The 57,671-nt window shown below is 37.7% G+C and carries 48 protein-coding genes, 1 rRNA gene and 2 riboswitches; of the genes, 44 read left to right on the plus strand and 5 right to left on the minus strand.

The window, feature by feature from the left end; all coding sequences use genetic code 11:
• The first annotated feature begins 1 nt into the window (after position 1).
• The 14 genes from rrf to purD all read left to right on the plus strand — a co-directional run bounded on the left by rrf (position 2) and on the right by purD (position 14,296).
• Positions 2-117 (plus strand): 5S ribosomal RNA (gene rrf, locus ACIP9C_RS19665).
• A 232-nt stretch (positions 118-349) separates the two neighbouring features.
• Positions 350-544, plus strand: a complete 195-nt coding sequence (locus ACIP9C_RS19670; RefSeq protein ID WP_401013466.1) for an NETI motif-containing protein — start codon at positions 350-352, stop codon at positions 542-544.
• Positions 545-635: 91 nt separating this feature from the next.
• Positions 636-734: riboswitch (purine riboswitch) on the plus strand.
• A gap of 212 nt (positions 735-946) precedes the next feature.
• Positions 947-1,435, plus strand: coding sequence for a 5-(carboxyamino)imidazole ribonucleotide mutase (gene purE, locus ACIP9C_RS19675; protein WP_401013469.1), 489 nt, complete (start codon positions 947-949; stop codon positions 1,433-1,435).
• Positions 1,432-2,556, plus strand: coding sequence for a 5-(carboxyamino)imidazole ribonucleotide synthase (gene purK / locus ACIP9C_RS19680; protein ID WP_401013472.1), 1,125 nt, complete (start codon positions 1,432-1,434; stop codon positions 2,554-2,556). The genes purE and purK overlap by 4 nt, the downstream gene beginning before the upstream one ends.
• Before the next feature lie 13 nt (positions 2,557-2,569).
• Complete coding sequence (gene purB / locus ACIP9C_RS19685) at positions 2,570-3,865, plus strand: adenylosuccinate lyase (RefSeq protein WP_401013475.1); 1,296 nt, start codon at positions 2,570-2,572, stop codon at positions 3,863-3,865.
• A gap of 127 nt (positions 3,866-3,992) precedes the next feature.
• Positions 3,993-4,703, plus strand: coding sequence for a phosphoribosylaminoimidazolesuccinocarboxamide synthase (gene purC, locus ACIP9C_RS19690; RefSeq protein WP_401013477.1), 711 nt, complete (start codon positions 3,993-3,995; stop codon positions 4,701-4,703).
• 2 nt (positions 4,704-4,705) lie between these two features.
• Positions 4,706-4,954, plus strand: coding sequence for a phosphoribosylformylglycinamidine synthase subunit PurS (gene purS / locus ACIP9C_RS19695; RefSeq protein ID WP_024364458.1), 249 nt, complete (start codon positions 4,706-4,708; stop codon positions 4,952-4,954).
• Positions 4,955-4,956: 2 nt separating this feature from the next.
• Positions 4,957-5,640: a phosphoribosylformylglycinamidine synthase subunit PurQ gene (gene purQ, locus ACIP9C_RS19700; RefSeq protein WP_340822209.1), complete on the plus strand. Its 684-nt coding sequence runs from the start codon at positions 4,957-4,959 to the stop codon at positions 5,638-5,640.
• Positions 5,627-7,861 carry a phosphoribosylformylglycinamidine synthase subunit PurL gene (purL, locus tag ACIP9C_RS19705; protein WP_401013481.1) on the plus strand — a complete coding sequence of 745 codons (2,235 nt, stop codon included), beginning with the start codon at positions 5,627-5,629 and terminating at the stop codon, positions 7,859-7,861. The genes purQ and purL overlap by 14 nt, the downstream gene beginning before the upstream one ends.
• On the plus strand, positions 7,837-9,261 hold the full coding sequence (gene purF / locus ACIP9C_RS19710; protein ID WP_401013483.1) for an amidophosphoribosyltransferase: 1,425 nt from the start codon (positions 7,837-7,839) through the stop codon (positions 9,259-9,261). The genes purL and purF overlap by 25 nt, the downstream gene beginning before the upstream one ends.
• A gap of 179 nt (positions 9,262-9,440) precedes the next feature.
• Complete coding sequence (gene purM / locus ACIP9C_RS19715) at positions 9,441-10,496, plus strand: phosphoribosylformylglycinamidine cyclo-ligase (RefSeq protein ID WP_401013485.1); 1,056 nt, start codon at positions 9,441-9,443, stop codon at positions 10,494-10,496.
• Entirely contained in the window at positions 10,496-11,065 is a 570-nt protein-coding gene (gene purN, locus ACIP9C_RS19720; RefSeq protein ID WP_401013488.1) for a phosphoribosylglycinamide formyltransferase, read from the plus strand. Before purM ends, purN begins: the two co-directional genes overlap by 1 nt.
• A gap of 184 nt (positions 11,066-11,249) precedes the next feature.
• Entirely contained in the window at positions 11,250-12,776 is a 1,527-nt protein-coding gene (purH, locus tag ACIP9C_RS19725; protein ID WP_401013490.1) for a bifunctional phosphoribosylaminoimidazolecarboxamide formyltransferase/IMP cyclohydrolase, read from the plus strand.
• A 263-nt stretch (positions 12,777-13,039) separates the two neighbouring features.
• Complete coding sequence (purD, locus tag ACIP9C_RS19730) at positions 13,040-14,296, plus strand: phosphoribosylamine--glycine ligase (protein WP_401013492.1); 1,257 nt, start codon at positions 13,040-13,042, stop codon at positions 14,294-14,296.
• 92 nt (positions 14,297-14,388) lie between these two features.
• Here the strand turns inward: purD and ACIP9C_RS19735 are convergent, their stop codons facing one another.
• On the minus strand, positions 14,389-14,829 hold the full coding sequence (locus ACIP9C_RS19735) for a hypothetical protein (protein WP_401013495.1): 441 nt from the start codon (positions 14,827-14,829) through the stop codon (positions 14,389-14,391).
• Positions 14,830-15,139: 310 nt separating this feature from the next.
• Between ACIP9C_RS19735 and ACIP9C_RS19740 the strand changes: the two genes are divergently transcribed.
• The 20 genes from ACIP9C_RS19740 (at position 15,140) to ACIP9C_RS19835 (ending at position 40,899) form a co-directional block, all read left to right on the plus strand.
• Entirely contained in the window at positions 15,140-16,861 is a 1,722-nt protein-coding gene (locus tag ACIP9C_RS19740; RefSeq protein WP_401013498.1) for an adenine deaminase C-terminal domain-containing protein, read from the plus strand.
• An 85-nt stretch (positions 16,862-16,946) separates the two neighbouring features.
• Positions 16,947-17,999 carry a DUF3048 domain-containing protein gene (locus tag ACIP9C_RS19745; protein ID WP_401013500.1) on the plus strand — a complete coding sequence of 351 codons (1,053 nt, stop codon included), beginning with the start codon at positions 16,947-16,949 and terminating at the stop codon, positions 17,997-17,999.
• A gap of 16 nt (positions 18,000-18,015) precedes the next feature.
• Positions 18,016-18,336 (plus strand): YerC/YecD family TrpR-related protein, encoded by a 321-nt coding sequence (locus ACIP9C_RS19750; protein ID WP_004225717.1) that lies wholly within the window; start codon positions 18,016-18,018, stop codon positions 18,334-18,336.
• A gap of 108 nt (positions 18,337-18,444) precedes the next feature.
• Entirely contained in the window at positions 18,445-19,134 is a 690-nt protein-coding gene (pcrB, locus tag ACIP9C_RS19755) for a heptaprenylglyceryl phosphate synthase (RefSeq protein WP_401013503.1), read from the plus strand.
• Positions 19,135-19,165: 31 nt separating this feature from the next.
• Entirely contained in the window at positions 19,166-21,418 is a 2,253-nt protein-coding gene (gene pcrA / locus ACIP9C_RS19760) for a DNA helicase PcrA (RefSeq protein ID WP_401013506.1), read from the plus strand.
• Positions 21,419-21,432: 14 nt separating this feature from the next.
• Positions 21,433-23,430: an NAD-dependent DNA ligase LigA gene (gene ligA, locus ACIP9C_RS19765; protein WP_401013509.1), complete on the plus strand. Its 1,998-nt coding sequence runs from the start codon at positions 21,433-21,435 to the stop codon at positions 23,428-23,430.
• A gap of 107 nt (positions 23,431-23,537) precedes the next feature.
• Entirely contained in the window at positions 23,538-24,674 is a 1,137-nt protein-coding gene (locus ACIP9C_RS19770) for a CamS family sex pheromone protein (RefSeq protein WP_401013512.1), read from the plus strand.
• A gap of 335 nt (positions 24,675-25,009) precedes the next feature.
• The gene (gene gatC, locus ACIP9C_RS19775) at positions 25,010-25,297 is read left to right on the plus strand and encodes an Asp-tRNA(Asn)/Glu-tRNA(Gln) amidotransferase subunit GatC (protein ID WP_024364473.1); all 288 of its coding nucleotides are present in this window, start codon (positions 25,010-25,012) and stop codon (positions 25,295-25,297) included.
• A gap of 24 nt (positions 25,298-25,321) precedes the next feature.
• The gene (gatA, locus tag ACIP9C_RS19780; protein ID WP_401013515.1) at positions 25,322-26,785 is read left to right on the plus strand and encodes an Asp-tRNA(Asn)/Glu-tRNA(Gln) amidotransferase subunit GatA; all 1,464 of its coding nucleotides are present in this window, start codon (positions 25,322-25,324) and stop codon (positions 26,783-26,785) included.
• Position 26,786: 1 nt separating this feature from the next.
• Positions 26,787-28,214 (plus strand): Asp-tRNA(Asn)/Glu-tRNA(Gln) amidotransferase subunit GatB, encoded by a 1,428-nt coding sequence (gene gatB / locus ACIP9C_RS19785; RefSeq protein WP_401013518.1) that lies wholly within the window; start codon positions 26,787-26,789, stop codon positions 28,212-28,214.
• A 167-nt stretch (positions 28,215-28,381) separates the two neighbouring features.
• Complete coding sequence (locus tag ACIP9C_RS19790; protein WP_401013521.1) at positions 28,382-28,942, plus strand: thioredoxin family protein; 561 nt, start codon at positions 28,382-28,384, stop codon at positions 28,940-28,942.
• A gap of 177 nt (positions 28,943-29,119) precedes the next feature.
• Positions 29,120-30,034 (plus strand): diacylglycerol kinase, encoded by a 915-nt coding sequence (locus tag ACIP9C_RS19795; protein WP_401013524.1) that lies wholly within the window; start codon positions 29,120-29,122, stop codon positions 30,032-30,034.
• Positions 30,035-30,389: 355 nt separating this feature from the next.
• Positions 30,390-31,736, plus strand: a complete 1,347-nt coding sequence (locus ACIP9C_RS19800) for a cytochrome ubiquinol oxidase subunit I (RefSeq protein ID WP_401013527.1) — start codon at positions 30,390-30,392, stop codon at positions 31,734-31,736.
• On the plus strand, positions 31,733-32,758 hold the full coding sequence (locus ACIP9C_RS19805) for a cytochrome d ubiquinol oxidase subunit II (RefSeq protein ID WP_401013529.1): 1,026 nt from the start codon (positions 31,733-31,735) through the stop codon (positions 32,756-32,758). Before ACIP9C_RS19800 ends, ACIP9C_RS19805 begins: the two co-directional genes overlap by 4 nt.
• 12 nt (positions 32,759-32,770) lie before the next feature.
• Positions 32,771-32,893 carry a cytochrome bd oxidase small subunit CydS family protein gene (cydS, locus tag ACIP9C_RS19810; RefSeq protein ID WP_401013531.1) on the plus strand — a complete coding sequence of 41 codons (123 nt, stop codon included), beginning with the start codon at positions 32,771-32,773 and terminating at the stop codon, positions 32,891-32,893.
• A 188-nt stretch (positions 32,894-33,081) separates the two neighbouring features.
• Positions 33,082-34,446 (plus strand): 23S rRNA (uracil(1939)-C(5))-methyltransferase RlmD, encoded by a 1,365-nt coding sequence (rlmD, locus tag ACIP9C_RS19815; protein WP_401013533.1) that lies wholly within the window; start codon positions 33,082-33,084, stop codon positions 34,444-34,446.
• 573 nt (positions 34,447-35,019) lie between these two features.
• Positions 35,020-35,874 (plus strand): malate synthase, encoded by an 855-nt coding sequence (locus ACIP9C_RS19820; RefSeq protein ID WP_401013536.1) that lies wholly within the window; start codon positions 35,020-35,022, stop codon positions 35,872-35,874.
• Positions 35,875-36,851: 977 nt separating this feature from the next.
• On the plus strand, positions 36,852-38,060 hold the full coding sequence (locus ACIP9C_RS19825; RefSeq protein WP_401013539.1) for an MFS transporter: 1,209 nt from the start codon (positions 36,852-36,854) through the stop codon (positions 38,058-38,060).
• Positions 38,061-38,478: 418 nt separating this feature from the next.
• A riboswitch (Lysine riboswitch) is annotated at positions 38,479-38,663 on the plus strand.
• 163 nt (positions 38,664-38,826) lie between these two features.
• Entirely contained in the window at positions 38,827-39,543 is a 717-nt protein-coding gene (locus ACIP9C_RS19830; protein WP_401013542.1) for a cysteine hydrolase family protein, read from the plus strand.
• A gap of 12 nt (positions 39,544-39,555) precedes the next feature.
• The gene (locus tag ACIP9C_RS19835; protein WP_401013545.1) at positions 39,556-40,899 is read left to right on the plus strand and encodes an APC family permease; all 1,344 of its coding nucleotides are present in this window, start codon (positions 39,556-39,558) and stop codon (positions 40,897-40,899) included.
• 160 nt (positions 40,900-41,059) lie between these two features.
• Here ACIP9C_RS19835 and ACIP9C_RS19840 read toward each other — a convergent pair whose 3' ends face one another.
• Positions 41,060-41,953, minus strand: coding sequence for a 3-hydroxyacyl-CoA dehydrogenase (locus ACIP9C_RS19840; protein WP_401013548.1), 894 nt, complete (start codon positions 41,951-41,953; stop codon positions 41,060-41,062).
• A gap of 163 nt (positions 41,954-42,116) precedes the next feature.
• On the opposite strand from ACIP9C_RS19840, the gene ACIP9C_RS19845 reads away from it, so the two are divergent.
• Positions 42,117-43,199 (plus strand): LuxR C-terminal-related transcriptional regulator, encoded by a 1,083-nt coding sequence (locus ACIP9C_RS19845; RefSeq protein ID WP_401013551.1) that lies wholly within the window; start codon positions 42,117-42,119, stop codon positions 43,197-43,199.
• A gap of 106 nt (positions 43,200-43,305) precedes the next feature.
• Here the strand turns inward: ACIP9C_RS19845 and ACIP9C_RS19850 are convergent, their stop codons facing one another.
• Positions 43,306-44,016 (minus strand): FadR/GntR family transcriptional regulator, encoded by a 711-nt coding sequence (locus ACIP9C_RS19850; RefSeq protein WP_401013553.1) that lies wholly within the window; start codon positions 44,014-44,016, stop codon positions 43,306-43,308.
• Positions 44,017-44,254: 238 nt separating this feature from the next.
• On the opposite strand from ACIP9C_RS19850, the gene ACIP9C_RS19855 reads away from it, so the two are divergent.
• Together ACIP9C_RS19855 and ACIP9C_RS19860 are read left to right on the plus strand one after the other, a co-directional pair.
• Positions 44,255-45,640 carry an FAD-binding oxidoreductase gene (locus tag ACIP9C_RS19855; RefSeq protein ID WP_401013556.1) on the plus strand — a complete coding sequence of 462 codons (1,386 nt, stop codon included), beginning with the start codon at positions 44,255-44,257 and terminating at the stop codon, positions 45,638-45,640.
• A gap of 11 nt (positions 45,641-45,651) precedes the next feature.
• Entirely contained in the window at positions 45,652-46,635 is a 984-nt protein-coding gene (locus ACIP9C_RS19860) for a bile acid:sodium symporter family protein (protein ID WP_401013559.1), read from the plus strand.
• A gap of 101 nt (positions 46,636-46,736) precedes the next feature.
• On the opposite strand, the gene ACIP9C_RS19865 is transcribed toward ACIP9C_RS19860, so the two are convergent.
• Positions 46,737-47,330 (minus strand): TetR/AcrR family transcriptional regulator, encoded by a 594-nt coding sequence (locus ACIP9C_RS19865; protein ID WP_401013561.1) that lies wholly within the window; start codon positions 47,328-47,330, stop codon positions 46,737-46,739.
• A gap of 140 nt (positions 47,331-47,470) precedes the next feature.
• Between ACIP9C_RS19865 and ACIP9C_RS19870 the strand changes: the two genes are divergently transcribed.
• From ACIP9C_RS19870 to ACIP9C_RS19900, 7 genes are all read left to right on the plus strand, one after another.
• On the plus strand, positions 47,471-48,241 hold the full coding sequence (locus ACIP9C_RS19870) for an SDR family NAD(P)-dependent oxidoreductase (protein ID WP_401013564.1): 771 nt from the start codon (positions 47,471-47,473) through the stop codon (positions 48,239-48,241).
• 17 nt (positions 48,242-48,258) lie between these two features.
• Positions 48,259-49,041: an SDR family oxidoreductase gene (locus tag ACIP9C_RS19875; protein WP_401013567.1), complete on the plus strand. Its 783-nt coding sequence runs from the start codon at positions 48,259-48,261 to the stop codon at positions 49,039-49,041.
• Positions 49,042-49,488: 447 nt separating this feature from the next.
• Positions 49,489-50,943: a benzaldehyde dehydrogenase gene (gene yfmT, locus ACIP9C_RS19880; RefSeq protein WP_401013570.1), complete on the plus strand. Its 1,455-nt coding sequence runs from the start codon at positions 49,489-49,491 to the stop codon at positions 50,941-50,943.
• Between the two features lie 20 nt (positions 50,944-50,963).
• Positions 50,964-51,809 carry a methyl-accepting chemotaxis protein gene (locus ACIP9C_RS19885; protein ID WP_401013573.1) on the plus strand — a complete coding sequence of 282 codons (846 nt, stop codon included), beginning with the start codon at positions 50,964-50,966 and terminating at the stop codon, positions 51,807-51,809.
• 512 nt (positions 51,810-52,321) lie between these two features.
• A complete protein-coding gene (ltaS, locus tag ACIP9C_RS19890) occupies positions 52,322-54,268 on the plus strand; it encodes a lipoteichoic acid synthase (protein WP_401013576.1) in 1,947 nt (648 codons plus the stop codon).
• Positions 54,269-54,714: 446 nt separating this feature from the next.
• On the plus strand, positions 54,715-55,668 hold the full coding sequence (locus ACIP9C_RS19895; protein ID WP_401013805.1) for a tRNA dihydrouridine synthase: 954 nt from the start codon (positions 54,715-54,717) through the stop codon (positions 55,666-55,668).
• 95 nt (positions 55,669-55,763) lie between these two features.
• Positions 55,764-57,005, plus strand: coding sequence for an MFS transporter (locus ACIP9C_RS19900; protein WP_401013579.1), 1,242 nt, complete (start codon positions 55,764-55,766; stop codon positions 57,003-57,005).
• 432 nt (positions 57,006-57,437) lie between these two features.
• On the opposite strand, the gene ACIP9C_RS19905 is transcribed toward ACIP9C_RS19900, so the two are convergent.
• A complete protein-coding gene (locus tag ACIP9C_RS19905; protein ID WP_401013582.1) occupies positions 57,438-57,638 on the minus strand; it encodes an alpha/beta-type small acid-soluble spore protein in 201 nt (66 codons plus the stop codon).
• Positions 57,639-57,671 lie beyond the last annotated feature (33 nt).

Consider the following 57,671-nt stretch of genomic DNA (forward strand, 5'->3'; position numbering starts at 1 on the left):
GTCTAGTGATGATGGCAAAGAGGTCACACCCGTTCCCATACCGAACACGGAAGTTAAGCTCTTTAGCGCCGATGGTAGTTGGGGGCTTCCCCCTGTGAGAGTAGGACGTCGCTAGGCAATAAAAAAAGTCAAGGATATAATCCTTGGCTTTTTTGTTTTTTTAATTTTATAGAATGTAATAACAATATATGAAATACGAGGATAACTTCTGGTGTTGTTGACACATTTTTAAATTATTGCAGCTGTAGTAATTGTTACAATTTCGTGCATTCTGGATGTGTCAAATCGGGTATAATGGAGTACAAGTAAGGAAGAATAAAAATGACAAGCGATTGGAAGGAAGAACGGTTTGGGGAAAAAGCAAATTTGGTATGAAGTAGAAGAAAATGAAACAATTGATCAATGTTTAGAAAGAATGCGTCAGGATGGCTATATAGCGATGGGACGGAAAGAAGAACCTGTCTTTCATCTAGTGAATGGTGAACCAACGTATTTACGTCAAAAAATACAATTTAAAGCGATGTTGTGTCAAGATTCTGAATAAACACGACTTAAAACCGAACAATATTTAACGCCGAAAATAAATTGTTCGCATTTTAGCATTGACGCCAGTGTTTGCAATTGTTAAAATGTGATAAGGAAAACAATTAAATCCCCATATATGCTAGAGGATTGGCTCTAGTGTCTCTACCCGGCACCGTAAATGCTGGACTATGCGGGAAAGCAACTTTTGGCATGTTACGGGAAGGTGTGTGTACAGATGTCTAAATCTGCATATTCTTTTCATAATAAGTCCTCAAGTAAGCTGCTTTCACGTGTATTGTAGAGAGTAGCTTATTTGAGGATTTTCTTTGTTCAAAAAGTAAAGAAATGCAGTGACTATTGAATAATAGAGGCTTGCACAATAATCGATCATTTTTCTATCGTTTAAAAGGAGCGACAATTCATGAATCCGAAAATCGGTGTCATTATGGGTAGTTCAAGTGACTGGGAAACTATGAAACATGCGTGTGATATTTTAGATGAATTACAAGTACCGTACGAGAAAAAAGTAGTATCTGCACATCGTACTCCTGATTTAATGTTTGAGTACGCAGAGGCAGCACGTGGGCGAGGTATACATGTGATTATTGCAGGTGCTGGTGGTGCAGCGCATTTACCAGGTATGGTAGCAGCTAAAACAACATTACCTGTCATTGGAGTGCCTGTACAATCTCGTGCACTTAATGGTCTTGATTCACTCTTATCAATTGTACAAATGCCAGGTGGTGTACCTGTAGCAACTGTGGCAATTGGAAAAGCAGGTGCGACAAATGCTGGCTTACTTGCAGCGCAAATTTTGTCGACAACAGACGTAGAGCTTGCTAATAAACTAGATGCTAGACGCGAGGCGACGAAGCAACAAGTATTGGAAAGCACAGGTGACTTAGTGTGACAAAAATTATTTATACTGGACAAACGATAGGAATTATCGGAGGAGGACAGCTTGGCCGTATGATGGCACTAGCTGCTAAGGAAGCAGGCTTTAAAATAGCTGTTCTTGAACCGACAATGGATTCACCATGTGGACAGGTTGCAGATATTCGAATTGTGGCACCTTATGATGATGAGGCCGCACTCGAGGAACTTGCCGAAGTCAGTGACGTTATTACGTATGAGTTTGAAAATATCGATTACGAAGGCTTAAAACGTTTAACTCAAATGGCTTATGTACCACAGGGAGCAGAATTAGTACGCATTACACAAAACCGGGTGACTGAGAAGGAAGCAATCGTTAAAGCAGGTTGTCCAGTAGCTCCTTATATCGTAGCAAATACATATGAGGAGTTAGTAGCTAGTATTGACCAGATCGACTACCCATGTATCGTAAAAACTGCAAGAGGTGGTTATGATGGCAAAGGGCAGCAACTTCTAAATTCAGCAGCAGATTTACCATTGGCAAAAGGGCTTTTTGCTCATTCACAATGTATTGCTGAAGGTTTCGTACCTTTTGTTAAAGAAGTATCAGTTATTGTACAACGAAACGGTGATGGTGAATTATATTGTCAGCCAGTTGGTGAAAACATTCATGTTCATCATATTTTACACGAAACAATTGTACCAGCTCGTATCCAAGAGTCGACAGCACAGGCTGCTGAACAAGAGGCTATAAAAATAGCTGATTACTTAAATCTAGTAGGGACGCTGGCAGTAGAAATGTTTGTTTTAGAAAATGGCGACATTATTATTAATGAACTAGCACCGAGACCTCATAATTCTGGTCACTATTCGATAGAGGCATGTAATATATCACAATTCCATCAGCATATCCGTGCTATTTGTGGTTGGCCACTGCGTAAACCACAACTTTGGGCGCCATCTATAATGGTGAATGTATTAGGGCAGCATGTTATGCCACTTAGTAACTCAATTGCAAAATATCCTGAATGGTCATTACATCTTTATGGGAAAGCTGAAGCTAAGGTGAACCGTAAAATGGGCCACGTAACGATTATGACAAAAGACTTAGAAGCAACACTACAACAAATCGAGAGTTCTGGCATTTGGTCAGAATAGAAGGAGATAAGCGATGATTGAACGTTACACAAGACCTGAGATGGGTGCAATTTGGACAGAACAAAATAAATACCAAGCTTGGCTAGAGGTTGAAATTTTAGCATGTGAGGCTTGGGCAGAAATTGGCGATATTCCAAAAGAAGATGTAGCTAAAATTCGTGAAAATGCTTCATTTGATGTAAATCGTATTTTAGAAATTGAAAAAGAGACAAGACACGATGTAGTTGCATTTACACGTGCTGTATCTGAAACACTCGGCGAAGAACGTAAATGGGTGCACTACGGTTTAACTTCAACAGACGTTGTGGACACAGCCCTTTCTTACGTGATTAAACAAGCAAATAATATTTTAAGAAAAGATATTGTGAATTTTATTGATATTATAGCGGCAAAAGCAAAAGAGCATAAGCATACCGTTATGATGGGCCGTACACATGGTGTGCATGCTGAACCAACAACATTCGGTTTGAAATTAGGTTTATGGTACGAAGAGATGAAGCGTAACTTAGAACGCTTTGATGCAGCTGCAGCTGTGATTGAAACAGGTAAGATGTCTGGCGCAGTTGGCACGTATGCAAATATTGACCCACGTGTTGAACAATATGTTTGTGATAAATTAGGGCTTGCAGCATCGCCAATTTCTACGCAAACATTACAGCGTGATCGACATGCACAATATTTAGGTGCTCTTGCATTAATTGCAACATCAATCGAAAAGTTCGCAACTGAAATTCGAGGTTTGCAAAAATCTGAAACGAGAGAAGTAGAAGAAGCCTTTGCGAAAGGGCAAAAGGGTTCATCTGCTATGCCACATAAACGTAATCCAATCGGCTCTGAGAACATGGTTGGTATGTCTCGTTTAATGCGTGGTTACATGGTGACAGCTTATGAAAACGTAGCGTTATGGCATGAGCGTGATATTTCACATTCATCTGCTGAGCGTGTTATTTTACCAGATGCGACAATCACATTGAACTATATGTTAAATCGCTTCGGTAACATCGTAAAAAATTTAACAGTATTCCCTGAAAACATGAAACGTAATATGGGTCGAACATTTGGGCTGATTTACTCTCAACGCATTTTATTAGCACTAATCGATAAAGGATTAGTACGTGAAGAAGCGTATGATACAGTTCAGCCGTTAGCGATGCAGGCGTGGGACGAGCAAGTACAATTCCGTACGTTAGTTGATGGAAGTGAAAAAATCACTTCATACTTAACGAAGGAAGAGTTAGATGAGTGCTTTGATTACAACTACCACTTACAGCATGTAGATATGATTTTTGAACGTCTTGGACTTAACTAACCGTATTGAAATGATAGACAGTTAGTGCCACGACGGGTGTTACGGATTTTGAATCTTATCCCAGATTCAAAATCCATAACATCAATACGTCGAGGCGTATTTCATAATAATCTGGGGGAATGACGAAATGACGAAAGACCAACTTTTGTATGAAGGTAAAGCCAAAAAATTATATGCAACAGAAGAGCCTACTATACTATTAGTAGAATACAAGGATAGTGCAACTGCATTTAATGGTGAGAAAAAAGAAGAGATTGAAGGCAAAGGCGTGTTAAATAACCGCATTACTTCCTTAATTTTCGAAAAATTAAAAGCTAACGGAATTGCGTCACATTTCGTAAAACAATTGTCTGCTACGGAACAACTAGTGAAAAAGGTTGATATTATTCCAATTGAGGTTGTCGTACGTAACATTGCGGCAGGTAGCTTAGCAAAACGTCTTGGCTTTGAAGAAGGCACACCATTAAAACGCCCAATCGTTGAATTTTATTATAAGGATGATGCATTAGGTGATCCATTTATTACAACGGAGCATATTGATGTACTTGACTTAGCAACAGCAGAAGAAGTAACAGCTATGTATGATGGTGCATTAGCAGTTAATAAAGTACTGCAACCGATTTTCGCTGATGTAGATGTCACGCTAATTGACTTCAAACTGGAATTTGGACGGGACACAAATGGAGATGTCCTACTGGCAGACGAAATTTCACCAGATACATGCAGACTATGGGATACAAAAACAAAGCAAAAGTTGGACAAAGATGTCTTTCGTCGAGACCTTGGTAATTTAACTGAAGTATATACTATTATTCTTTCTAGACTCGGAGGCAAATAACAATGAAAAAAGTTAAAATTTACGTAACATTACGTGAGAGTATTCTAGATCCACAAGGTTCAGCAGTACAAGGTTCTTTAGCAAAAATGGGCTATGGTGAAGTAGAAGATTTACGTATCGGTAAATATCTTGAACTAACTGTCGGAGATTCAGCGCGTGATATAGATACTCTAGTTAAAGAAATGTGTGAAAAAGTTTTAACGAATGTAGTAATTGAGGACTACCGTTACGAAGTCGAGGAGGCTAACTAATCATGAAATTCGCAGTACTCGTATTCCCTGGGTCAAACTGTGACATCGATATGTATCATGCGATTAAAGACGAACTAGGTGAAGAAGTAGAATATGTATGGCACACAGAATCAGATTTAAGCGGCTTTGACGGTATTTTAGTACCTGGAGGTTTCTCTTATGGCGACTACTTACGTTGTGGCGCTATGGCAAACCAATCAAACATTATGGCTGAAGTTAAAAAAGCAGCAGATGCTGGTAAGCCCGTATTAGGCGTTTGTAACGGGTTCCAAATTCTTACTGAGGCAGGATTATTGCCTGGTGCTTTACTTCGCAATAAAAATCTTAAATTCATGTGTCGTACAATCCAGCTTAAAGTTGAAAACAACAATACATTATTCACAAATCAATATGAGCAAGGTCAAGTAATTAATATTCCAATCGCACACGGTGAAGGCAACTACTACTGTGACGAGGAAACATTACAAAAACTAAAAGATAACAATCAAATCGTGTTCACATACTCAGGAGAAAATCCAAACGGTTCTTTAGAAGATATCGCAGGGATTATTAACGAGCGCGGAAATGTATTAGGAATGATGCCTCACCCAGAAAGAGCTGTCGATGCACTAGTGGGCGGAGCAGACGGTCTAGCAGTATTTAAATCAATTGTGAAGCAGTGGAGGGAAAATCATGTCAACAACTAAGTTTGAGCCAACAGCACAGCAAATTAAAGATGAAAAGCTATACGCTGGAATGGGGATGTCAGACGAAGAATTTGCAATGGTAGAAGGTATTTTAGGCCGTCTGCCAAACTGGACAGAGACAGGTCTTTTCTCAGTAATGTGGTCTGAACACTGCTCATACAAAAATTCGAAACCAGTTTTAAGTAAATTCCCTACAAAGGGACCACAAGTATTACAAGGTCCTGGTGAAGGTGCAGGGATTGTAGACATTGGTGACGAGCAAGCAGTTGTATTTAAAATGGAATCACATAACCATCCTTCAGCAATCGAGCCTTATCAAGGTGCAGCAACAGGTGTAGGCGGCATTATTCGTGACGTATTCTCTATGGGTGCACGACCAATCGCGATGCTAAATTCACTACGCTTTGGTGAGTTGAAATCAGCACGTGGTAAATATTTATTTGAAGAAGTTGTTGCTGGTATTGCTGGATATGGTAACTGTATTGGGATTCCAACTGTTGGTGGCGAAATACAATTTGACCCTTGCTACGAAGGAAATCCACTAGTGAACGCAATGTGTGTTGGTTTAATTGACCACAAAGATATTCAACGCGGTATTGCCGCAGGTGTAGGAAATACAGTTATGTACGTAGGTGCAAAAACTGGTCGTGATGGAATACATGGTGCGACATTTGCATCTGAAGAATTAACAGAGGAATCAGAAAATCAACGTCCAGCTGTGCAAGTAGGAGACCCATTTATGGAAAAACTACTACTTGAGGCTTGCTTAGAAGTTGTTAAATCTGATGCTCTAGTTGGTATTCAGGATATGGGTGCTGCGGGTCTTACTTCTTCTTCAGCAGAGATGGCTTCTAAAGCTGGATCTGGTGTAGAAATGAACCTAGATTTAGTACCTCAACGTGAAACAGGCATGACTGCTTACGAGATGATGCTATCCGAGTCTCAAGAGCGTATGTTATTAGTTGTGAAAAAAGGTCGCGAAGATGAAATTAAAGCGATATTCGATAAATATGATTTAGATGCAGTAGCTATTGGTGTCGTTACAGACGATAAAATGCTTCGTTTACTTCACAACGGTGAAGTTGTAGCGAACGTACCAGCAGATGCACTTGCAGAAGACGCGCCAGTTTACCATAAGCCTTCTGCTGAGCCTGCATACTATGCACAATTCCAAGCAATGGACAACGCTGAGCCAGCTATAACAGATTACAAAGAAACATTAAACGCACTTTTAAAAGCACCAACAATTGCTTCAAAAGAATGGGTTTATGATCAATACGATTATCAAGTACGTACATCAACAGTTGTGGCACCTGGTTCAGATGCTGCAGTTATCCGTGTGCGTGGTACGAACAAAGGTCTTGCGATGACAACAGACTGTAACTCTCGCTACATTTATCTTGACCCTGAAGTGGGCGGTGCCATTGCAGTAGCAGAAGCGGCTCGTAACATTGTGGCAACAGGTGGTACTCCACTTGCTATAACAGACTGCTTAAACTTCGGTAATCCAGAGAAACCAGAAATCTTCTGGCAAATTGAAAAATCTGCTGATGGTATTTCTGCTGCTTGTACAGCATTAAATGCACCAGTAATCGGTGGTAACGTATCACTTTACAATGAACGTTCAGGAGAAGCTGTTTATCCAACACCAACAATTGGTATGGTAGGACTAATAGAAGATTTAGCACATGTTACAACACAAGAGGTAAAAGCGGCTGGTGATGTCGTATTCGTTATTGGTGAAACAAAACCTGAATTCGGTGGCTCTGAGCTTCAAAAATTATTAAATAATGGTGTAATCTCAGGAAAAGCACCAGCTATAGACTTAGAGGTGGAGGTAGCCCGCCAACAAGCATTGCTGAAAGCGATTAAAGCAGGACTTGTACAATCTGCACATGACGTAGCAGAGGGTGGACTTGCTGTAGCACTTGCAGAAACTACTTTTGGTGCGCAAGGCCTTGGTATTGATGTAACTTTAATAGGTTCTGCAACAACGGCTCTATTTAGTGAAACACAATCCCGTTTTGTTGTAACTGTCAAAGAAGAAAATGCAGCTGCATTTGTAGAAACAGTAGAAGGTGCACTAAAAATCGGTGTCGTAACGAACGATGCGCTTGTTAAAATCAACGGGGACAACGGTGTGCTTGTAGAAGGTACAGTGGAGGAATTCCGTTCTAATTGGAAAGGAGCAATCCCATGCTTGCTGAACTCAGAGGCTTAAACGAAGAATGTGGGGTGTTTGGTATTTGGGGCAACCCAAATCCAGCACACCTTAGTTATTACGGGCTTCATGCTCTTCAACACCGTGGACAAGAAGGTGCTGGTATCGTTGTTTCTGACGGTCTTCACCTTCGCGCGGTGAAAGGTGAAGGATTAGTGAATGATGTTTTCAATGAAGAGAAGTTAAAGGCAGTGGACGGTAAAGCGGCAATTGCGCATGTTCGTTATACGACTGCTGGTGGTGGCGGTATCGAAAATGTACAGCCATTACTATTTCACTCATCTACAGGTAGCCTTTCAATTGCTCATAACGGTAACTTAGTCAATGCGTCACACTTAAAGCAATATTTAGAGCGTCAAGGTAGTATTTTTCACTCTAGCTCAGATACAGAAGTGTTAGCGCATCTTATTAAGAAAAGCTCACATTCACCATTCCGAGCGAAGGTGAAAAATGCCCTTTCATTACTAAAGGGTGCGTATTCGTTCTTAATTATGACAAAAGATGAAATGCTTGTTGCACGTGATCCACATGGTTTACGTCCATTATCTCTTGGAAAACTAGGAGATGGTTGGGTTGTTGCTTCTGAAACTTGTGCATTTGATTTAATAGGGGCAGAGTTTGTTCGTTCTGTGGAACCAGGGGAATTATTAATTATAAACGATGAGGGCGTAAAATCTGACCGTTTTGCTGATATGGAAAATCGCGCAATGTGTGCGATGGAATATGTATACTTAGCACGTCCAGATTCTGATATTGACGGTATTAATGTGCATATGGCACGTAAACGTATGGGGAAACAACTCGCACGTGAATGTGCACATATTGAAGCGGATGTCGTAACAGGTGTACCTGATTCAAGTATTTCTGCAGCAATTGGCTTTGCTGAAGAAAGCGGCATTCCGTATGAGTTAGGTTTAATTAAAAATCGTTATGTTGGCCGTACGTTTATTCAACCGACGCAAGAATTACGTGAACGCGGTGTAAAAATGAAGCTTTCACCTGTTGTTCAAGTTGTCAAAGGAAAACGGGTTGTGATGGTAGATGATTCGATTGTTCGCGGTACAACATCACGTCGAATTGTCAAAATGCTAAAAGATGCAGGTGCAGCTGAGGTGCATGTAGTGATTTCTTCTCCACCAATGACTGACCCTTGTTATTACGGTATTGATACTTCAACACATGAAGAGTTAATTGCTTCAAGTCATAATGTGGATGAAATCCGAGATACCATTGGTGCTGATTCACTAACATTCCTTTCAGTTGAAGGTATGGTAGAAACGATAGCACGTCCATTTGAGGATGAGAACAAAGGTCTTTGCCTAGCATGCTTTACAAGCAAATACCCAACTGAAATTTTCCCAGATACAATCTTACCACATGAAAAAGAGCTTTTACGCTAAGTGGATGTTAATGGATGAAACCTTGTCGGATTGCCCACAGTTATTTGGTGGGTAACCGCTGAAGGTGGAATTACATTGAGTAAGGATAACTATTCCTCACTGAATGTTGAACATCCACATATCCTCTACTTTTAAAAGTAATGGACTGCTGCGTAAATAATTTAAAGGAGGATCTCTGCATGTCAAAGGCATATGAACAAGCAGGTGTAAATATTGAAGCGGGCTACGAAGCTGTAAAACGAATGAAGTCTCACGTTGAACGTACGAATCGACTAGGTGTAATGGGTACGTTTGGTGGCTTTGGTGGTATGTTTGACTTGTCAGAACTAAATCTTAAAGAACCTGTTCTTATTTCAGGTACAGATGGTGTTGGGACAAAATTAAAATTAGCATTCATGGTAGACAAGCACGATACAATTGGCGTGGACTGTGTTGCTATGTGTGTAAACGATATCGTAGCGCAAGGTGCAGAGCCACTTTACTTTTTAGATTATGTGGCACTTGGTAAAGCAGAGCCGGCAAAAATCGAACAAATTGTGAAAGGTGTTGCAGATGGCTGTGTACAATCTGGTGCTGCCTTAATCGGTGGTGAGACTGCTGAGATGCCAGGCCTTTATGAAGAAGATGAATATGATTTAGCAGGATTCGCTGTAGGCGCTTGTGAAAAATCAGCAATCGTAACTGGTGAAAATATCGTCGAAGATGACGTGCTTGTTGGATTAGCTTCAAGTGGTGTCCATTCAAACGGCTATTCATTAGTACGTAAAATTGTTTTTGCTGACAACGGCTATGCAGTAGATGCAGTTGTTGAAGGCTTCGAAGATTTAGGTCCAATCGGTGAAGCTCTTCTAGTACCGACTAAGTTATATGCAAAACCAGTACTTGCAGCATTAAAAGCAGCTGACGTTCATGGTTGCGCACACGTAACAGGTGGCGGCTTCTATGAAAACCTTCCACGAATGATGCCAGAGGGCTTAGCAACAGAAATTGACTTAGGTTCTTGGCCAGTACTTCGTATTTTTGAATTTTTAAAGGAAAAAGGTCAGCTTGAGGATAAAGATTTATACAATGTTTTCAATATGGGTATTGGTTTCGTGTTGGCTGTACCAGCAGCAGAGGCAGATAAAGTAATTGCTACAGCACAAGCGAATGGTGAAAAAGCGTATAAAATCGGTCGCGTTGTGAAAGGCGAGGGTGTTGTATTTAACGGCTCACATGATGGGAGTTTAGTGTAATGACTGCACCAGTTAAAATTGCCGTATTTGCTTCAGGGAGCGGCAGTAATTTTCAAGCTATACAAGAAGCGATTGAACGTGGAGAACTACATGCAAAGGTTGAACTTGTTGTAACAGATAAGCCCGCTGCATTTGTCGTTACACGTGCTAAACTATTTGGCGTTCCAGTACTAGCGTTAAGCCCGAAACAATTTGCATCAAAAGTAGAGTACGAGACTGCTATTATTGAAGCTTTACGTGAATGTGGTGTGCAGTGGATTGTACTTGCAGGTTATATGCGTTTAATTAGCGAAGTGCTATTGGCGGCATATCCACAGCGTATCGTTAATATCCACCCTTCACTATTGCCATCATTCCCAGGAAAAGATGCGATTGGCCAAGCAATAGAGCATGGTGTTAAGGTGACCGGTGTTACGGTGCATTTTGTGGATGAAGGTATGGATACAGGGCCTATTATTGCCCAAACTGCTGTTGAAGTTATTGAAGGAGATCGCGAGGCAACTGAAACTGCTATTCATAAAGAGGAGCATGTTCTATATACAAAAGCATTGCAGCAATTATTAAAGTAGATTGGTAGGTAGTTAGGTCTGGCTTATTGTAACGGGAAACGCTAATTTCTCCCTATGATTCGATCAATTTATGATGAACTCCGCTCAAGTAGAACGAGTCGTTCAATTAGCACCTAACTCCGCTAAATCAAGTTGGCTAGATATTTTCGTGGCTAAACACGAGACAAATTAGGAGGATTTCGTTGTGACAAAACGTGCATTAATCAGTGTTTCCAATAAAGATGGTATTTTAGAATTTGCAAAAGAATTAGTGGCATTAGGTTATGAAATTTTATCAACTGGTGGTACAAAAAAAATGTTACAGGACAATGATGTCGCAGTAACAGCAGTGGATGAAGTAACAAAATTCCCGGAAATTTTAGATGGCCGTGTGAAAACATTAAATCCAATGATTCATGGTGGACTATTAGGGAAATTTGATGATGCTTCTCATCAAGCACAAATGAATGAGCACGGCATTGAACCAATTGAAATTGTATGTGTTAATCTTTATCCGTTCGTTGAAACAATTTCAAAGCCTAATGTAACATGGGATGATGCCATCGAGAATATTGATATTGGTGGGCCAACTATGCTACGTTCTGCTGCTAAAAACCATCAATACGTAACAGTTATTGTTGATAGCAATGACTATGCGCAAGTTTTAGAAGAACTGAAAGCAACTGGCGCAACAACAATTGAAACACGTCGTAAGCTAGCGGCGAAAGTCTTCCGTCACACAGCAGCTTATGATTCTTATATTTCGAATCATTTAACTGAAGAGGCATTCCCTGAAAGCTTAACGCTTACTTACGAGTTAAAACAAAACTTACGTTATGGCGAAAATCCTCATCAAAAAGCAGCATTTTATCAAAAACGCCTTGGTTCTGATTTCTCATTAGCGTATGCAACGCAACTGCACGGAAAAGAATTATCATATAATAACATCCAAGATGGGAACGCGGCACTTCAAATCGTAAAAGAGTTTGAAATGCCTGCAGCCGTGGCTGTGAAGCATATGAATCCTTGTGGTGTTGGTACAGGTGTAACATTAGAAGAAGCTTTTGATAAAGCATATGCAGCTGATTCTACGTCAATTTTCGGTGGTATTATTGCATTGAATCAGGAAGTAGATGCGGCTACTGCAGAAAAGTTAAGCCATATTTTCTTAGAAATTATTATTGCACCTGCTTTCTCTCAAGAAGCATTAGACATTTTAACACAAAAGAAAAATATTCGATTACTCACAATTCCATTTGAACAAGCTAAAAAAGATCAATTTAACGTTGTCTCTGTTGAAGGTGGTTTACTTGTACAAGAGCCAGATAGCTATGGGTTTGCAGACGCTGACATTAAAATAGTGACAGACAGAGAACCGACTGAGGAAGAATGGGAAGCATTACAACTTGGCTGGTCTGTAGTTAAACATGTGAAATCAAATGCAATCGTTGTAACAGATTCGCAAATGACATTAGGTGTTGGTGCTGGTCAAATGAACCGAGTAGGTGCTGCAAAAATTGCCTTCGAGCAAGCGGGTGATAAGGCGAAAGGTGCTTCATTAGCATCGGATGCATTCTTCCCTATGAGTGATACTGTGGAGGCTGCGCACGCCGCAGGTATTACAGCAATTATTCAACCAGGTGGCTCTATTAAAGACCAAGATTCGATTGATAAAGCAAATGAATATGGCATTGCTATGGTGTTTACAGGTGTACGTCACTTCAAGCATTAATCGGTATGTATTTATAAACCAATAGAAAAAAACAAAGGGTCTGTCCTAATAAGGAAAATAGTATACTGGACGTGTTTCTAGTATGCTATTTTTTTATATCCAAGTTCAAGTCGACTAAGGCATAAGTAACACAAGATTGTAAGACGCGCTAAACAGTAAGTAACCAATGCTGTGCCGCGGAAAGCGAAGTGGACTTTTCTAGAAAGAAGTGTGGAGCGATTTAGGAGACAGTCCTTACCTTTAAAGAGGAGGATTCACTAATTATGAACGTATTAGTAATAGGAAGTGGCGGTCGTGAGCATGCAATTGCCAAACAATTTAGCATTTCTCCGTCCGTAGAAAAAGTATTCGTTGCGCCAGGTAACGACGGTATGCGAGAAGATGTAGAGGTTGTTGCTATTGATACAATGGACTTTGCAGGTCTTGCACAATTTGCTAAAGAAAATGCAGTAGATTTAACATTTGTTGGTCCAGAGCAACCGCTAGCAGAAGGCATCGTAGATTTCTTTACACAACGTGGTCTACGCGTATTTGGTCCGACGAAGGCAGCAGCACAAATTGAAAGTAGCAAATCATATGCAAAAGATATTATGAATAAATATAATATCCCAACAGCAACCCACGAGACGTTCACAGAAGCAGAAAAAGCGGTTAATTATATTAAAGCACATGGAGCACCAATCGTTATTAAAGCAGACGGCTTAGCAGCTGGTAAAGGTGTTGTTGTAGCTATGACGCAAGAAGAAGCGATTGAAGCAGTGCAAGATATGATTGGTAATCAACGTTTCGGTGAATCTTCTTCTCGTGTTGTCATTGAAGAATTCCTTGATGGTGAAGAGTTCTCCTTTATGTCCTTTGTTCACAAGGGTCAAATTTATCCTATGGTCATTGCACAAGATCATAAACGTGCATATGACGGCGATAAAGGACCAAATACTGGTGGAATGGGTGCATATTCACCTGTACCACAAATTTCACAGGATGTAGTTGATGCAGCGTATCAAACTGTTGTTGAACCTACTGTTAAAGGCATGGAAGCAGATGGGGTATCATTTACTGGTATTTTATATGCAGGTCTTATTTTAACAAAAAGTGGTCCTAAAGTAATCGAGTTCAATGCCCGCTTTGGTGACCCAGAAACACAGGTCGTATTACCACGCATGAAATCGGATTTCGGTGCGTTTATGAGCGCATTAATGGATGAAAAACCATTTGATTTGCAATGGTCAAACGAAGCTATGTTAGGTGTTGTCATTGCTGCTGAAGGCTATCCTGGTGATGTAGTAAAAGGAAATGCCTTACCAAACTTAGAAGCTTTATCTGCATCACATGCAGTCTACCATGCAGGTACGAAGCTTGTAGATGGAAAGTTTGTAGGGAATGGTGGGCGAGTTTTACTAGTTGCTGCTAAAGCATCTTCTTTACAGGAAGCACAAGAAAAAGTTTATGCTGGTATCGCAACAGCACAATGGGATAATTTTTTCTACCGTAAAGATATTGGCTGGCGTACATTTAAATAACAGTTTTACCTGAAATAATTATTTTTCATAGACATATCATTTCTTTAAAAAAGTAAGGAGCCGTCTCATGTTGATTGAGACGGCTTCTTTGACTAAGAAGGATTTTGTGCTTTATTTGTAGAATTTTTACTGTCTGAGGAATTTTGTGTTGAAGTGCTGGTGTCAGATGAATTAAAACTTGCTGTCATTTCTGACGAATTTCCAGTAATAGCAGAGGAGAAATCCTTCATAAGTTTACTGATTTGTTCAGAAGACATAGAATTTTGTTCAGAAGACATAGAATTTTGCCCACTGAACATACTTTGCATAGAGGTGTTCATGGCATTTTCCACATTTGTGTTCAACATTGCCTTCGAAGGACAATATTTAAAAATACCTTCAGCCATTTTCATGGCACCTAATGCAATCATAAGTCGTCCTTTCATACAGCTAGGATTTCTAGATACCTTAGCGATACCAAACGCCGTCATACTTGTCCCAAGGGCAAAGCGGCAAAAGGCATTTTTATCACTTAGATTTGCTTGTTGCATCATATAATTTCCTCCTTTAGTCATAGTGGAAAAAATAAAGCGGGGTGCACTTTGCTTTATGAAAGTGCTGTGTTACGATTGAAACAAGATGATTGCATAAAGCAGCATTATTTTATCGTCTTTTAGTAGATAAAATAAAAGAAGATGTTTGGCACGGATTTTGAAAGGCATCAAATAACGAGTCCTATTCAAAATGCGAATCATTACGCAAAGGCGCAATGAATACAAATAAGCGCTTATGCAATAGTAGTATGTGAATTCAAGTAGGATTTACACAATGAAATTTTACGCAAATTAGGAAGGAGCGATTTACATGGATCCGACATGGAGAATTTCGCAATTGCGTCAACATATAGCTGTCATAGATGGCAAAAAATCGCCTAATATTGTCTTGAAAAATGCACGTTATTTACATAGCATGTTAAAGCAATGGGTGGTAGGAAACATTTGGATTTCAGGAGACCGTATTGTTTATGCGGGGGACAGAATGCCTCCTTTAATAGAAGGAACAGAAATCGTTGATTGTACAAATAAAACGATTGTTCCAGGTTATATTGAACCTCATGTTCATCCGTTCCAGTTGTACCATCCACAGTCCTTTGCTGATTTTTGTGGGCAACTAGGTACTACCGCTTTTATCTCAGATAATTTAAGTTTTGTATTATCTTTAGAGAATAAGAAAGCGTTTTCAATATTGGATGAGTTAAAGAAGTTACCATTCTCTTTTTATTGGTGGACGCGGTTTGACTCACAGACTGAAATGGAACAGGAAGAAGAGATTTTTTCAAATACTTCTATTTTAGAATGGTTACAACGTGATGATGTATTGTTAGGCGGCGAGCTAACTGGTTGGCCAAAATTATTACATGGTGATGATTTAATGCTGTATCGCATGCAAATGGCTAAGGCGCATGGCAAAAAGATTGAAGGTCACTTCCCAGGTGCTTCAGAACGCACGTTAGCGCGTATGAAATTACTTGGTGCAGATGGTGACCATGAAGCAATGACGGTGGAAGAAGTAGAGCGACGGATTATGCAAGGATTTGCAGTAACGCTTCGTCATTCTTCTATTCGCCCTGATTTACCGCATCTATTAAAAGGAATCGTAGAAAAACAACTACCTATTTTCGACCATTTAATGATGACAACTGATGGCTCAACCCCTTCATTTCATCAAGATGGTGTAATGGATAAATGTATTCAAGTCGCTTTAGATGCAGGCGTCTCACCAATAGATGCTTACCAAATGGCATCCTATAATGTTGCGCGTTATTACAATATGTCAAACTTACATGGCTTTATTGCGACGGGTCGCTTTGCCTCTCTTAATATTTTGCAAGATGAATGGCATCCAGTTCCAGAAAGTGTACTGTCAAAAGGTGTTTGGTTAAAACGTGATGGTGAACGAGTGCATCACTTTGATGCAATCGACTATAAAGCCATTCCATCATTCGAATTGGATTTTTCACTAACTTCCCATGACTTCCAATTCTCAATGCCATTTGGGATTGAATTAGTAAATGATGTTATTACGAAACCTTATAATTCGTTAATCACTAGAGAGGGACAGCTTGCAGACCATGATGAAAGCTATTTAATGCTCATTAACCGAAGTGGAAGCTGGCATGTTAATACGATGATTAAAGGATTTGCAACAAATGTTCAAGGCTTTGCATCATCTTATTCAAACACAGGGGATATTTTGCTTATCGGGAAAAATAAAGACGATATGCTTAAAGCGTTTGAAGAGATGAAGGCTATGCGTGGAGGTATTGTCCTTGTAGAAAAAGGAGAAGTTGTAGCATCCGTTCCGTTAACAATAGGTGGTCTTCTATATCAAGGTGATGTGGAGGAGCTTACAGTAAAAGAGCTTGCCTTAAAGCAAGCATTAGCAGAACGAGGCTATCGTTTAGGCGACGCTATTTACACTTTACTATTTTTACAATCTACGCATTTACCGTATATTCGAATTACACCTAAAGGGATTTTCGATGTAATGAAGAATAAATTATTATTACCTGCAGTTATGCGTTAGGTGTAGTAGCACATTTTTTGTAGCGCCAGAGCAGTAACATACACTTTTACATCGAGGCGGTATTGACTAAAGGAGAGTAATGCAAGTGTTGAAATCAAAAAAACTATTAGTTGGCCTGGCATTTAGCGCATTGTTTATCGGCGGATGTTCTAAAGATGCCTCTGAACCTAAAGAGGACGTAACTAAAATAGATGATGAACCAGCTATTGAAGAGCCTGTGAAGGAAGAGACAATTGTGGCACCTTTAACGGGAGAGGTTGTCGAAGAAGAAGTGACACAGCGTCCAATTATTGTGACTGTTAATAATCATCCTGCTGCTCGTCCTCAATCAGGATTGGCAGCAGCAGATATTATTTACGAAATGCTAGCAGAAGGAAATGTCACTCGTTTCCTAGCAGTCTATCAAAGCGAATTACCAGAAAATATTGGACCAGTCAGAAGTGCTCGTTCTTATTTTATTGATATGGCAAAGGGCTTTGGTGCATTTTATGTAGCACACGGCTATAGTCCAGAGGCGAAAACGATGCTTAGCAATAATGTTGTTGATAATATTAATGGGATGAATTATGATGGCACACTATTTAAACGTTCTAACGATCGTGTAGCCCCACATAATTCCTATATAACTTCTGAAAATATATTAAATGGTGCTGAAAAAGTAGGCGCTTCAATGAATTACAGTGAAAAAGTGCATCAGGCTTTTTATGAACCCGATGAACGTGGTAAAATAGGCGTTGAAACAAGTCAAGTTGACATTTACTATGGGAATAGTAATTCTTTCCACAACACGTATGTATACGATCATCAAACAAATCGTTATGGACGACAATCGGCAGGCGTTGAAACAAAGGATATGTTGACAGGTGAAGCATTAACATTTGCAAATGTTTTATTTTTTGAAATGAAGCATCAAACAATTGATGATGTAGGTCGCCAAGATATTGATTTAACCTCTGGTGGGAATGCGTATGTATTTCAAAATGGTTATTTAAGAGAAGTAAAATGGGCTAATATCGATGGATTACCAACGGCTGTCGAAGAGACTGGTGAACTTGTGAAGCTAGTTCCAGGAAAGACATGGGTTCATTTCGTACCAGCTTCACCAGGGTTAGAAACAATGGTGAAAACGCAGCCTTAAGAGGGAGGAAAACTACATGCAAATCGAAAAAATTCGAGGGCATCAAACAGATCAGTTATTTAAAGCAGTATTAGAACTGAAGGACATTGAAGAATGCTATAAATTTTTTGATGATTTATGTACGATTAGTGAGATTCAATCGCTAGCACAACGATTTGAGGTAGCGCATTTATTACGTTTAAAGAAAACCTATGAATCCATTAAAAAGGAGACTGGGGCAAGTACAGCAACGATTTCTCGTGTACGTCGATGCTTTGATTATGGAAATGATACATATGATGAAATGTTAGGTCGTTTGTATCCAGATGAAAAGCCATTCCAAGCACCAAAAGAATAGTAGATAAGAGGCTGGGTAGAGTTTCTGCTCAGCTTTTTTATTTTTTTGTCGATAGTCATAAGCTATACTTGTAAACGAGTAGATAGAAAATGATAGGTGGTAAAATAGATGGATTATTTACAGTGGAGACATGTGTTCAAGCTAGATCCAGCAAAGGATATATCGGATGAAGCATTAGAAAAAATTTGTGAATCTGGAACAGATGTCATTTTAGTTGGTGGAACAGATGGGGTAACATTAGATGGTGTATTAGATTTACTTGTCCGCGTACGTCGCTTTGAAGTACCAATAGCGCTGGAAATTTCAACGATTGATTCAGTAACACCTGGCTATGACTATTATTTCATTCCAACAGTGTTAAATAGTGATGACCCGAAATGGATTAAAAATTTGCACCATGAGGCGATTAAAGAATACGGAGATATCATGGTGTGGGATGAGTTAGTTGCTGAAGGTTATTGTATTTTGAATCCAAATTGTAAAGTTGCAGAAGTAACACAAGCAAAGACAGATTTATCAGTGGATGACGTTGTTGCCTATGCGCGCATGGCTGAAAATTTCTTTAAGCTACCTGTATTTTATTTAGAATATAGCGGTGAATATGGCGACATTGAAATGGTACGTGCTGTAAAAAATGAGTTGCAAAATACAAAGCTATTTTACGGTGGTGGCATCACTTCTACAAAGCAAGCTGCAGAAATGGCACAGTTTGCTGATACGGTCGTTGTAGGGAATATTATTTATGAAGATTTAAAAGCTGCACTTGCGACTGTTAAGGCTGTAAAAAATACGTTATAATTAGGAACAAATGTTTGTAAGGTGGTGCGAAATGGAGCATTTAACAAAAAACTTATTAGTAGGTATGAACCCTGAACAGGAAAAAGCAGTGAAAACAACAGAAGGGCCATTGCTAATTATGGCAGGTGCTGGTTCGGGAAAAACAAGAGTATTGACGCATCGTATGGCGTATTTAATCATAGAAAAAGAAGTATACCCATCGAAGATTTTAGCCATTACGTTCACGAATAAAGCAGCACGTGAAATGCGTGAGCGTATAGATGGTATTCTCGGAAATGGAACTGGCGACAGCATGTGGGTATCAACATTTCACTCGATGTGTGTACGCATTTTACGACGAAATATTGAGCAGCTTGGCATTTCGCGCAATTTCTCGATTTTAGATTCTACTGACCAACTTTCGGTCATAAAAAATGTCTTGAAGGATGAAAATATTGACCCTAAGCGCTTTGAACCTCGTGCAATCTTAAATGCAATCAGCTCAGCAAAAAATGAATGCATAACTGCCGATGAATATGCAGGGCAAATTAATGAACAAAATCCTTATGAAAAAACGGTAGCTCGTGTTTATAAAGGATATGAAAAAAGATTACGTCGCAATCAGTCACTTGATTTTGATGATTTAATTATGACGACGATTACATTATTTAAGCGAGTACCTGAAGTGCTTGAATTTTATCAAAATAAGTTTCAATATATCCATGTTGATGAATATCAAGATACGAATAAATCGCAATACTTACTCGTGCAATTACTCGCGAAGAAATTTAAAAATATTTGCGTAGTAGGGGATTCGGATCAATCAATTTATCGTTGGCGTGGCGCAGATATAGGGAACATCCTGTCTTTTGAAAAGGATTATCCGAATGCGAAAGTCATCATGCTAGAGCAAAATTATCGCTCAACAAAACGCATCCTTCAAGCTGCAAATGACGTCATTCAAAATAACACAAGCCGTTACCCAAAAGAGCTGCGCACAGAAAATGCCCATGGTGAAAAGATTGCTTTGTACAAAGCTTATAATGAGCAGGAAGAAGCACAGTTTGTCGTACAAACGATTCAACAGCTGATGGAAAAGGAAAATCGTTCATTTGATGACTTTGCCATTTTATATCGTACGAATGCACAGTCTCGTGTAATGGAGGAAGTGTTAGTTAAGTCTAATATGGCTTATCAAATTGTCGGTGGTACAAAGTTCTATGACCGTAAAGAAATAAAGGATTTATTAGCCTATTTACGTCTCATTGCAAACAATGACGATGATTTATCGCTTGCGCGTATTATCAATGAGCCTAAGCGTAGTATCGGTGCAACCTCATTCGAAAAAATGGCACGCTATGCAATCGATCAGGATCGCTCTATTTTTGATGCAATGAATGACCTTGTGTTTATGGGATTAACAGGGAAAGCCGCTGCTTCAGCAGAACATTTTTATGCGATGATTAAAGGCTTTACTGAAATGCAAAATTACTTGTCCGTAACAGAAATCGTAGAGCAAGTTATTGAAAAATCAGGCTATCGAGCGATGCTGCAAAATGAAAAGAGTATTGAAGCGGAAAGTCGTTTAGAAAATATTGAAGAATTTTTATCTGTGACAAAAGCGTTTGAAGAACGTAGTGAAGATAAGAGCTTAATTGCCTTCCTGACTGATTTAGCTTTAATTGCAGATATTGATGCGCTTGATAAGGAAGATGCATCTAAAGGCAATATCATTTTAATGACGATGCATGCTGCTAAAGGGTTAGAGTTCCCTGTAGTTTTCATTATTGGCATGGAAGAAAATATTTTCCCACATTCTCGTTCTCTTGATGATAATGATGAAATGGAAGAGGAACGACGCCTTGCGTATGTCGGCATAACACGTGCAGAGGAACGGTTGTATTTAACATGTGCGCAATCTCGCACGATTTTTGGTCGTTCTAGCTTTAACAATGCTTCCCGTTTCTTACGTGAAATTTCAGAGGATATTTTAGAATCCATCTCAAAAGGTGGTCCAAAGCCTGAAGTTCCATTTGGCTCAAGTAATCGTTCGGCAAGTAGTTATCAAAAACGGACACTTGGCGCACAACAGCATACACAACCAGCAACGGCACGCCTGCAAGCAACTGGGGGTGACCAGTTTGGTTGGAAAGCTGGAGATAAAGCGATTCATAAAAAATGGGGAACAGGTATGGTTGTTAGCGTAAAAGGTGAGGGTGATAGTACAGAACTAGATATCGCTTTTCCACAACCAATTGGTATTAAGCGATTACTAGCGCAATTTGCACCTATTGAAAAAGCGTAAGCGGAGGAACTTAAATGAACGAAATTGAACAGCGCATAGCGGAGTTAAATAAATTATTGCATGAATATGGGTATGCGTATTACGTGCTAGATAATCCTCTTGTTGCAGATAGTGTATATGACCAACTATTACACGAACTTATTGCATTAGAAGAGGCAAATCCTTCACTAATTTACCCAGATTCACCGACACAGCGTGTTGGCGGTGCTATCATAGAGGGATTTAAAAAAGTGACGCATGATTATCCGATGCTAAGTCTGTCCAATGCATTCAATGAAGCGGACTTGCGTGAGTTTGACCGTAAAATTCGTCAAGCAATCGGAGACCACTTTTCTTATGTATGCGAACTAAAAATAGATGGTCTTGCGATTTCTCTTAAATATGAGAATGGTGTTTTTGTCCAAGGAGCAACACGCGGTGATGGCGTGATTGGTGAGGATATAACAGCAAATTTAAAAACAATTCGTGCTGTGCCACTTCGATTAAAAGAACCAATTACGATTGAAGTACGTGGCGAAGCATATATGCCTAAAAAGTCGTTTGAAAAATTAAATGCACAGCGCGCTGAAAACAGTGAAGAATTATTTGCAAACCCTCGAAATGCTGCTGCCGGATCATTACGTCAATTAGATCCAAAAATTGCAGCAAGTCGTCAACTATCAACCTTCATTTATGCAATTGGAGGAGATGGTGAGGCGTACGGCATTGATGGGCATGGCGAGATGCTAGATTATTTGGAAGGGCTTGGCTTCCCTTCAAATAAAGAACGTCAACGCTGTGCTTCGATTGAAGAGGTTTTGTCCTTTATTGAAACTTGGACAGAAAATCGCCCGAATTTAGCCTATGAAATAGATGGTATTGTAGTCAAGGTTGATCGTTTTGCGCAGCAGGATGAACTTGGCTATACAGCAAAAAGTCCTCGTTGGGCAATTGCTTACAAATTCCCCGCAGAAGAAGTTGTAACAACGTTGCTTGATATCGATTTAACAGTAGGTCGAACTGGCGTCGTGACACCAACGGCAATTTTAACACCTGTACAAGTAGCGGGAACTACTGTGCAACGAGCATCTTTACACAACGAAGATTTAATTCGTGATAAAGATATTCGTATTGGGGACACAGTCATTATCCGAAAAGCTGGCGACATTATCCCACAAGTTGTCGGTGTATTACTAGAGCAACGCCCAGAGGATTCAATTCCATATGAAATGCCAGCAAATTGCCCTGTTTGCGATAGTGAGCTTATTCGAATTGAGGGAGAGGTTGCCCTACGTTGTGTGAATCCAGCATGTTTTGCACAAATTGCTGAGAGCATTAAATACTTCGTTTCCCGTAACGCCATGAACATTGACGGACTTGGTGAAAAAGTTGTTGAGCAGCTGTTGCGTGCAGATTTAATTCATGATGTATCTGATTTATATCAGTTAACAGTGGAGCAGTTAGTCGAGCTAGAACGTATGGGTGAAAAATCAGCTACAAACCTAGTGAATGCTATTCAAGCATCGAAGGACAATTCGATGGAACGTCTACTCATTGGGTTAGGGATACGACATGTTGGTGAGAAGGCGGCAAAGATTGTCTCAGAGCAGTTTGAGACGATGGAAGCAGTGATGGCTGCAACTGAGGAGCAGCTTGTAGCAATTCATGAAATTGGCGATAAAATGGCATCTTCTCTCGTTGAGTATTTTGCCAATGAAGATGCACGTGCTGTTATTCAGCGTCTTGCTGAGGCTGGTGTCAATATGACATATAAAGGCAAAAAGGTAGAGGTAGTCGTAGGTGACAATCCATTTGCAGGCAAAACAATCGTGCTAACTGGTAAACTTGAGCAATTGACACGGAACGATGCAAAGGCGAAAATAGAAGAGTTAGGTGGAATTGTCACAGGAAGTGTCAGTAAAAAAACTGATCTTGTTATTGCAGGTTCGGATGCAGGGTCTAAACTGACAAAGGCAGAACAATTAGGTATTGAAGTTTGGAACGAAAACGACCTAATTGAGCAACTAACTTAAATAATACGTAAAAGATACAGCACTGGCAGATGTTTGCTCTTAAATGAGAGCGTAATAGAAAATTTGTCAAAGGCGAATCTGATAATTAGTAAAGGGGTACTAAAATAATGAAGTCATTTCGACTCATTCCAGCAATTGTAGCTGCTGCAATGCTAGTCGGCTGTGTGCCTTCGAACAAGAAGGAGACAGAGCTTACACAGGAAACGCAACAGGAAAAAGCGGAAACAACGATTATTCCAAGTCTACAGATTGATGAATCTTTCTATAAAACACTAATACCATATAAAGAAAGTGCAAGCCGTGGGTTAGTCGTTTCGAATATTTACACGAAGTATGATATGAAGGAAGTAGAAACAGGATTAATGCGTCTTTCTCAAAATGAGTTTGACACTGAAAATTATTACTTCCAAGAAGGCCAATATTTAGCTGAAAGCACTGTAACCTCTTGGCTAGCACGTAGTTCACAAACGGAGGATGGTTTAAATCCTCCAACAACAGATGCTATGACACCAGAAGAACGTGCAACAAAAGCACCTATTTATTTATCTCATATTGTTGAGCAAAATTATTTAAAGAAAACAGATGATAATAAGGTGAAATTAGCTGGTATTTCAATAGGGCTATCTTTAAATTCTATCTATTATTATCAAAAAGAAAAATATGGTGAGTATTACGAGGAGCCTATTCCTGAATCTGCTCTTGTTGAGCAAGGCAAAAAAATGGCGGCTGAAATCGTTTCCCGTATGCGTACACGTGATGAATTAAAAGATGTACCGATAGTTGTTGGGTTGTTTAAACAGCAGGCCCGCAATGAAATTATTCCAGGTACGTATTTTACCTATGGTGTTGCAAAAGAGGGTCAAAATGATATTGGCGATTGGCAACCTCTTGACGAAGAATATGTGATGTTCCCAACAGATGATACACATGACACTTATCGAGATGTTAGTAACAACTTTAAGAATTTCAAGCAAGATGTTGATAAATATTTTTCCAACTATACAAGTGTTATTGGCACAGGCTTCTATCAAAATAAAAAAATACAAAAGCTAACAATTGAAATTCCAATCCAATTTTTCGGCACTGCTGAAATTATAGGCTTTACACAATATTTAACGGGCGCCCTAATCAATCAATTTGATAATATAAATGTCGAAGTGAGCATTACTTCAATTAATGGTCCAGAGGCTTTAATTATGAAAGAAGCGAATGATAAAGACCCGTATGTACACGTTTATGAGTAAAAAATAGTCAGCCTTGTGCTGGCTATTTTTATGCGTAATCGCGCTGAAATCCAATAGGTGTTCGTTTATCGAATTTGGACAATGTACATCATACGTAAGTAATGGCTAGTAAGGCTTCTCTGAAATCCAAATCAGCTAACAATGATAGTGTTCGTTCAACTAAAGAAGACATCTTGGGACAACACTTTGTTATAGTAGTGAAAGTTTCTGTATTTTTGGTGAAAGTTGTGATTTTTAATAGGAAAAATGTTATGATTATTGGCATGGTTAACTTTATTCAACCCTATTGTTATCAACAAAAACAATGAATTGGATCGTATTCGGAGGTGTAAAAAATGGCAAAATTAACAAAAGAAGAAGTTAAGCACGTTGCGAATTTAGCACGTCTTGCAATTACTGAAGAAGAAGCGGAAAAATTTGCTGAGCAACTTGGGAAAATTACTGACTTTGCAGAGCAGCTAAACGAGTTAGATACTACAAATGTTGAACCAACAACACACGTTTTACCACTGGTAAACGTAATGCGTGAAGATGTGGCAACAAAAGGTCTAGACCGTGATGTAATGATGTTAAACGTTAAAGAACAAGAAGATGGTCAAGTAAAAGTACCAGCTATCATGTAATACTAAAAAATAGGAGGATTCCTCATGACGTTATTTGAACGTTCAGCAAAGGAGCTACAAGCTGAGATTAAAGCTGGTAACCTAACAATCGCTGACTTAACAAAAGAAGCATATGAACGCGTAACAAAGCTTGACGGCGATGTACAAGCATTCCTTGCTTCAAACGAAGAAAAAGCAACTGCACAAGCAGCTGAAATGGACAAAGTGCCATTTGAAGAACGTGGACCACTTTTTGGTCTTCCTATTGGGGTAAAAGACAATATCGTAACAGAAGGCTTAGAAACAACTTGTGCTTCTAAAATCCTTGAAGGATTTATGCCAATTTACGATGCGACAGTCGTTCATAAGCTACGCGAAGCTGGCATGATTACAATCGGTAAATTGAACATGGACGAGTTTGCAATGGGTTCTTCAAATGAAAACTCATTCTATAAAACAACAAAAAATCCATGGAACTTAAATCACGTACCAGGTGGTTCTTCAGGTGCTTCTGCGGCAGCAGTAGCAGCAGGAGAAGTGTCATTCTCACTTGGTTCAGATACAGGTGGTTCAATCCGTCAACCAGCAGCATATTGCGGTGTCGTAGGGATGAAACCTACATACGGTCGTGTATCTCGATTTGGACTTGTGGCATTCGCTTCTTCGTTAGATCAAATCGGACCAATTACACGTAATGTTGAAGACAATGCACTTTTACTAGAAGCCATTTCAGGACTAGACCCTAACGATTCAACTTCAGCAAATGTAGAAGTACCAAACTTCGCAGCAGCACTGACTGGCGATGTAAAAGGTTTACGTATTGCTGTACCAAAGGAATTTTTAGGTGAAGGTGTTGGAGAAGCGGCACGTCAATCAGTACTTGATGCACTAGAAGTACTAAAAGGCTTAGGTGCGACAGTAGAAGAAGTATCACTTCCTCATTCTAAATATGCACTTGCAGCGTACTATATCCTTTCTTCTTCTGAAGCGTCATCAAACCTTTCTCGTTTTGATGGTATCCGTTACGGTTTCCGCGCAGAAAACGTTAATAACCTAATGGACCTTTACAAAGAAACACGTGCACAAGGCTTTGGTGATGAAGTAAAACGTCGTATTATGCTAGGAACTTATTCACTTAGCGCTGGTACTTACGACGCTTATTACAAAAAAGCACAGCAAGCACGTACACTTATTAAAGCAGACTACGACAAAGTATTCGAAGACTTTGATGTAATCATTGGACCAACAGCACCAACACCAGCATTTAAAATTGGTGAAAATGTTGATGACCCAATGACGATGTATGCCAACGATATTTTAACAATTCCTATGAACTTAGCGGGCGTGCCAGCCATTTCCATTCCATGTGGCTTTGAAAACGGTCTACCACTAGGCTTGCAAATCATTGGTAAATACTTCGATGAAGCAACAATTTACCGTGTAGCGCATGCGTTCGAGCAAGCTACGGCGTTCCATAAAGAAGTTCCTCAAATTTGGGAGGGAAAATAACATGAACTTTGAAACAGTCATTGGTTTAGAAGTACACGTTGAGTTAAAAACAAACTCAAAAATCTTCTCGCCAGCACCAGCTCACTTCGGTGCTGAACCAAATACAAATACAACAGTAATCGACCTAGGTTATCCTGGGGTCCTTCCTGTCTTAAATAAAAATGTTGTAGATTTCGCGATGCGTGCAGCACTTGCACTAAACATGGAAATCGAGCAAGAAACAAAATTTGACCGTAAAAACTACTTCTATCCGGATAATCCGAAAGCATATCAAATTTCACAATTCGATAAGCCAATTGGTAAAAACGGTTGGATTGATATTGAAGTAGATGGTTACACAAAACGTATCGGTATTACTCGTCTTCATATGGAAGAAGATGCTGGTAAACTATCTCATGCTGGTGACCATTCATTAGTGGACTTTAACCGTCAAGGTACACCGCTTGTAGAAATCGTTTCTGAGCCAGATCTTCGCACAGCAAACGAAGCGTATGCTTACCTTGAAAAATTAAAATCAATTATCCAATATACAGATGTTTCAGACTGTAAAATGGAAGAAGGTTCACTGCGCTGTGATGCCAACATTTCGATTCGCCCATATGGCCAAAAAGAATTCGGTACAAAAACAGAGCTTAAAAACCTTAACTCATTTAACTACGTACGTCGTGGTATTGAGCACGAAGAGTTACGTCAAGCGGATGTATTACTGTCAGGTGGCGTGATTGATCAAGAAACGCGTCGCTTTGATGAAAAAACAGGTAAAACTATTTTAATGCGTGTTAAAGAAGGAACAGATGATTATCGTTACTTCCCAGAGCCAGACTTAGTGCGTCTGTCAATCGACGATGAGTGGTTAGAACGCGTAAAATCAGAGATTCCTGAACTTCCAGATGCCCGTAAAAAACGTTATGTTGAAGAATTAGGATTAACTCCTTATGATGCAGGCGTTCTTGTTATTTCTAAAGAAATTTCAGATTTCTTTGAAGCGATGATAGCTGAAGGTGCAGATGCAAAACTTTCTGCAAACTGGTTGATGGGTGATGTTTCTGCATATTTAAATGCTGAACAAAAAGATCTTAAAGATACTGCGTTAACTCCAGAAAACCTTGCAGGCATGGTGAATTTGATTACGGACGGTACAATTTCTTCTAAAATCGGTAAAAAAGTATTTACTGAGTTAGTCGAAAACGGCGGTTCAGCTAATGACATCGTGAAGGCAAAAGGATTAGTTCAAATTTCGGATGAGGGTGCATTATTAGCAATCGTAACAGAAGTATTAGATAACAATGCACAATCGATCGAAGACTTCAAAAACGGTAAGGATCGTGCAATTGGCTTCTTAGTTGGACAAATTATGAAAGCTACAAAAGGCCAAGCGAACCCACCAATGGTCAACAAATTATTACAACAAGAAATTGCAAAACGCTAATTTTTTGTTATTACAATGAGTCAAGAGAGTGAATTCACTTTCTTGGCTTTTTAAATGCAAAGATTGTACATACTAACAAATCGTAACACTAAATAGTTGTCTAAAAAGAGTATTCATAGCAAAATATAGAATAGAACAAACACTTCATTTAAAAAGGGGATAAGTATATGAAAACTGAACAACAATATTTTGAAGAAGCCATTTCAATTCAACAATATATGGATAACATGACAACGCTTAAAGAAGATAGCTTCCGTATTTATGATGGCTTTGAAGTACCAATGAACGATGGTTTTGTAGCTTTATTAAAAGACAAGCAACCTAAAATTCTAACAATTACTGAAGATTGGTGCGGAGATGCGATGTTAAATAATCCAATTATTCGCCGTGTTGCGGAGGTAGCTGGATTAGATATGCGTACTGTTTTACGCGATGCAGATACAGATTTAATCGACCGTTACTTAACAAACGGTGGCCGTGCAATTCCAATGTATATTTTACTTAATGAATCAGGTCAAGTTATAGGTAAATGGGGACCACGTGCGCCTGAGTTACAGGATATTGTTGTGAAGAAAAGAGCTACATTACCGGACAAAGAAGACCCAACTTTTGAAGAAGCACAAAAAGCACTTTACACTGAAATACGTGAAGATAATATTACAAATCAAGCAAATTGGACATATGTATACGAAGATTTCAAAAAACATGTAACAGCAGCATTGCAATAAAGGAGCAATTTCCTTAAGCGATGGTATAACGTACAATACGCGCTCATACTGGCGTATTGGAAGCATATGGTGAATTTGATTTGCAAGGCGTAGAACTGTGTATTAAATCATCAGTGCAACATTTCAATGGTTTATTCGTTGAAAGTATTAGAATCTTATGAAGCAGGAAGGTATGTTATGAAACGAGCAAGAATCATTTATAATCCTACATCTGGTCGGGAAGCGTTTAAAAAGCATTTACCAGAAGTATTGGAGAAACTAGAGGTGGCAGGCTATGAGACATCCTGTCACGCAACAACTTGTGAAGGCGATGCTATAGAAGCAGCAAAAAACGCAGTAGAACGTGGATTTGATATTATCATAGCAGTTGGTGGAGATGGGACGTTAAATGAGGTTGTTTCTGGTGTAGGCCAATTTGATAAACGTCCAAAGATTGGCTTAATCCCAATGGGAACAACGAATGATTTTGCACGTGCCGTCCATATTCCACGAAATATTGATGAAGCCGTTGATATTATTATTAAAGGCGATACCTTACCAGTTGATGTTGGATTGTTAAATGGAGAACGCTATTTCATCAATATCGCTGCTGGGGGGCGTATTACTGAGCTAACGTACGAAGTGCCGAGCAAAATGAAAACAATGCTAGGGCAGTTAGCTTACTATTTAAAAGCGGTTGAAATGATTCCATCTATTAAGGCATCACATATGCGTATTGAATATGATGGTGAAGTATTTGATGGAGATGCAATGATGTTTTTATGTGGCTTAACGAATTCTGTTGGAGGCTTTGAAAAGCTTGCGCCAGATGCGAGCATAAACGACGGTTACTTTACATTATTAGTATTGAAAAAAGTGAGCCTTCCAGAATTTATTCAGCTTGCGGCAATGGCGTTGCGAGGCGAACATTTAAAGGATGATCGTGTTATTTATAAAAAGGCAAGTGTTGTGAAAGTTACGACGGAAAACGAAGTGCATTTAAATCTAGATGGCGAATATGGTGGAGATGCACCTGCAACATTTGAAAATTTGAAGCGCCATATTGAAATTTTTGTACCAATTGAAGATATTCGTGAAGAAGATCGAATTTAAACTACTCTTATGGAACATTTGCAGATAAGTGTAAATAAGTTTTGGAAATTTACACTTATTTGTTTATAATCCCCTCATAAATTGGGGTTGTGAACGAATTAAGAAAAATGTTTGGCGAATATGCGTATATTAAATGAACAAAATTTGAAACCTTTATAATAGGCCGAAGTTTCGGTCCATTTTAAAGGTTTTTTGCGTTGAAATAGTGGAAAATATGGGTATGGATAAGGAAAGGAAGTGGTGCAATTTGTATAAGTCACAGGAAAGAAAGCTTATTTGGTTAAGCTTTGGTGTTGCAATTATCATGCTACTTTCCATACTGGGAAGAATATTTGGTAGTTAGGAGGGTATTGAGATGATTAATGAATCAGCAGTCTTTTGGAGTCGTGCATTAACGGAGCTTACGTTATCGTTCCATATCATTTATGCAACGATTGGTGTCGGCGTGCCGTTAATGATTATGATTGCGCAATGGACTGGATATAAAAAGAATGATGAGCATTATATTTTAATGGCACGACGTTGGGCACGAGGTTTCGTTATTACCGTTGCTGTAGGGGTCGTTACAGGTACAGCTATCGGATTACAATTATCGTTACTATGGCCGAATTTTATGCAACTTGCAGGGCAAACTATAGCATTACCGCTCTTTATGGAAACCTTTGCATTCTTCTTTGAAGCCATTTTCTTAGGTATCTACTTATACACTTGGGATCGTTTCGATAGTCAGAAAAAACATATGCTCCTTCTAATTCCTGTTGCTTTAGGTGCATCCATGTCTGCTGTTTTTATAACAATCGTGAATGCCTTTATGAACGCACCACAAGGCTTTGACATAGTGGACGGTCAGCTCGTTAATATTCAACCATTTTTAGCAATGTTTAACCCAGCTATGCCAACTAAAGTAGCGCATGTGCTTGTAACAGCCTACATGACATCAGCATTTGTGTTGGCAGCAATTGCAGGCTATCGTATGCTTAGAGGCTCTGATCATATTTACCATAAAAAATCATTATTTTTATTAATGAAGATTGGTCTGGTTACATCGATTTCAGCTGCAATAATAGGCGACTTCTCAGGCAAATACTTAGCGGAATACCAACCAGAAAAATTAGCTGCGGCAGAATGGCATTTTGAAACAACAGATAAAGCGTCACTTATTTTATTCGGTGTGCTGGATGGCGAGGAAGTAAAGTATGCTATTAAAGTACCTTATGCATTAAGTATTCTGGCAGCTAATAATCCAAATGCAGAAGTGATAGGTTTAGATCAATATGCGGAGGAAGACCGACCACCGCTTTATATTCACTATCTGTTTAACATCATGGTCTTTATCGGCATGTTTATGGCATTAGTATCCTTAGTTTATGTAGTAGGGAAACTACGTCGTTGGCGATTTATTCATTCACGGTTATATAAATGGATTATTGTTGCCGGTGCGCCACTGTCCATAATTGCGATTGAAGCAGGTTGGTGGCTTGCGGAGGTTGGTCGTCAACCGTGGATATTATACGGTATTATGCGAACACCAGAGGGAGCAACAACGAGCGATCATGTGGATTTAATGATGCTTTTATTCTCAGGTGTTTATGCCGTACTTGGAATCGGTAGTACCGTTGTATTAATTCGCATGTTTAAAAAGAACCCGATTGAGCGTGAAATTGAAGATCGGAATATAGAAAAAGGCGGTGACATCATATGACATTAGAAATATTAGGAATTTCAGTCTTGTGGATTTTCCTTTTTGGTTATGTGATGGTCGCATCCATTGATTTTGGTGCAGGTTTTTTCAATGCTTACAGTCTCCTTATTGGGAAAAACCATATCATAACGAATATTATTAAACGATATTTATCGCCTGTATGGGAAGTAACGAATGTCTTTCTAGTGTTTTTCTTTGTTGGGATTGTAGGGTTTTTCCCTCAAACAGCATTTTACTATGGAACAATTTTGCTTGTACCGGTAAGTATTTCATTAGTGCTGCTTGCGATTCGTGGCTCGTACTATGCATTTGAATCGTATGGTGCACGTGGACATATTGGGTATTCTCTGACATATGGCTTAACAGGTTTACTTATTCCAGCATCATTATCTGTAGTATTTGCTATTGCAGGTGGCGGCTATGTAGATATGGTGGAAGGTCAACCAGTATTAAATTATTGGACACTATATACGAGTACATTTGCTTGGAGTATTGTCGTATTAAGCATAGCAGCTGTCCTTTATATATCCGCAGTATTTTTAACATGGTATGCACATAAGGCAACAGATGTAGAGGCCACAAACTTAATGCGAAAATATGCATTAGTTTGGGCAGCACCCTTAATGATTAGTGCACTTGGGATTATGTATGAAATGAAATCGATTAACCCTGAAAGCTATCAGCATATGGTTAACTTATGGTGGATGTTTGCTATTTCCGCAGTATTATTTATTATTACTGTCATATTGTTATGGATGCGAAAAAATTATGGGCTTGCTGTAGGACTATTAATCGCTCAGTTCGCGGTAGCATTTTTCGCTTATGGTATCGCACAATATCCATATTTACTGTATCCATATTTGACGATTTATGATAGCTTTACAAACACACAAATGGCCATTGCGTTAGTCATCGTATTTGTTTTAGGATTATGCCTGCTTCTACCTTCATTATATTTATTGTTGAAATTATTCTTATTCAACAAAAATTATGTGACAGGGAAAGAAGACCATCATGCATAGGAGGTTATAGCGATGGAAAAGTTTTTAATGTTTTATGCACCCTTTATTGTTGTCGTTATCGGGATTATTGTTATGTTCTGGTGGGCACCAAAAGATGATTATATAACGAAAAATAATGAAAAGAGTCGCGACTAGCGGCTCTTTTTTAGCACTGTCTGTGCTAAGGTTAACTATCAAATGAAGATACGCTAAGGAAAACGGGAGCTCGTTCACATTGCGAGTCATAGTTGTTCAAGTAGAATAGCGTGATAAATTCATGCCTTGTTCTTTTTTCCTCCGCTATCACATGCTACAATAAGAAGATTGAAATGGAGGATGTACGAATGTCAGCACCCGTAAAAAAGAATGAACAACTCACAGTTTATATAGAAGATTTAACACATGATGGCAATGGCGTCGCAAAAGTCGATGGCTATCCATTATTTATTCAAGGTGCTTTACCGAATGAAACAGCAGAAATTCATGTTTTAAAAACGCTAAAAAATTATGGCTTTGCAAAGGTGATAGAAATAATTAAACCTTCACCTGATCGAGTAGATGCACCTTGCGATTATTTTAAGCAATGCGGTGGCTGTCAGTTGCAGCACCTATCGTACGAGGGGCAGTTAAAGTGGAAGGAAAATATGGTGCGTAATGTTATGCAACGCTTAGGCAAAATTGACGCACCAGTTTTACCAGTGAAGGGGATGGAGGAGCCTTGGCAATATCGCAATAAAGCTCAAATTCCATTTTCTACAAATGACGCGGGACAAGTCATTGCTGGTTTCTACAAAACGAAATCCCATACAATTGTTGATATGGACCGCTGTTTAATTCAAACAGGCGAAGCGGACGCAATTCTTTCAGGACTAAAAAAAGAATTAACGGTAATCGGTATACAACCTTATAATGAAGCCTCACATGAAGGGATGCTGCGTCACGTCGTTATCCGTACGGCACGTGCAACAGGTGAGATTATGGTCGTACTCGTTACGAAAAAGAAAAAATTCCCGCAAAAAGAAGCGGCTGTAGCGAGCATATTAAAACTATTGCCAAACGTTACATCCATAATGCAAAACATCAATAGCGATAAAACAAACGTTATTTTTGGTGATGAAACGATCAACCTTTGGGGCAATGATGTAATCATTGATACGATCGGTGATGTGCGCTTTGAAATTTCAGCACGCTCGTTCTACCAAGTAAATCCTCAGCAAACGGAAGTGCTATACAAGCAAGCGCTAGACTATGCTGATTTACAAGGTCATGAACGTGTCATTGATGCCTATTGTGGCATCGGTACAATTTCTTTATTCCTAGCTCAAAAAGCGAAGGCTGTTATGGGTGTCGAAATCGTACCACAAGCAATAGAAGATGCAAAACGCAATGCAGAGCTTAACGGCTTTACCAATACGTACTTCGAGGCAGGCCCTGCAGAGGAAGTGATTCCACGCTGGTATAAGGAAGGTAAAGAAGCAGATGTCCTTGTTGTAGACCCACCACGTAAAGGATGCGATGAAGCACTTTTACAAACAATTTTAGAACAACGTCCAAAACGGGTTGTTTATGTATCATGTAACCCTGCTACACTCGCACGTGACCTTCGCATTTTAGAAGATGGCGGATACAAAACACAGGAAATCCAACCAGTCGATATGTTCCCACACTCCACACATTGTGAAGCGGTTGCGTGGTTGGAGTTATCTTAATAATGGGGTACACATACAATTCCTTAACAATTCGGATAATTTATAAGCTTTACTATATAATTTGAAAAGTAAAAAATTTCCTTACAGATCCTGATTTTGCAAATAACTTTTGCTAAATTGGGGTCTTTTTATTTGGAGCTTAATTGAAGAATATCATTGATTTATTTCATGAGGATATCCTATGCTTATCAACGGAAAACAGTTTTTTATAGAGGATTTCCAGAGGTTTCGAGCCTTTTTATAAGGTTCTTATTTGAAAATTATTTCATGAGGATTTAGAGAATAATTTTTAATTTTACATCATAATAAAACTTGGTGTCAATAATAAATTTGTGATTTTTTAAAAAAATGTTATAATAGTCTTATAGTTGTTTTTTTCAAATCGTATTTCGAATTCCACTGACCTTTTTTGCAGATAGAATTTGGATACGTTTTTTTTATATCCTTTATTAAGTAAAAAGGAAAAAATTAAAACAGTTATTTGAGCTTTTAAGATAATGTGTTGTTGAATTAACTAATTAATTTACTATCTAATAGTAACCGCGTTTTTATTCCAAAAGGAGGATTAGAATAATGAATCTAATCAATAAAAAAGTTACACATAAGCGTTTTGGCATGGGTAGTATAGTTAAACATAATGAGTCTATTATTGAAATACATTTTGCCTCGGAAAATAAAATGTTTGTTTTCCCTGATGTATTTGGAAAGTACCTAAAACTACATGATAAAAGTGATGCTCATTTAATTGAAAAAATAATACAAAAAAAGGAAATAGAACGAAAGGAGGAAGAATGGAAGAAGGAAGAAGAAAAAAAACTACAACGAAAAAACCAGAAACTTCGATTAGAACACGAAAAACTTATGAAACATCATAAACTCCATCCTGAATCACAAATGGTATTTAGGTGTGACATAGAAGAACAAAATAGTTCTGTTTCAGAGTGGAAGGTTTTTTCAGGCGCAATAAAAAGTGGTAATAACAAAGGGAAGCCAAACAAACCTATTCGCATGCACCAAAATAGTGCTGTCCTGTTAACAGCATTAGATTCCGGCATGCCTGAAAAAGACAGACGTATATTAGGTGTCTATATGGTGAATGAAGATTATATCGGTAAGCTGTGTGAAGATGGAAATATTCCTGCCCATTCAAAATACAGACTCCAACTTACAGAACAGGAATCGAATCAGCTACTTTTGTGGAAATATTATACAGATAAAAAATCCCCTGACAAAATGACATGGAATACAGGCAAATACCGTTATTTTGATAATTTATGGATGGCTCAAATTTTACTTGATATAGTTTCGTTGAAGAGTGAACCAACAGAAAAAGAGCTAGCACAACGATTTTTTAAACATTTTTGTAAAATGAATCAAATAACAGATCACGATTTACCAAAGCCTAATGGCGCATTAATGCGTATTTAGACTTTAGCCCAAAGATAAAAATGACAGGACACTGACATATTCTCCTATCTAATACTAATGCCGAACAGTGCCTGGCTCTGTTTGCTAATCAACGTGGGAGTTCATATAATTATTTATCAAGAACGAATTCTTATTAATGGGATTCGTTCTTTTTGTATTAAAAAATGAATAAAGATATTTTTTGTTGAATTTATTGAGCTAACGAAATGGGACTTTAATAGAATAAGCAAAAACCGAATATGATGAAGAAAATTGGCTCGATTCCACTAATTTGGAGTCGAGCCTATAAAACTAAACCCAACAACACCCCTGTGTTGCCGCATACACTTCGCACATTGTGAAGCGCTAGAATTAGCTGACCAACGCCTAACATTTAATTTTAAAAAAGACAACTAACCTTGCGTTTGTTGCCTTTTAATATGGAGTTTATCTTCGTGAGTACAAGTAAACCGCCCGATTACCCGATTAATGAATGAAGTATTTTTGGTTGAGTGGAGCAATTTCCATATATAAGTAAAATTCGTTGGAAGTATTGATAAAACAATCTCCGCATATCTTGACTAGTGTTTTTTTGAGAGCAACTATTGAAATTTATTTTATGAGTTGAAAGCATTACTAGAACGGGCTTAATTAATTTATTACCAAAATTTTCTTGTATAAAAATATAAATAATTTTGCTAAGATATCTTTTGAAATAATTTACCTTTAATACGGTCCAGAGAGGCTGAAAAGGGCTATATGATACTTTAAGCTATTATGTTAGTAATATCTTTGTTTATTCATGCCCTTTTGTCTGTTCTGACGGAAGGGCATTTATTTTGCATTTTAGCTGTGATTACACAACTAACGTACCTCTTTTAAAGGAAGTCCAGTGAGGCTTAAAAGGAGAATGGAAACGTTATATTTATATAGATACATCCATTCATTCGTAAATAAAAGAGATTTATTTCATCTAGAACATACTGGAGGAGAGTAGAATGGATTATCGAAAAAAAACCGTGGTCGCATCGGTAGCTGGTTTAACATTAGAAGGCATGGACATCATGTTTATCTCTTTTGCGATGACAATGATTATTGCAGAATTTAACATTGATTTAGCAACTGGAGGACTTATTTCTTCTATAACGAATGTAGGGATGCTATTAGGAGGAATTGTTTTCGGAGTTTTAGCAGATAAGTATGGAAGGGTAAAAGTCTTTACCTATACCGTCATCTTGTTTGCAATTGGGACGGCTTTAACAGGATTAGCCACTAGCATTGAACAAGTGTACCTATTTAGATTTATCGCAGGAATAGGTGCCGGAGGAGAATATGGTATTGGTATGGCACTTGTTGCAGAAGCTTGGCCGAAAAATAAACAAGGGCGTGCATCTTCATATGTCAGTGTAGGTGCTCAATATGGTGTTATTTTAGCAGCATTACTAAGTGCCATCATTCTTCCTACATTAGGATGGAGAGCATTATTCTTTGTTGGTGTAATACCTGTTATCTTTGCCTTTATCGTAAGGAAAAATTTAGATGAATCACCTGAGTGGCTCGCTGCTCAGAAAAATAAAAAGGCTAGTAAGAAAGATGAAAAGGGTAAGCTGGTACAATTGTTTGAAACGCCTCGAACAGCGATTACAACAATCTCTTTAATCATAATGGCAACTGTTCAAATTGCGGGTTATAACGGATTAATGATTTGGTTACCATCAATGTTGCAACAGTCCCAAGGTTTATCTGTTTCAAGCTCTGCCATCTGGACAATTAGTACAGCCGTTGGCATGATTATTGGTATGTTAACCTTTGGACTATTCCTAGATCGTTTTGGCGCAAAGCGTGCCTTTGGCGTCTTCCTTATTGCCTCAGCATGTGCTGTGTTTGCATACTCTTATGCTACGGGTAGCGTTGGTGTCCTAATAGGTGGTGCAATTGTCGGATTCTTTTCAAATGGTATGTTTGCCGGATATGGAGCGTTGATTGGCAGTCTATATCCCGTTCAAATTCGAAGTACGGCAACAAATACAATTTTTAACTTTGGTCGAGCTATAGGTGGTTTTTCACCAATCCTTGTCGGCTATATTCTACAAAGTTATGATATGAAAGTTGCGATGCTCTACTTAGCAGGTTTATATTGTATATCCTTTATTGTCATGCTAATGCTTAAAAAAGATAATAGAGGAAATGTAAGCGAAACTATTTAAACAACGTAAGTTTATTTATCCACCATTTGAAATGCATTAGCGTTTTAATTGGTGGTTTTTTTATATTCAGAGATTACTACATTCCTGAGGAAGCAATCTGTTCTCACTGGCTAAGTCCGATGCTTTATAAACAAGGAATTGCTTCGAAGTTTCTCATGTCATGCTGAAAGAAGAAGTACCAACTTTATAAATTATATTGTAAATCGAATTATTAGAATGTGGATAATTAAGCTATTATACAATTTGTGGTATATTATTATATTTATTGCAAATAATTATTGTATAAAAGTATTTATTATGTTATTTTTTTGAAGAAGTGTGCTGCAAATCTTATAAAATATAGTAAATTTAAAGTTGACATAGAAAAAACGCAATAATATAATTATTTCAAACAATTAAATAAACCTCACTTTTTCGATAGTGAGGTAGAGGCGCGACAATTAACAGTACCTAATGGAGTCCGAGAAGATGAAGATGTTAGGTAGAAGGAAGTGTCGCCGAAGTATGTGATGAGTTCTCGCCATCATATGCTGGGTCTGTAACGAATAGTTACAGGACTGTCTTCGTAAACATACTTGTTTATGAAGTTGTGCTATCTCTGTTTAGACAAACAGTGGGAATTTTAAATGGTCGATTCATTTTTAGTTTCTAGCTTTAAAAATGAGTAGGTCATTTTTGTGTTAGACAGATTCTTTTGCACAAAGGAGTCTGTTTTTTTTTATTTGTCTAAACAATTTGGAATTAGAGGTATTTTGGAGGAATTATTATGGATAATACATCAACATTATATTATGAATTTTTACCGACTGACGGTCAAAAAATAAACGTGGACCCTGATAAAACAGCATTACTAATCGTAGACATGCAACACCAGTTTATTAGCCGAGACGGTTTAGACGCGCAGGTTGCAAAAGAAAAGGGAATGTTTGAACAGTGGGAATACTTCTTTAATCGTATCGACAATTTAACGATTCCGAACAATAGAAAGCTTTTAGATTTTTTCCGTACTAATAAATTAGAAGTAACATTTGGTCGCATTGCTTGCCATCATAAAGATGGACGAGACCGTTCTCCTGTACAACGCCGTCCAGGATGGAACAATATTTTATTGCCAATCGGTGATCCAGGAGCGGAGATGGTGGATGAATTAAAGCCTCTTGATGACGAGATTGTTGTAAATAAAACGACAGATAGCGTATTAAGTGGAACGAATTATGAATTTTTACTGCGCAATATGGGCATTGAAACAGTAGTTTGTACAGGGGTTGTAACTGACCAATGTGTTGCTTCAACAGTTCGAAGCTTAGCTGACGCAGGATTTGAAGTTATTTTAGTTGAAGATGCATGTGCAGCTGCAACGCAACAGCTTCATGATGCTGAAATAATGATTATGAATCAAATTTATTGCCAAGTAATGAGCACAGATGAAGTAATTGATTTAGTAACGGAAGAATTATCAAAACGTAACCCAGTGAATGTGTGAGAGGAATAGACTATGAGTCAAACACCCAATGATCATACACCACAGTTAAAGCGTGTTTTAACATTAAAAGATTTAGTCATTTACGGCATTGCTTTTATGACACCGATTGCGCCAGCTTATATTTATGGCTTTGCAGCAGAGTCTACAGGTGGGATGTTGCCATTAGCCTATTTGATTGCAATGGTTGCAATGATGTTTTCTGCCTATAGTTACGGTCGAATGGCTGCTGTTTTTCCAAATGGAGGGTCAACTTATACATATACGCAACGTGCCATCAATCCACATTTAGGATTTTTTGCTGGGTGGGCGATGTTTATGGATTATGTTTTAGTGCCACTCATTGTATTTATGGTAGGTGCTTCATATGCGAATGCATTAATACCATCTGTTCCGTATTGGGTATGGGTGTTACTAATTGCAGGTATTATAACTACTGTAAATATTTTAGGAATTGGTATCGCAGCAAAAACAAATCAAATCCTCGTTATTTTTATGGGAGTTGTAGTCGTTATTTTTGTGATTTTTTGTGTGAAGTCAGTTGTCGGTGGGGAAAGTGGTACGTCGCTCTTTACTGTTTTGCCGTTCTTCAACGATGAAAAATTCGTTATGTCAGCAATTATTTCTGGTGCAGCAATGGCTTGCTTCTCGTTTTTAGGGTTCGATTCGATTACAACTCTTTCTGAAGAGGCAGTCAATCCAAAAGATGATATTTGGAAGGCAGCTATTTTAGCTTGTTTAATCGGAGGACTTATTTTTATTGGACAAGCTTATGTAGCTCAGCTCGTTTGGCCGGATGTTACAAACTTTAGCTCAGCTGATACGGCATTATTTGATATAGCGGAAAAAGCAGGAGGTGCAGTTCTTGCAACGCTTTATACGGTTGCGATTATTGTATCGACAGTGACAGCTGGTTTAACAGGGCAAGCAAGTGCATCTCGATTAATGTTTAGTATGGGACGTGATGAGGTACTTTCGAAAAAGTTTTTCACACATTTACATCCAAAATATCAAACGCCGATATACAATATTTTATTGATGTGTGCAATTAGTGTTTTAGGAGCGCTGTTTTTATCAGCAAATTTCGTAGCAGAGTTAATGAACTTTGGAGGCCTGACAGGATTTATGTTTGTTAACTTGTCAGTAATCGTATATTACTTCTTCCGTAAAAAAGAAAAGAAAATAATTCGATACTTATTAATTCCAGGGTTAGGGTTCGGAATTTGTTTCTACTTATTCATTAATTTATCACCCATGACATTGAAGATAGGCTTTTTGTGGCTTGCAATCGGTTTTATCTATGCTTTCATTACGACGAAAGGTTTCAAAAAGAAACCACCAACTTTTTCGGAATTATAAAATACCGAAAAGCTTTCAGTCAATAGCATACCTCGGTTAGCGAGAGTTGTGACTTACAGTGTGCCCGCGGAAAGCACTGCCGTAGCGGACATCAACGGTGATGCAAAAAAAGTGTTAGATTGATGTAGTCAATCTAACACTTTTTCTCTTTTGCCCCAAATTAATTTTTTTTGAGAAAGTCTTTATCTAAATAGGCTGGATTAGGATATTTATAAAAACCTTCCCCTGAAGACACACCCATTTTCCCTAAATCGATATATTCTGCTTTAATTTTTTCTGCTATGATTTTGGCAATTGGATCAATATCTGCCTTCATCACATTTAAGTTATATGGTGTTTCCATGCCAACTATATCTAGAAACCCGAAAGGACCTAATGGTGAACCAGTTGAAATCATCCAGTTTTTATCAATTGTATGTGGGTCTGCAATTTCATTTGCCCAAAGCCCCATACCAGCACTTAAAAAGGGGACAGACAGTGTATTTAAAATATAGCCTGGTTGTTCCTTCTTTAAATGGAATGGAATCATGCCGATAGTACGTGCAAATTCAACTACTTGTTCAGTGTACTGTGGATCAGTTCCTTCATGACCCATCACTTCGGCTGTATTGTTTTTCCAAATTGTATTTGCAAAGTGTAATGCTAAAAACTTCTCAGGTCGTCCTGTAAATTGTGCAAATTGACTAGGTAACAGAGTGGAAGAATTAGATGCAAAAACCGTTTTTGCTGGTGCTACTTTCGCTAGTTGCTCATAAAATGATTGTTTAATTTCAATACGCTCCGGTACTGCTTCGATAACTAAATCTACCTCAGATACTGCCTGCGCTAAATCTGTGAAAAACGATAAGCCTTCTAACGCTTTAGCTGCACGTGCAGTATCATTAAAATAATCTCCGTATGTGTTTGATAACGATTCTATGCGCTGTTGCGCTGTAGTAATGGCATTATCATTAATGTCATATACATTTACTTCATATCCAAAAAACGCAGTTTGAAAAGCAATTTGACTTCCTAATACTCCGCTACCTGCGACTAATATTTTTTTAAACTCCATATTTAGTACCTCATTTCTTGATTAGAATACCCTTATATAAATAGTTGAACTAAATAACAAAATTAAGTTGTTACTTTTAGAGTGTAAATGATAGAGTAAATGCAAAGATACCTGTAATTGGGGGTATATTCATTCAAAACAAACATGTAAATGTAGGTGTACTATGACTAAAATAAACTTTCAATATGTATTGTTTCATAAAATGCACCATCAAGATATTGCATATGCGTGGAATAAGCATTTGCAATCAAGAAAAGAGTTAAGTGAGCAGGAAATTATTCAAATTGGTTATTGGTACCGCTCTTGGTTGACGTTTTTAAATGGTCAGTTAAAAAATAAAACGATTCAACGGGAGGAGCTAATTAACTGGGCTACTATGCATAGTCGACTTTTACCAGAAAAATTACTAACAACATTTCCTTCATTGTCTTATTACGCAACAAAAGATGTCCTTGTACAAATTAAGCATCCGTATACAGATGAAATGTTAAAGTATCACGAAAAAGTACTAGATGTATTACGCCTTATAAACAGTAAAGTATTACAATCTCCAATAAAGGTTGAAATAAGTCGTGAAAGTTTGCTAAAGTTACAGCGCTTTAGCAAATTGCTCATTCAATTAGATGGTGTAGATCATATGCCAACCATTTTATCGAAAGCACAGGAAAACTTCGGCTATCAACGTGTCACATTTCATAGCTATAATCCATGGCTTAATGAATTTTCAGGTGTATACGGTTCTGAGCTACACAAAGTACAAATGCTAAAAGGCAAGCTGGAGGATGAGCCCGTATTCGCTATTAAAAAACCTCTTTATTTAGAACAACCAGCGCCATATATAAATCCTATTGCAATTGAATTATTGAATGTATCTACGATTATTTTTATTCCAATTCAGCAAAATGGACAATTATTTGGTTGGTTAACATTTGACCAATGTGGAACGCCCTTTTCATATAATGAAGAAGAAATGCAATTACTTGAAGAAGTGGGGAACTTAATAGGCTGTTACTTTTCAAGGACACGCAGTACACAACGGCTACTGCATGACTTAAAGTTAACAGATAAAGACTTGGCGGTTTTATTTTTATTAGCGGAAGGATTCAGTAATAAAGAAATGGCAGAGCTTCTCGTTGTCAGTGAGTACACAATTCGTGACTATATTCAAAAGCTACTAACTGTATTTAATGCAAAAAACCGTACACAAATAATTGCGACGGCTTTTCGAATGGCTGTTTTAGAATAAATTAAATTTTTGAATGAAAAGACGAATCTTAAGAGATGGGATTCGTTTTTTTAGTTTTAAAAAGAAGTAAATCTATAGAGAGTAGGGCACTTTATTTGATTAGCTCTCAAATATGATTAAAAAGTGACTCTGTTAATTCTCTTCTTATTTGCTTAATATGCTTTTCCATAAGTTGTTTAGCTTGATTTGCTTCGCCAGCTGCGATTGCCAAGTAAATTTCTTTATGTTCATCAATAGTCTCTTGCGTACGTTCTACATCTCTCAAGCGTTGTGTTCGGGTAACTCGGATTGTATCTTGCATATGTTCGCTAAGGGTTTGAAACAATTGCGAGAAGATTGAGTTATGTGAGGCGAGAACAATATTAATATGGAAACTGAGATCAGCTTGTATGCCTAGTTCCACATCATTTTTAACTTGATCCATCATTTCTAATGCATGACCAATTCGTTCTAAGTCTTCTGAAGTGGCACGTTGTGAAGCTAAAAAAGCACATTCTACTTCAAGTGTCTGGCGTAGCTCTAACATTTCATATATTAATTTTTTTTCAGTTTTTAAGATTGTAGAAGAAAGCTCTTCTCCTAATGAATGGCTTTCCTGTGTTTTAACAAAGCTGCCACTGCCTTGTTTAATTTCAATAATTCCTTTTATTTCAAGCTTCCGAAGTGCCTCCCTAACCGATGTTCGACTTACATTAAACCGACTCGCTAATTCTCTTTCTGTCGGGAGTTTTTCTCCAGGTTGTAATTCCCCATTTAAAAAAAATTCATTTATCTGATCAACAATTACTTGATAGGCTTTTTTTCTTGGTTGCAGCATTACCTATGTCCTTCCCCTCAATTACCTAGTATTATAAACGCTTTAATCATACAGAAATACTTCATTGTTATCAATTAAAGAAAATTAATAATTATTGATATTTTCAGAATATTAAGTATAATAATAATGGTTGGACCAATTTCGTTATTATGTGAATTGGTATGACATCTAGTATTCAAATAGCAAAAAAACATAAACAAGTACTGTGAAGGAATGAGAGTACAAAGGGGAGAAAAAAATGATTGCAACAAATGAAGAATTGGTGATTGCTCTAAGAGGTGCTCTTTCTGAAAGCCAAGTAACAATCAATCAAACGATTTTAGAACAACATAGTAGTGATGAATCCTATCATAGAGTTAGTTTACCGGATATTGTTGTGTTTCCGACAACGACGGAAGAAGTGAGTAGGACAATAAACATAGCAAACCAATACAAAGTTCCAATAGTGCCATTTGGTCGAGGAACAAGCCTAGAAGGGCATGTTATTCCTTACGACCACGGGATAACGATTGATTTTTCCAACATGAACAAAATTTTAGAAGTTAGGGAGAAGGACTTTCTCGTAAAAGTACAACCAGGGGTAACGCGTTCGCAGTTGAATAAAGAATTGAAAAAATACGGATTGTTTTTCTCTGTCGATCCTGGAGCAGATGCAACACTCGGGGGGATGGCAGCAACAAATGCCAGTGGAACAACATCTGTTAAATATGGAGTTATGCGCGACCAAGTTCGAGATTTAGAAGTTGTTCTTTCAGATGGTGAGGTAATTCATACTGGGAATTTAGCAGAAAAATCATCCTCTGGCTATCATTTAAATGGTCTATTTGTAGGGTCTGAGGGAACGCTTGGTTGCTTCACTGAATTGACGCTAAGAGTCTATGGGCTTCCTGAACATGAAATGGCTGCTCGAGCATCATTCAAAACAGTCAATGATGCTGTTGAAGCAGTCGTAAGTATTTTACAAGCGGGAATTCCCGTTGCAAGAGTAGAACTGGTTGATGAGCATTCGATAAAACAAGTGAACTTGCATAGTAAAACAGCTTATGAGGAGCAGCCAACCTTATTTTTAGAGTTTCATGGAAATGAAGCTGGCTTAAAGCAAGACGTTGACTTTATGAAAGAAGTTGTAGTGGAGCACAATTGTGAAAATATTGAATTTGAGTCCGATAATGCAGCTCGCAATCAGCTGTGGGAAGCTCGTCATAATTTAGCTTACGCCTATGTCCATGGACACCCAGGAAAAAAACTTATGGTGACCGACGTTTGTTTACCGATTTCAGAGTTAGCAGGGGCCATTGAACATGCAAGAGAAGCCCTTAATTTATTAGCACTTACAGGGGGAATTGTGGGCCATGTTGGTGATGGTAATTTCCATGTTCTTCTAATGATTGATATGAATGATTGTGATGAAATAAAAAAAGCTGATGAATTCAATGAATTGATTGTAATGTATGCACTTGAACGAGGGGGAACTTGTACAGGAGAACATGGTGTCGGTATTGGGAAACAGAAATACCAAGAGAAAGAGCATGGAAAAGCATTGCTGGTGATGGAAAAGATTAAGCAAGCGCTCGATCCTGATGCTCTTTTGAATCCAAATAAAATATTAAAAATAAAGAAATAGGGAGTGGAAATATGAAATTTTTAGAAGCCATTAGTACGATAGCGGGAAAATACTTTGCCGTATGGGTTATCTGTATAGCTGTTATTGCCTTTATAGTTCCTGATCCATTTTTAATATTTGGAGGATATATTACGATTTTGCTAGGCATCGTTATGTTTGGTATGGGGTTGACGTTAAAAGCGGTTGATTTCAAACTAATCTTAACGAATCCATTGCCAGTCATCATTGGCGTATGTGCTCAATATATTATTATGCCACTTACAGCTTTTTTAATTGCTTATATTATGAACTTACCAGCGGAATTAGCTGCGGGGCTAGTCCTTCTCGGTTCTGTTCCAGGGGGAACTGCTTCAAACGTTATGGTGTATCTAGCTAAAGGTAATGTACCGTTATCCATTACAATGACATCTTTTTCGACGTTACTAGCCCCAATTGCAACACCATTAATACTACTATTACTTGCCGGTAAATGGATGCCTGTAGATCCAATGGCAATGTTTACTTCAATTATTCAAGTAATTATTTTGCCTATTATTCTAGGTATTGTTATAAGAAGAGTTGCTCCTCAAGTTGTAGAAAAAAGCATCAACGTCATTCCTCTTATCTCTGTAGTTGCTATTATAATTATTGTCTCTGCGGTTGTTGCCGGAAATGTTGATAGCATTGCTTCAGCTGGATTTATTATATTTACGGCAGTAATGCTTCATAATGCTTTCGGTTTGCTGCTGGGTTATTTAACAGCGCTAGTGTTAGGACTAAATGAAAGTAATCGAAGAGCTATTTCAATTGAAGTAGGTATGCAAAACTCTGGTCTTGGGGTGGCGTTAGCGACTGCCCATTTTGGTCCGTTAGCTGCATTACCGAGTGTTCTTGGTGCTGTATGGCATAATATTTCTGGTCCAATTCTAGCCACGTATTGGTCGAAAAAAACGGAGAATGTAGAGAATCATCTTAGTAAAAACATACAGGAAAGCAACGTCGGAACACATATTTAAATGTAAAATTAAAATGTTCGCTTCCATGTTGCATGGGTGAAGTTAGCTTAATAATAACTAAAAGAACGAATTTCCGACGGTGGAATTCGTTCTTTTGTTTGTTAACTATCGATTTCTTTTATAATAAAGCCTCTTGCAAAGGTGTTGAAAATTCGATTGAGACGCTCTGTCATTTCACCAGGTGTCGCATCAAAATCTTGTGCAATCCAGTCCAAAATCAACCCAGCTGTCCCATAAGCCATATAGCGCTTTTGGGAGTGATCATCAACAATAGACACGCCATAATGTATATCAAATTTATCTTTTAGTAAATTAAAAATCGCTTCAGGCAATTGCTGGTGAATGCGCGGTAACGTATCTTCTAAAAGTAGTAATGTGAAGTAATCACGGTGATCGTAAATGTAATACAACAATTCAAAGGAATGGGTAGTCAACTCCTGTACTTTCACACGACTATTACTTTCATACTTAGACATGCTGTTATATTGAATAGCTTCAAACATTTCTTCCATTAACTCTTCAACAAGATCATCTATATTTTGGTAGTACACATAAAAGGTTGTCCGATTATATTGAGCATAATCTACAATATCCTTCACTGTAACAGCACTAAATCCCTTTTTATGTACCATATCAATAAATGCCTTTTTCAAGAAATGCTTTGTACGTAAAGCTTGATTGGAATTAGATTTCATCAAATTTATCTCCTACATTAGACAGATTGATAAAAAGTGTTGGTTTCTTCGACATTATAGCAAATATTAAGGATGGCTTACAGAAAGTGAAACGGATTAAACTATAAATGTAACAATAATCTTTAGGGGAGGTACAAAAAATGAGATTTGAAAACAAAGTTGTCATTATTACAGGTGCTGCAGGAGGTATCGGTAAAGAGATTGCTCGCAAGCTTGCAGGAGAAGGAGCTAAGTTAACTCTAGTAGATTTAAATGAAGCTACTGTGAAAGCGGTTGCAGAGGAGCTTAACTTAAGTGACGATCGCGTACTGACTTTAAAGGCAGATGTTTCTAAAGAGGCAGAAGTAAAAAATTATGTTGATCAAACTGTATCAAAATTTGGTCGCATTGATGGATTTGCAAATAACGCAGGGGTAGAAGGTCCAGCGAAAATTTTAGAAGAAATTACTGAACAAGATTTCGATTTCGTATATAGCATTAACGTAAAAGGTGCTTTCTACGGTTTAAAATATGTAATGCCAATTATGAAACAGCAAAAAGCAGGTTCAATTGTCAATACAGCTTCTGTTGCTGGATTAATTGGTTCGCCAAATATGATGCTATACAATTCGTCAAAACATGCTCTAATGGGCATTAATAAAGTAGCTGCATTAGAAGCTGCTCCTTATAATGTGCGAGTGAATACAGTCAATCCAGGTGTTATTAATACACAAATGATGCGCCAGATTGAGGCAAAAGTTGCACCAGGTGCCGCAGAGGCAGCGCAATCCGCATATCAAGATGCAGTGCCAATGAAGCGCTATGGTGAACCAAATGAAGTAGCAAATGTCATTGCATTTTTACTATCAGACGAAGCTTCTTATGTAAGTTCTTCATCCTACACAGTAGATGGGTCACTATATAATATTTAATAACGGAGGAATTTAATATGAAACGTTTTGAAGAGAAAGTAGTCGTTGTAACAGGAGCAGGATCTGGTCTTGGCCAAGCAGCAACACTTCAATTAGCAGAAGAGGGTGCTAAGCTAGTCTTAGTTGACTTGAATGAAGCAGGTTTAAAAGAAACAGAGGAAAAAGTGTTAGCCATTTCACCACAGGCTGAACTGTTATTAATTGCAGCAAACGTAGCAGATGAAAATGCTGTCAAAGGATTTGTAGATGCGACTGTTGAAAAGTTCGGAAAAATTGACGGTTTCTTTAACAATGCAGGCATCGAAGGAAAACAAAATTTAACAGAGGACTTTGGTATTGATGAGTTCCAAAAAGTTGTGTCTATTAACTTAAATGGTGTATTCTACGGCATGAAATACGTCTTAAAAGTAATGAAAGAACAAGGGTCAGGATCAATTGTCAATACAGCATCTGTAGGTGGTATTCGTGGTGTTGGTAATCAATCAGGCTACGCAGCATCTAAACATGGTGTTGTCGGATTAACACGTAACTCGGCAATTGAATATGGGCAATTTGGTGTTTCTATTAAAGCAATCGCACCAGGTGCCATCATGACTCCGATGGTAGAGGGCTCTTTACGACAAATCGGTGGAGATAATTGGGAAGAGGTAGGTAAAGAATTCGTAAAACCAAACCCAATGCGCCGCTTCGGTAAACCAGCAGAGGTTGGTTACTTAGTTGCCTTCCTACTTTCTAATCAAGCAGACTTCATAAATGGTGTTGTTGTGCCAATCGATGGTGGACAATCATATAAATATTAATTATGTTGGAGAGCTACGATAGCAATCTTCAATAGTAAGGAAGGTGAAATTGACTATGTTCAATTTCACCTTTCTCTTTTTTTTATTCTTTTAGCGATACATCAACATCCTGAAATAAATGCTACTAACTATAAATACAGATAACCAGAAATTCGCAGTGGGTACGAAGAAGATGCTATTTCAGGCTATCGTTTAGATGAGTAAGGAGCGCCCATCATTTCCAACTTGACCGACTTTGGGTCAAATGTAATAAGTACAACAGATTATATATTGAAAAGAAATTTAAACCGATAAGGTCCTTTTTGTAGAGGGGGATTTTTAAAAATAGGGACAAAGCATAATGTAATTAAAATGAAAAACCTTCAAATTTTTTGTTATTTTATAAATTTTTATAAATATTTGTCGATATTTGTATTACACACATCGTTTTAATTTGGAGGTTATAAAATGGATATAAAAAAATTAGGAAATCAATTTATAGGAGGGGAATGGAGGGAAGGACAAAGTAATAGCCTTTTACATGACATAAATCCCTATTCTGATGAAGTAATAACAGAATTTAAATTAGCAAACGTTTCTGATATTGATTATGCATATCAAGCAGCGCAACAAGCTAAGCAAGAATGGGACAAAGTAAACCCATATAAAAAGCGTGATATTCTTGAAAATGCAGTGAAATATATTGAAGAAAACGAAGAGGCCATTACATCTATTATTATGGATGAATTAGGTGGGACAAGATTAAAGGCTGCTTTTGAAATTGGTCTTGTTAAGAATATTATTAAAGAGGCTGCAACATTCCCAATTCGTATGGAAGGTAAGATTTTACCTTCAACAATCGATGATGTAGAAAACAGACTATATCGCATTCCAGCAGGCGTTGTTGGCGTCATTAGTCCATTTAACTTCCCCTTCTTTTTATCAATGAAATCTGTAGCACCTGCATTAGGTGCTGGGAACGCTGTTGTATTAAAGCCTCATGAAGATACACCTATTACAGGTGGGACATTAATTGGAAAGATTTTTGAAGAAGCTGGTGTACCAAAAGGATTAATAAATGTTGTCGTAACGGATATTAATGAAATTGGGGATGCATTTGTTGAGCATCCGATTCCAAGGATTATTTCCTTTACAGGCTCAACAAAGGTAGGAAGTTACATTGGTCAAGTAGCGATTAAAAATTTCAAAAAGCCATTATTAGAGTTAGGTGGCAATAGTGCATTTATCGTATTAGAGGATGCAGATATGGATTATGCAGTTGGTGCAGCGACATTTAGTCGATTCACACACCAAGGGCAAATTTGTATGTCAGCAAACCGCATTTTAGTGCAGAAATCGATTTACAATGAGTTCCTTGATAAGTATGTAGCGAAAGTTTCTTCACTTAAAGTTGGTGATCCAAGAAATCCTGAAACAATCATTGGTCCAGTCATTAATGACCGCCAAGCAGCTAACCTAGAAGCAATGATTGAAAAAGGTATTACTGAAGGTGCTAAGGCCGTTATTAAAGGTAATATTAAAGGTAGAATGGTAGAGCCGACTATTTTAGCAGATGTAACAACAGACATGAGTGTGGCACAAGAAGAGCTATTTGGCCCAGTTGTTTGTGTTATTCCATTCGAAACGGAAGAAGAAGCTATTCAAATCGCAAATGATACTCGTTTTGGATTAAGCGGTGCAATTCATACGTCTAACCTTGAACGTGGTGTTGAAATGGCTAAGAAAGTACATACAGGTATGATTCATGTAAATGATTTAACAATCAATGATGAACCAAATGTTGCATTTGGTGGCGAAAAACAATCAGGTATCGGTCGCTTAAACGGAGAATGGAGCCTTGAAGAGTTTACAACTTTAAAATGGATTTCTGTAAACTATAGCAAAAGAATTTTACCTTATTAAGGACAAAGGGGTCGGTCAATATGCAAGAAGCAGATGTAATTAGCGCGTTTATTAAAGTAGCTCCTTTGTTAAATGGGCTTATTCAAGACGATATTACGGTAGGCATTTACGATACTGAGAAATTAATCATTAATATTCCAGCGAAGACATTCACCTTAAATGTTACGCCTGGGGATCCACTTGTTGAAGGTGATGTAATCACAAATGCGATTAAAGCGAATAAATCTTTATCAGCAGTTATACCGAAAGAATTATTCGGCTTCCCACTTGTTGCAAGAGCTATTCCGCTTCACGATAGTACTGGGAAAGTAATTGGCGGGGTTGGCATTGGTACAAGTTTGGAAAAGGCTCATAAACTATTCGAAATGGCTGAAAGTTTCTCTGCGATTGTAGAGCAAACGGCTGCTTCTATTGAAGAAATTAGTGGCTCAGTAGGAAATTTATCCGACCGTGTGAAAGACATGACCTCTTCAATGAAAGATGTGAGTTCAAGTGCGGAGGAAATTGGTGAGATTTCTTCTGTAGTAAAAGGAATTTCAGATCAGAGTAATTTATTGGGTTTAAATGCTGCAATTGAGGCTGCACGTGCAGGCGAACATGGTAAAGGATTTGCAGTAGTGGCCGATGAAATACGTAAGCTTGCTACAAATTCGAAGCAAAATGCAGATCAAATTAATCATATTACAAAAAATATTCAACAGCTTCTAAAAGTGTTAAATCAATCATTCGCAGAAGTCAACACATTAACAGATACGCAATCTGGTTCTATCTACGAGTTTTCTTCAACGATTCAAGAAATAAGCTTAAAAGCTCAACAATTAGCACAATTTGCTGAAGAGATTTTATACGATAAGGAAAAAAAATAGAGAGAAATTTTAAAGATTAAAGACGAGCTCAAGGAAGAGCGTGTCTTTAATCTTTTTTCATTATCCTAGATGTTGCTACTGTTTAATATATGAATTTTGACAAACGTAATTAGTTTATTAAGCTAACGGCGTGGCTTAAGTCGTCGAAAAACTATTTGATGATAAAAAAAGCTTTGTGCTACTATAGAAGGCATTAGGCCAATTGAAACCACCAAGACATATTTTGAGGCTATGGAGTGGTTGAACTTAATAGAAATGAAAAGGTAAATTTAACCCGCAAATGTTAGAAAAAACTAACGTTTGCGGGTGTTTTGATGGCAAAGGCTCCAGTAATAGAGAGAAACGAAACTATTTCTATTGCAATATCGTCTACAACTTGACAGAAGTGTAAAAACGGGAGTATTATACATTAGCCACCGAAAAAAAGCTATAGTGAAGTAATAATTTTCCGAAATTTATACTTATAATCTAATCTAGATTTAATTTTAAATAAGTAATAGGTAGGTGCAAAAATGAAAAATCTAGTAAGTAAAAACTTATTAAACAAATTTATAGGGATTTATATATTAGCTGTTTTAATGTTATGGATTAAAACATACATCTCTCAAACAGCACAATTTGATTTAGGTGTAGAAGGAGCACTTCAACATTTCCTTTTACTAATAAATCCACTTGGTTCAGCAATGCTGTTCCTAGGGTTCTCATTTTTATTTAGAGGCAAGAAAAGATATACATCACTTGTTGTAATTTACACGCTTATGTCTATTCTTTTATATGCCAATGTTGTGTATTACAGATTTTTTAGTGATTTCATTACATTACCGACAATTTTCCAAACACAGAACTTTGGCGATCTAGGTGGTAGTATTCTTTCTCTATTAAAACCTTATGATATTTTGTTCTTTGTCGATGTATTTGTCATGATATATCTACGTTTCTCAAGAAAAATAGAAAAAGAAACAAATCGTGTTGGATATAAAAAAGCATTTGCAATTATTGCTTTTGCATTAGCAGTATCAATCGTCAATTTAGGATTAGCAGAAACTAGTCGTCCGCAACTTTTATCTCGAGGCTTTGATAGAAACTATATTGTGAAATATCTAGGAATGTATAACTATACTATTTATGACACAGTAGAAACGATGAAAGCATCTTCAGAGAGAGCATTGGCGGATAGTAGTGATATTACAGAAGTAATTAACTATACAAAATCTAACTACGCCAACCCTAATCCAAAATATTTTGGTGCAGCAAAAGGAATGAACGTTGTCTATTTACATTTAGAATCATTCCAAAACTTCCTTATCGATTATAAATTAAACGGTGAAGAAGTTACGCCATTTTTAAATTCATTAGCAAAAGATAAAAACACATTGTATTTTGATAATTTCTTCCATCAAACAGGACAAGGTAAAACATCTGATGCTGAATTTATGTTAGAAAACTCTTTATTCGGATTACCACAAGGTTCTGCTTATATTACGAAAGCACAAAATACGTACCAAGCAGCACCAAGTATTTTAAAAAATTATGGTTATACTTCTGCTGTCTTCCACGGTAACAACGGAAGCTTCTGGAACCGAAATGTTATTTATAAATCATTTGGATTCGACAAGTTTTATGATGCTAGTTATTATGACACAGCCTCTTCAGATAACATGGCTGAATATGGTTTATTAGATAAACCATTCTTTGAACAATCTCAAAGTCTTTTAAGTTCTTTACCACAACCGTTTTATACAAAGTTAATTACGGTAGGGAACCACTATCCATATAAAATGAATCAAGACTTAGTAACAATCGATAAAGCTAGTACTGGAGATGCAAGTGTAGATAATTATTTCCAAACTGCACGTTATGCAGATGAAGCAATCGAGCAGATGTTCAATCAATTAAAAGAATCAGGCTTATATGATAATACGATGATTGTTCTTTATGGGGACCATTATGGTATTTCAGATAATCATAATGCAGCGATGGAACAAGTTATGGGTAAAGAAATTACGCCATATGAAAGTGCTAATTTACAACGCGTACCACTATTCATTCATGTTCCAGGAATGCAAGGTGAAACTAACCATACTTATGGTGGTCAAACAGACCTTCTTCCAACGTTATTACATTTATTAGGAATTGAAACGCAAAACTATGTTCAATTCGGTTCAGATTTATTATCAGAAGAGCACAATGAAATTGTACCATTTAGAAATGGTGATTTTGTTAGTCCTTCGATTTATTCAATTAATGAAAAATATTACGATAACAAAACAGGTTTACTATTAGATGATAGTCAATTAGAGTCAGCGAAAGCTATGAAAAAAGAAGTAGACTTTAAGTTAGGGTTATCTGACAAAGTAGTAAATGGTGACTTATTGAGATTCTATACGCCAACAGGATTCACGCCAGTAGATTCTTCTAAGTATAACTACAGCAAAGATGAGAGTGTAGAATCTAAATAATGACAAGTTAAGAGGGCAGTTCAAGAAGATGTGTTGGATATCAAAGCGTTTATAATAAGACTGCTTTAGGATATCTTCCCGTCGTCTTGAATTGCCCTTTTTAGTATAAATGTACACAGCTTTATTCCTATTTTAATATTCGGAAAGCATAAAAAGTAGACGGTTTATAAGTGCAATCATGCATATCTAATTGGCCATCTGCTTTTATTTCTAAGTTCCAAAAATAAATTAAAATGAAAATCTAGTTAAAGATGAAACTGTGTGAAGATAAATTAAAAAAGCTAGGTTATACTATAATAATGACTTTAACTACTTGAACCTAGCATTATGCCCTTTGTTCGGGCACGTTTTAGGTATTAAACATGGCACAAGTGTGCAAGAAGTAGAAGCATTTTAGGGAGCAGAATTTTCTAATGTATCCCATCATGAGAGGATTTGAAGTAGATATGACAGATAATTTTTGGCGGGATTTACCGCGACCGTTTTTTGTACTTGCACCAATGGAAGATGTGACAGATGTTGTTTTTCGTCATGTAGTAAGTAAAGCTGGTAGACCAGATGTATTTTTCACAGAGTTTACAAACTCTGATAGCTACTGTCATCCAGAGGGACAGAAGAGTGTACGAGGGCGTCTACTGTTCACTGAAGACGAACAGCCAATGGTTGCACATATATGGGGAGACAATCCTGAATATTTCCGTCAAATGAGTATTGGAATGGCAGAGCTAGGTTTTAAAGGCGTAGATATTAACATGGGCTGTCCTGTACCGAATGTGGCAACGAGAGGAAAGGGTAGCGGTCTAATTTTACGCCCAGAAGTTGCTGCGGAGCTAATCCAAGCAGCTAAAGAGGGCGGTTTGCCTGTAAGTGTTAAAACAAGGCTTGGTTTCAGTGATGTAGATGAGTGGAAGGAATGGCTAACACATATTTTAAAACAGGATATTGCAAACCTTTCTATCCACTTACGTACGAGAAAGGAAATGAGCCAAGTAGAAGCACACTGGGAGTTAATTCCGGAAATTAAGAAATTACGAGATGAAATTGCACCTAATACGCTGTTAACAATTAATGGGGACATTCCTGATCGTGAAACCGGCATGAAGCTTGTTGAACAGTATGGTGTTGATGGGGTTATGATTGGTCGAGGTATTTTTAAAAATCCTTTTGCCTTTGAGAAAGAGCCGAAAGAACATACTAGTAAAGAATATTTAGATCTTTTAAGATTACAGCTTGATCTTCAGGATAAATATGCAGAGGAGCTGCCACGTTCAGTTACAGCACTTCATCGCTTCTTCAAAATTTATGTTAAAGGATTCCGCGGTGCAGGTGAATTAAGAAATCAATTGATGAATACAAAGACAACAGATGAAGTACGTGCATTGCTAGATAGATTTGAATAAAAAGATGAGTGCCAGTCACTAAAACAATTCTAAATTGTTTTAGTGACTGGCACTTTTTCATATATTTTAGTAAAAGCCAATAGGAGTAGATATTAATGGACAAACAAAATAGCAAATACAGATGGATTGTATTTGTTGTTGTATTATTTACTTATTTGTTGATGGCAAGTCAGCGAACAGCTCCTGGATTAATTACAGAGCAATTGATGCGGGATTTTCATGTCACAGCAGCAACGATTGGCTTGTTAACGAGTATACAATTTTTTGTATACACAAGTTTGCAAATTCCAATGGGGATTTTGGCTGATCGTTATGGTCCGAACTTTTTCTTAATTATAGGTGCGACGCTTACAGGTATAGGCACAATCATTTATAGTTTTGGTACACATGAATTTGTGCTGTTCTTTTCCAGAATACTTACTGGGATAGGGGATGCGACCATATGGGTTAATATGGTGCTCATTTTAGCTCAATGGTTTTATCGAAAGGAATTTGTTCGGTTAATTGGCTTAGCAGGTATGACAGGGAGTCTTGGGTTTTTATTGGCGACAGTCCCTTTTTCCGAATGGATAGATTTACTTGGTTGGAGAGCGGCATTTTTCTCAGCGGGGTTATTATTATGTTTATGTGGCATTGTTCTTTATTTTGTACTTGTTAAAAAGCCGAAAACACTCTTCATGGATGAGCAAGTAGCTATCACAGCAGAAGGACAACGTGAAAAACCATTCGTCTTAGTGAAAAGAATATTTTCACATCCACAAGCGTGGGCTCTATTCTTCTGTCATTTTGGTGTAGTAGGAGGCTACGTGGGATTTATTAGTTCTTGGGCTGTACCATATGGGACGAATATGTATGACATGACACGTTCGGATGCAAGTCAATTAATTATGGTAGGTCTTATTGGGGCACTTATTGGAGCTCCTTTAACTAGTTGGATTTCAAGTAGGTTAGAAACAATAAAAAGGCCATATATTGCCGTTCATATTATCGTCTTACTCGGTTGGTGTTCGTTCCTTTTATTCAATGGGCATCCATCTTTAATCTTATTAATGATACTATTTTTTATTATTGGCTTTGGATACGGTGCAAGTGCTTTAACTTTTGCTGCTGTAAGACAATCATTCCCGTTAAATGAAGCCGGCGTAGTTTCAGGGTTTGCGAATACAGGCGGTTTTCTAAGTGCTGTCTTACTACCTATTATTTTCGGATATTTATTGGATTATTTTCAATCCACTACAGGTAATTTAGGCGATGGCTACTACTACGGTTTTTTTGCCCCAGTACTATTCTCCATCATTGGTTTATTTGGCGTGTTGTTCTTTCAAGAAAAGCATTGAGAAACAAGGCCACTAAAAATGAAATTATATTCCACAAGCATAAGTAGAAGATTATAATTCGCGCTTATCGGGAAAAATGAAATTATTGTGAATAAAAATAAAGTTGGAGTGGTTGAATTTATTATAGTAATAGAGCAGTTTAGTTGAAGAAATAGAAGTAGAAGGTTATTTTAAATAGGTAAACTAAAGTGGGATTTTAACAATTTCATTATTATCGGAAGATTTTGTTCCACTTTACGTATGGGAAGGAGCAACAACGTTTTGGGTATAACTAGTATGGTCGGATACGTAATTATAGGTGGATTACTTATTCTTTTATTAGTCTTCATTATTGTCATGATTAATGGAGCGAAGAAGAGTAAAAAATAGCTTAAGTAAGTGCCAGGCACTAAAACAATTCAGAATTGTTTTAGTGCCTGGCACTTTTTTTATTTATAAACCTTTTGCTCTTTTTTCAGCCATTTCTACTAGTCGTTTTGTAATTTCTCCACCTACTGAACCGTTTGCGCGAGAAGAAGCATCTGGCCCTAGTTGTACGCCGAATTCTTGTGCGATTTCATATTTCATTTGATTGACAGCCTCTTGTACACCAGGAACTTGAAGCTTATTTGAACTGCGATTGTTGTTAGCCATTTTTCTCACCTCCTTGTGATATTAGAATGGTCG

It is taken from the genome of Lysinibacillus sp. NPDC093210 (assembly GCF_044753985.1).
Lineage (GTDB): Bacteria > Bacillota > Bacilli > Bacillales_A > Planococcaceae > Lysinibacillus.

What these genes read in the sequence shown, in the direction of transcription:
- ACIP9C_RS19740 (WP_401013498.1), top strand. Translation starts at nt 15,140, where the DNA reads ATGGATCCGACATGGAGAATTTCGCAATTGCGTCAACATATAGCTGTC.
- gatA (WP_401013515.1), top strand. Translation starts at nt 25,322, where the DNA reads ATGACGTTATTTGAACGTTCAGCAAAGGAGCTACAAGCTGAGATTAAA.
- rlmD (WP_401013533.1), top strand. Translation starts at nt 33,082, where the DNA reads ATGTCAGCACCCGTAAAAAAGAATGAACAACTCACAGTTTATATAGAA.
- pcrB (WP_401013503.1), top strand. Translation starts at nt 18,445, where the DNA reads ATGGATTATTTACAGTGGAGACATGTGTTCAAGCTAGATCCAGCAAAG.
- purN (WP_401013488.1), top strand. Translation starts at nt 10,496, where the DNA reads ATGACTGCACCAGTTAAAATTGCCGTATTTGCTTCAGGGAGCGGCAGT.
- purB (WP_401013475.1), top strand. Translation starts at nt 2,570, where the DNA reads ATGATTGAACGTTACACAAGACCTGAGATGGGTGCAATTTGGACAGAA.
- ACIP9C_RS19830 (WP_401013542.1), top strand. Translation starts at nt 38,827, where the DNA reads ATGGATAATACATCAACATTATATTATGAATTTTTACCGACTGACGGT.
- ltaS (WP_401013576.1), top strand. Translation starts at nt 52,322, where the DNA reads ATGAAAAATCTAGTAAGTAAAAACTTATTAAACAAATTTATAGGGATT.
- ACIP9C_RS19805 (WP_401013529.1), top strand. Translation starts at nt 31,733, where the DNA reads ATGACATTAGAAATATTAGGAATTTCAGTCTTGTGGATTTTCCTTTTT.
- purS (WP_024364458.1), top strand. Translation starts at nt 4,706, where the DNA reads ATGAAAAAAGTTAAAATTTACGTAACATTACGTGAGAGTATTCTAGAT.
- ACIP9C_RS19855 (WP_401013556.1), top strand. Translation starts at nt 44,255, where the DNA reads ATGATTGCAACAAATGAAGAATTGGTGATTGCTCTAAGAGGTGCTCTT.
- ACIP9C_RS19790 (WP_401013521.1), top strand. Translation starts at nt 28,382, where the DNA reads ATGAAAACTGAACAACAATATTTTGAAGAAGCCATTTCAATTCAACAA.
- ACIP9C_RS19825 (WP_401013539.1), top strand. Translation starts at nt 36,852, where the DNA reads ATGGATTATCGAAAAAAAACCGTGGTCGCATCGGTAGCTGGTTTAACA.
- ACIP9C_RS19840 (WP_401013548.1), bottom strand. Translation starts at nt 41,953, where the DNA reads ATGGAGTTTAAAAAAATATTAGTCGCAGGTAGCGGAGTATTAGGAAGT.
- ACIP9C_RS19845 (WP_401013551.1), top strand. Translation starts at nt 42,117, where the DNA reads ATGACTAAAATAAACTTTCAATATGTATTGTTTCATAAAATGCACCAT.
- ACIP9C_RS19885 (WP_401013573.1), top strand. Translation starts at nt 50,964, where the DNA reads ATGCAAGAAGCAGATGTAATTAGCGCGTTTATTAAAGTAGCTCCTTTG.
- ACIP9C_RS19850 (WP_401013553.1), bottom strand. Translation starts at nt 44,016, where the DNA reads ATGCTGCAACCAAGAAAAAAAGCCTATCAAGTAATTGTTGATCAGATA.
- gatB (WP_401013518.1), top strand. Translation starts at nt 26,787, where the DNA reads ATGAACTTTGAAACAGTCATTGGTTTAGAAGTACACGTTGAGTTAAAA.
- ACIP9C_RS19900 (WP_401013579.1), top strand. Translation starts at nt 55,764, where the DNA reads ATGGACAAACAAAATAGCAAATACAGATGGATTGTATTTGTTGTTGTA.
- ACIP9C_RS19875 (WP_401013567.1), top strand. Translation starts at nt 48,259, where the DNA reads ATGAAACGTTTTGAAGAGAAAGTAGTCGTTGTAACAGGAGCAGGATCT.
- ACIP9C_RS19905 (WP_401013582.1), bottom strand. Translation starts at nt 57,638, where the DNA reads ATGGCTAACAACAATCGCAGTTCAAATAAGCTTCAAGTTCCTGGTGTA.
- ACIP9C_RS19860 (WP_401013559.1), top strand. Translation starts at nt 45,652, where the DNA reads ATGAAATTTTTAGAAGCCATTAGTACGATAGCGGGAAAATACTTTGCC.
- purQ (WP_340822209.1), top strand. Translation starts at nt 4,957, where the DNA reads ATGAAATTCGCAGTACTCGTATTCCCTGGGTCAAACTGTGACATCGAT.
- yfmT (WP_401013570.1), top strand. Translation starts at nt 49,489, where the DNA reads ATGGATATAAAAAAATTAGGAAATCAATTTATAGGAGGGGAATGGAGG.
- ACIP9C_RS19795 (WP_401013524.1), top strand. Translation starts at nt 29,120, where the DNA reads ATGAAACGAGCAAGAATCATTTATAATCCTACATCTGGTCGGGAAGCG.
- ACIP9C_RS19735 (WP_401013495.1), bottom strand. Translation starts at nt 14,829, where the DNA reads ATGATGCAACAAGCAAATCTAAGTGATAAAAATGCCTTTTGCCGCTTT.
- ACIP9C_RS19870 (WP_401013564.1), top strand. Translation starts at nt 47,471, where the DNA reads ATGAGATTTGAAAACAAAGTTGTCATTATTACAGGTGCTGCAGGAGGT.
- gatC (WP_024364473.1), top strand. Translation starts at nt 25,010, where the DNA reads ATGGCAAAATTAACAAAAGAAGAAGTTAAGCACGTTGCGAATTTAGCA.
- ACIP9C_RS19770 (WP_401013512.1), top strand. Translation starts at nt 23,538, where the DNA reads ATGAAGTCATTTCGACTCATTCCAGCAATTGTAGCTGCTGCAATGCTA.
- ACIP9C_RS19820 (WP_401013536.1), top strand. Translation starts at nt 35,020, where the DNA reads ATGAATCTAATCAATAAAAAAGTTACACATAAGCGTTTTGGCATGGGT.
- ACIP9C_RS19800 (WP_401013527.1), top strand. Translation starts at nt 30,390, where the DNA reads ATGATTAATGAATCAGCAGTCTTTTGGAGTCGTGCATTAACGGAGCTT.
- purE (WP_401013469.1), top strand. Translation starts at nt 947, where the DNA reads ATGAATCCGAAAATCGGTGTCATTATGGGTAGTTCAAGTGACTGGGAA.
- purM (WP_401013485.1), top strand. Translation starts at nt 9,441, where the DNA reads ATGTCAAAGGCATATGAACAAGCAGGTGTAAATATTGAAGCGGGCTAC.
- purC (WP_401013477.1), top strand. Translation starts at nt 3,993, where the DNA reads ATGACGAAAGACCAACTTTTGTATGAAGGTAAAGCCAAAAAATTATAT.
- purF (WP_401013483.1), top strand. Translation starts at nt 7,837, where the DNA reads ATGCTTGCTGAACTCAGAGGCTTAAACGAAGAATGTGGGGTGTTTGGT.
- ACIP9C_RS19835 (WP_401013545.1), top strand. Translation starts at nt 39,556, where the DNA reads ATGAGTCAAACACCCAATGATCATACACCACAGTTAAAGCGTGTTTTA.
- ACIP9C_RS19750 (WP_004225717.1), top strand. Translation starts at nt 18,016, where the DNA reads ATGCAAATCGAAAAAATTCGAGGGCATCAAACAGATCAGTTATTTAAA.
- ACIP9C_RS19895 (WP_401013805.1), top strand. Translation starts at nt 54,715, where the DNA reads ATGACAGATAATTTTTGGCGGGATTTACCGCGACCGTTTTTTGTACTT.
- pcrA (WP_401013506.1), top strand. Translation starts at nt 19,166, where the DNA reads ATGGAGCATTTAACAAAAAACTTATTAGTAGGTATGAACCCTGAACAG.
- ligA (WP_401013509.1), top strand. Translation starts at nt 21,433, where the DNA reads ATGAACGAAATTGAACAGCGCATAGCGGAGTTAAATAAATTATTGCAT.
- ACIP9C_RS19865 (WP_401013561.1), bottom strand. Translation starts at nt 47,330, where the DNA reads ATGAAATCTAATTCCAATCAAGCTTTACGTACAAAGCATTTCTTGAAA.
- cydS (WP_401013531.1), top strand. Translation starts at nt 32,771, where the DNA reads ATGGAAAAGTTTTTAATGTTTTATGCACCCTTTATTGTTGTCGTTATC.
- purD (WP_401013492.1), top strand. Translation starts at nt 13,040, where the DNA reads ATGAACGTATTAGTAATAGGAAGTGGCGGTCGTGAGCATGCAATTGCC.
- purL (WP_401013481.1), top strand. Translation starts at nt 5,627, where the DNA reads ATGTCAACAACTAAGTTTGAGCCAACAGCACAGCAAATTAAAGATGAA.